Source organism: Achromobacter sp. SIMBA_011 (genome assembly GCF_046535435.1).
Classification (GTDB): domain Bacteria; phylum Pseudomonadota; class Gammaproteobacteria; order Burkholderiales; family Burkholderiaceae_B; genus Achromobacter; species Achromobacter dolens.
Map to the genome: position 1 here is coordinate 230,687 of NZ_JAWRWN010000008.1, position 48,311 is coordinate 278,997.

Below are 48,311 nucleotides of genomic sequence, written 5' to 3' on the forward strand. Positions count from 1 at the left end.
CTCGGTGTCCGCATGCGAATGAGCGGTGCAGGGGGGAGGCGCCGGTGGGGCGGATGGCGGGGGGGGCGGTGGTGGCTTGCCATGCGGTGGAGGAGGGGCGGATTGCGGGGTGATCTTTTGCTGTCTTAGTCCTGCGGGTTGTTTGGGTTCTTGAGGCGTCTGTCGCGGCGGTCGGCGGGGTGTGCGGGGCTACGATTGCGGTCCGGAGCCTTCGCTCCGGACTGCCCCTGCGTCATCCTCGTCCGCCTTCGGCTCCCTACGGATTCCCTTGGGCGCGTCTACACGCCCCGCACACCCCGCCGCCCGCCGCGACAGACTTGCGTCAGCGGCTCATGACGGGTGCTGGGGCGACTGGTGTGCTTGGCGTGTTTGCCGGCACCGTCGTGGGGGGAGAGGGTCTTGCGGGGCTGCTGCAACGGGGCCGCGCGGGCGGCCCGTTGCAGCGTCTGAGGGGTGGGGCGTCGAGGTGGTGCTGGCTTGCTCGCTTGCCCGCTTTTTTGGCGGGGCGGTGTCGCGGGAGAGTGGTTTTGGCAAAGGGCTTCTTTTGGGAAGCCCTTTTTGCTTGGTGGCGGGCGGCTCATTGGGGCCTGCCGCCTGCCTTCCGGTTCAGTGGCGGTGACCCGGATCGTTGTGGTCGTGAGCGTGGTCGTGGGCGTCGTCCTCGTCCTCGTCGTCGTCTTCCTCGTCTTCCTCGTCTTCCTCATCCGGGTCGGGCAGGGGTTCCTCGGTCAGGGCGAAGGGCAGGACGTCTTCCAGGTTGTCGGACCAGGCGGACTCTTCGCCGTCGTGGTCGAGCTTGATGAAGCGTTCGCCTTCGTTCAGCGAGATCTGGATGGCCCAGAGGTAGAGGCAGTCGTAGGTGTCGTCGCCGGTCGGGGGCAGGCCGCCGCGGTTGCCGAGCAGGCGGGCGCCGGGGCCGCCGAGCTGGACGTGGGTCTGTTCTTCGTCGGGCTCGGCGTTTTCGTCAATGGGCACGCCATAGGTGACCCATTCGGTGCCTTCTTCGCCCAGCACCACTTCGGCCAGGACGGGCTTGCCCAGGTAGGCGCTGAGGGCGTCGGCGGTCTTGGCGAGCATGTCCAGCTCGGTCGCGCTGAAGTGGGTCAGGGAAGGCGGGGGCGTGGCGGAGGCGGACATGGGGGTTCCTGGCGCGATGATGCCGCGGGGACGGCGTTACGAAAAAAATGCAGACGCTATTGTCTCGCGATCGCGCGCGGCTTGCATCGGGCGCTTGGATTACGCGGCCTTCAGGCGGCCGCCGGGGCGCGCTTGCGGGCGCTGTCGGGTGACTGGCCGGTCAGGCGCTGGAACATGGCGATGAAGGCGGACGGCGTGCTGTAGCCGAGTTCGCGCGATACCACCTGTACTGACTGGCCGGCGTCGAGCATTTCCAGCGCGCTGACCACGCGCAAGCGTTGGCGCCACTCGTTGAACGACATGCCCAGGTGTTGCTGGCAGTGGCGCAGGAGGGTGCGTTCGGTGATGCCGGCGGTGGCGGCCCAGTAGGCGGCGCCGCGCTTGTCGCCGGGCTGGCGCTGCAGGGCGGTCAGGATGGGGGCCAGCACGGGTTCGGTCGTGGACGGCAGGTAGCTGGCGTAGACCGGGGCGACGCGGATCTGGTCGATGACCACTTGCGCCAGGCGCCGGTCGTCCGGCGTATCTGGATAGGCGATGCCGCGCCGTTCGAAGTCGGCCAGAATGGCGCGCATGACGGGACTGATCTCCAGCGTGCAAGGCCTGGCGGGCAGGTCGACGCAGGCGGCGGCCGGGATGTCGATGCAGGCGTAGTGCACTTCCCCCTGGTTCTGGCAGCAGTGCGAGACGTGCGGCGGTATCCAGATGGCGTAGTGGGGCGGCGACAGGTAGGTGCTGTCCTCGATGCCGATTTCCATGATGCCGGACAGGGCGAAATTCAGTTCGCCCCAGGGCGAGCTGTGGCGTTGTATGCGCGAGTGCGGCAGGAAGTGCAGGATGCGGCAGGCCAGCGGATAGGGGCGGCCCGGGCCAAGGCTGGGCGGGGCGGCGGCGAGGTCCATGTCCGAAGTTCGCTGGTGGTTGTCGGTTTTTCATTATATACAGCGAGTCGGACAGGTCCTACACTGGCCGGCCGTTATCTGCTTTTGGTTTTATCCCCATGACGCGCGTCGATGTTTCGCCCACTCCCGCCCGCTATCTGCTGTTCCCGCTGCTGGCGGCGCTGATCTGGTCGGTCAACATGATCGTGACCAAGATGGCGGCCGGCGTGATCGCGCCGGCCGCCATCGGCTTTTACCGCTGGGCGCTGGCGGGGCTGCTGCTGACGCCGTTCGCGCTGCCGGCCGCCTGGCGCCAGCGGCGCGCGCTGTGGCCGTACCTGCCCAAGTTCGCGGTGCTGGGCGGCCTGGGCATGGCGTTGTACCAGGGCCTGGCCTACGTCGCGGCCGGCAGCACCACTGCCACCAACATGGGCATCATCACCGCGATGATTCCGTTGCTGACCATCGCGGTCGGCGCCGTGGTGTTGCGCGAGCGTCCCTCCCTGATGGCGCTGCTGGGCGGCCTGCTGTCGCTGGCGGGGCTGGCGTTGCTGATCGGCGAAGGCGATCCGGCGCGCCTGTTGTCGGTGGGCGCGAACCATGGCGATGTGCTGATGGGCGTGGCGGCGTTGGCCTACGCGCTGTACGGCGTGCTGCTGCGGCGCTGGGGTTTGCCGGCCGGGCCATGGGTGTCGCTGTACGTGCAGGTGGCGTTCGGCGTGCTGTTCCAGTTGCCCGCCTTTCTGATGGCGCCCGCCTCGCCGCTCAATGGCGATAATCTGCCGCTGGTGCTGTATGCCGGCCTGTTCCCGTCGCTGTTCGCGCCGTTCCTGTGGATGCAGGGCGTGCGCCACCTGGGGCCGGCCCGCGCCAGCGTGTTCCTGAACCTGATGCCGGTGGCCACGGTGGCGATCGCGGCGCTGTTCCTGGACGAGAAACCGCACCTCTTCCACATTGTCGGCGGCGCGATGGCGCTGGCCGGCGTGATGCTGGCGCAGATGCGGGCGCCCTTCGCCGGGGCCCGCCGCGCGCGGGCAGCCTCGTAGGGCGCCACGCGCCTCAGTCGGGCACGGGCTTGCCGTGCCAGTACCGCTGGGCGTGTTCCACCGCCACCCTGGCCGGCACGCGCAGGCCGTGGCCCGCGCCCAGCGCGAAGCGCCGCGCCAGTCCGGCGTCGATCAACGACTGGCCGACCGGCAGGAAATGGTCGGAGTCGAGCAAGGCGGGCTGGTCATAACGCTTCCAGACACGCCGGCCGTGCTCGATGATGGGCGAGGCCTCGGGCTGGCGCGGCCGTGTCGGCCAGGCGCGTTGTTCGGCCAGGTGCAGCATGGTGCAGACGTCAAAGCCGACGCCCAGCAGCAGGATCTCGGCGTCGGCACGCAGCAGCTTTGCCAGCGGCGAGGTTTCGCCCAGCGGGTCGTCCAGCCGGTGGTTGGCGGTCAGCGCGTCGGCGCCGGCGCCGACGGCCGCGAACGAACAGGTGGGATGCAGGCTGCGCACGGCGCCGGGCCAGGTGCGGAACAGTTCGGCCACCGCGCCCATGCCACGCGTGGGCGTGATGGCGGGATCGTAGGCCGGCATGTGCTCGCACAGGGTGTCCAGCCAGGCGGCCGGCACCGGCGGCGCCTGCCATTGCGCGGGATCGGTCAGGTCGGAGGAGTGCGCCGGCATCGCCACCAGGCCGTCGGAACCGACGCAATCGAGCAAGGCCTGGATCAGCGCCACGGGACCGCCCGCGATCCAGCCCAGGGCGCGCAGCGAGGTGTGCACGAGCACCGTGGCGCCGGGGCGCAGGCCGCCCTCGCGCAATTGCGCCGCGAGGCTGTCGCGGGTGGCGGGAAACGGGGTGCGGGCCAGCAGGTCGGCTTCGGTCATCGGGGTGGGCAGGGCGCCGCGAAAGGCGTCATGGAACGGACACAAGCCGTAAATATAGCCTTGCCACCCGCGCGCGGACCCCGCCCGCACGCCTGTCCGGGTTCCGGCCTACAATCAGCGATTCATCAGCTTTCTTTCCCTATACGAGCCCATGGCCCAATACGTCTACACCATGAACCGCGTCGGCAAGATCGTGCCGCCCAAGCGGCAGATCCTGCGTGACATCTCGCTTTCGTTTTTTCCTGGCGCCAAGATCGGCGTGCTGGGCCTGAACGGCTCGGGCAAGTCGACGCTGCTGAAGATCATGGCGGGCGTGGATCGCGAGATCGAAGGCGAAGCCATCCCCATGCCGGGCCTGAACATCGGCTACCTGCCGCAGGAACCGCAGCTCAACCCCGAGCACACGGTGCGCCAGGCGGTTGAGGAAGGCCTGGGCGCGGTGGTCACCGCCAAGAAGCGCCTGGACGAGGTCTATGCGGCCTACGCCGAGCCTGACGCCGACTTTGACGCGCTGGCCGCCGAGCAGGCCGAGCTGGAAGCCATCATCGCGGCCGCCGCCTCCAGCGGCGCCGACGACATCGAACACCAGATGGAAATCGCCGCCGACGCGCTGCGCCTGCCGCCCTGGGATGCCATCGTCGGCAACCTGTCCGGCGGTGAAAAGCGCCGCGTGGCGCTGTGCCGCCTGCTGCTGTCCAAGCCCGACATGCTGCTGCTGGACGAACCCACCAACCACCTGGATGCCGAAAGCGTCGAATGGCTGGAACAGTTCCTGCACAAGTTCCCGGGCACCGTCGTGGGCGTGACCCACGATCGCTACTTCCTGGACAACGCCGCCGAATGGATCCTCGAACTGGACCGCGGCTACGGCATTCCCTGGAAGGGCAACTACAGCTCGTGGCTGGAGCAGAAGGAAGATCGCCTCAAGCAGGAAGAGGCTTCCGAATCGGCCCGCCAGAAGACCATCAAGAAGGAACTGGAGTGGGTGCGCCAGAACCCGAAGGGCCGCCAGGCCAAGGCCAAGGCGCGCCTGGCCCGCTTCGAGGAACTGTCGTCCTACGAATACCAGAAGCGCAACGAGACCCAGGAAATCTTCATTCCGGTGGGTGAGCGCCTGGGCAACGAGGTCATCGAGTTCAACAACGTCAGCAAGGCCTACGGCGACCGCTTGTTGATCGACAACCTCAGCTTCAAGATTCCGGCTGGCGCCATCGTCGGCATCATCGGCGCCAACGGCGCCGGTAAATCGACGCTGTTCCGCATGATCGCGGGCCGCGAGCAACCGGATTCGGGCGAAGTGAAGATCGGCCAGACCGTCAAGCTGGCCTACGTCGACCAGTCGCGCGACGCGCTCGAAGACAAGAAGACCGTGTTCGACGCGGTCGCCGACGGCGCCGACCTGATCACCGTGGGCAAGTTCGAGATGTCCTCGCGCGCCTACCTGGGCCGCTTCAACTTCAAGGGCGGCGACCAGAACAAGGTGGTCGGCCAACTGTCGGGCGGTGAACGCGGCCGCCTGCACATGGCCAAGACGCTGATCGCCGGCGGCAACGTGCTGCTGCTGGACGAACCGTCCAACGACCTCGACGTCGAAACGCTGCGCGCGCTGGAAGACGCGCTGCTGGAGTTCCCCGGCAGCGTCATGGTCATCAGCCACGACCGCTGGTTCCTGGACCGTATCGCCACGCACATCCTGGCTTTCGAGGGCGATTCGCAAGTGGTGTTCTTCGATGGCAACTACCAGGAATATGAAGCCGACAAGAAGCGCCGCCTGGGCGAAGAGGGCGCCAAGCCCAAGCGCCTGCGCTACAAGGCACTGAAGTAAGCCGGCCTGCCAGGCGGTCCGAAAATCCCGGCCATTGCGCGCCGGGATTTTTTTCGGATGATAGAATCAAAAAGTTCATCATTTGATGCGAATTTTTGCTCCAATCATTGCAAGGAGGCCAGTGTGCGTACGACTGTGACGCTCGATGACGACCTGCTCGAATTGGCCCGTACCTATACGGGCGTCCAGGAGACATCGGCGCTCGTAACGCGAGCGTTGACCCAGCTCGTGCAGAAAGAGGCCGCGAAGCGGTTGGCCAAGCTTGGTGGTAGTTCGCCCAAGTTGAAGCCTATCCCGCGGCGGCAGACGGAATGCAATGATCCTGGTTGACACTTCCATCTGGATAGACCATTTATCCGACGGCGAGCCATATCTGGTGCGCTTGCTCGAGGAAGAAAGTGTATTGATGCACCCCTTCATCGCGGGTGAATTGGCGCTGGGTTCGTTGGGCCGACGTGATGTCGTATTGGGTGCGATGTCGCTATTGCCTCAAGTCGTGCGTGCGAGTCATGACGAAGTCATGCACTTTCTTCATAGCGAGAAATTGTTTGGAAAGGGCATCGGCTATGTGGATTTACACTTGTTGGCGTCCACGCGACTGACACCTGGCGCTGCGCTATGGACCCGGGACAAACGGCTGCGGGCACTCGCCAACACCTTGAGCCTGGCGGTTGATCCCCCGAGATATCATTGAATGAAGCGGTTTGGCGTGATGGTCATACCGTATCGTCGATACCGCCTTCAACCTCAGGAGACCTCCCATGCTGCTGCAAGCCTCCGATTCCACGCTGCTCATCGTCGACATGCAGGGCCGCCTGATGCCCGTGATCCACGACGGCGACGCGGTGTTGGCGGCCAACGCCAAGCTGGCGCGGGCCGCTCGGCTGCTGGATGTGCCCGTGGTCGCGACGGAACATCACAGCAAGATGCTGGGCGTCACGGTGGCGCCGCTGGCCGAACTGGTGCAGTCCACGTTCCAGAAGATGCACTTCTCCGCCGCGCGCGAGCGTGGCTTCGAGGCCTGGCTGCCGGCGGCGCGCAAGACGGTCCTGGTGACCGGCTGCGAAGCCCACATCTGCGTGTTGCAGACCGTCATCGGTTTGACCGAGCTGGGCTACAAGGCGGTGCTGGTGGCCGACGCGGCGGGCTCGCGCAAGCCATCCGACCATCATGCCGCGCTGCGCCGCGCGCGCGCCCACGGCGCCGAGATCGTCACGTCGGAAATGACCATTTTCGAGTGGCTGGAGACTTGCGAGCATGCACGCTTCCGCGACGTGTTACGTCTGGTCAAATAGCGGCCCGTTCCAGCAACACTGTCCCTGGGAAGCGCAAGGATTCCCTCGCCGTTTGACACAATTCCTGGGCAAACTTCACAGCGCGGGGCGGGATATTTTGCGATCCTGAAGGCTCTAAACCCACAAGGGGCATCGTGCGCTCGCGTCTGGATCTTGGTGCGACCCCGGGGACAAGAATAGGAGCCTCATCATGAAAATCGCATCTCTTTCCAAAATCTGTGTCGCTGTTGCCATGGCCGCGGCCATGGCGGGTTGCTCGTCGTGGGACAGCATGAGCCATCGCCAGAAAAGCACGGTGGGCGGTGCGGCGCTCGGCGGTGTGGCGGGTGCCGTCATCACCAACGGCGGCATTCTCGGGACGGTGGGTGGCGCCGCCATCGGTGGCGTCATCGGCGATCAGGTGGGCAAGCACTAAGCCGCGGACGAGGCAGTCGCCAGCGTCGGCTGGCGTGCCGCGCCCACACGCAAAAACGCCCGGCATCGCCGGGCGTTTTTTTGCGTGCGTTGCGCGCGCATCCGGCGCCGGCCAGCGGCGCGCGGAGAACGCGTCAGGACTCGCTTTGCGGCATCTCGATCTTGACCTCGAGCACTTCGAGGGTGTCCTGGCGTTCCAGGTGCACCTTGATGTCCTCGGGGTTGATTTTCACGTATTTCGAGATCACGGCGATCAGTTCCTGCTGCAACTGCGGCAGGTAGTCGGGCGAATCGCCACGGCCCCGCTCGTGGGCCAGGATGATCTGCAACCGTTCCTTGGCGACGGAAGCGGATGTTTTCTTTTGACCAAGCAGAAACGACAGGAAGGACATTGCTTACTTGCCTCCGAACAGGCGTTTCAGGAAACCCGGCTTTTCGTAGTCGGTAAAGCGCAGGGCCTTGTCTTCGCCCAGGTAGCGGGCCACGACGTCCTTGTAGGCCTCGGACACGTCGGTTTCTTTCAGGTGAATGGCGGGCAGGCCCTGGTTCGAGGCCTGCAGCACGGCTTCGGACTCGGGGATGACCCCGATCAGCTTGATGCGCAGGATGTCCTCGATGTCGCCCAGCGACAGCATTTCGCCGTCGACCACGCGCTTGGGGTTGTAGCGCGTGAGCAGCAGGAATTCCTTGACCGGCTCGCCGCCCTCGACGGCGCGCTTGGACTTGGCCGCCAGGATGCCCAGGATGCGGTCGGAGTCGCGCACCGACGAGACTTCGGGGTTGGTCACGACCAGCGCGTCGTCGGCGAAATAGGCCGCCATCAGCGCGCCCGTCTCGATGCCGGCGGGCGAATCGCAGACGATGTAGTCGAAGCCCATTTCCTTCAGGTCGTTGATGACCTTTTCCACGCCTTCCTGCGTCAGCGCGTCCTTGTCGCGCGTCTGCGAGGCGGGCAGGATGAACAGGTTTTCAAGCTGCTTGTCCTTGATCAGCGCCTGGTTCAGCGTGGCTTCGCCCTGGATCACATTGACGAAGTCATACACCACGCGACGCTCGCAGCCCATGATGAGGTCGAGGTTGCGCAGGCCGACGTCGAAGTCGATGACAGCGGTCTTGTGGCCCCGCATCGCGAGGCCCGCGGAAAAACTGGCGCTCGTCGTGGTTTTACCCACGCCGCCTTTGCCGGAAGTCACCACAACAATGCGTGTCATGACGATCAAACCCTTATGTTCGAATAAATCGCGTTATCGTAAAGCAAAAAGCCCGTGTAAGGCTTCTTACAGAATGTGTTGAACGGGCACGGCCCGTTCGAGACTGACAGAGTATTGCGTTGCAGGACCGTTTCGCGCTGGCGCGGTCTTGCGCCAGTCCGGCCGGCATGGATCCCGGGCAGGGCATCTCAGGCTTTCAGGGCCTCGATGCGCAGGGTGTCGCCATCCAGCCGTACCAGCGCCGGCTGGTTGTGCAGCGAGCGGTCGAGCTTGTCTTCGACCACGCGGTACACGCCGGCCACGGCCAGCAACTCGGCATCCAGGTGCGTGGTGAAGATGCGTGCCGACGTGTCGCCGCGCGCGCCGGCCATGGCCTTGCCGCGCAGCGGTCCGTACACATGCACGTTGCCATCGGCGATGACCTCGGCGCCCTGGCTGACCATGCCGATCACGACCAGGTCGGTGTGGCGCGCGTAGACGCGCTGGCCGGAACGCAGCGGCCGGGTGATGACCAGCGCCGACGACGATTGCGGCGCGGCCGGCGTCGGGCTCGGCGCCGACGTGGTGCTGGCGGCGGCGCGCTCGGGCAGCGGCTCGGCGGCGGGTTTGCCGGCAGTCTTGTCCGCGGATTGATCGGCCGTCTTTTCGGTTGCCTTTGCCGTTGCCTTATCGGCCGGCGCTTCGGCGGCGGGCGTGGGGGCGGGCGCGATCTCGACGGCGGCGGCCGGCACCGACGGCACCGGCGTGGCGACGTCGTTGGGCGGCGCGGTGTCGATCACCTGTGCCGGACGCGCGGCCGGGGTCGACAGCTCCACCGGCGTCAGGCCGGCGGCGCGGGCCGCGGCCAGGTTGGCGCCTTCGGCCACCACGCCGATAGGGGGCAGGTTGTGCCCGCGCAAGGCGGCGACCAGCGCGGCCCAGTCGATGGCGTCCTCGACGCGGCTGGCGTCGATCACCACGGGCTCATTCTCGAAGAAGCTGCCGGCGTCGGCCATGCGCTTGGCCAGCGCGGCGTTCAGGCGTTCGGGGTCGGCACTGTGCAGGACCACCCGGATCGCGTACAGGGTGGCGCTCTTGAAGTCCAGGGCTAGGGATTCAGTGTTCATCTTGGTTGGGGCTGGCGGCTCGGGGCGCCGGGAAGGGGCGCGCGCAACCGTCTGCGGAATGTCGGGCATGATAACCCGCCCAGGCCCCGTTCAATCGGTCGGCCAAGGGTAAAAACCCCCCAGGTTGCGGGTGGCTTCGGCGGCGGCGGCCACCACCAGCGCCGCATGCTCGCGTTGCAGCCGAGGCGTCGGCATGGTCAGCGTGACGGCGCCGGCCAGGGCGCCCGTTTCATTGAAGACCGGCGCCGAGATGCCGGACAACTCGGGCATGCGGTCGCCCTCCAGCACGACCACGCCGCTGTGGCGGATGGTTTCGTACGGCTCGCCGGCCGCGCCGGCGAAGGCCATCAGCACGCGTCCGCCCGCGCCCCGTTCCAGCGGCAGCAGGTCGCCGGCCTTGATGTGGTCGCGCACCGGCTGCGGCGAATCCACCCGATACAGGCACAGGCGATGGTCGCCCTGGCGCACGTGGAACGCGGCGCTTTCGCGGGTCACGCGGGTCAGGTCCCGCAGCACCGGCATTACCACCCCTTCCAGCGAGAACGACGCCGCATACACGGCGTGCAGCCGCGCGATCTCCGCGCCCAGTGCGTATTGGCCATCCGCCGTGCGCTGCACCAGGCGGCCATGTTCCAGCGAGGCCAGCAGGCGCAGCACGGTGCTCTTGTAGAGCTGGGTGCGTTCGGCCAGTTCCGCCAGCGACAGCGAGGCGTCGCCCGCGCGGAAGGCGGACAGCACCGACAGCGCGCGATCGACCGCGGCGGCGCCGCCGGGCGCGGCGTGCTGGTCGGCGAGGGAGGGCTGGCTGGCTTTTCTCGGCATGGCGAAACGGCCTTTCGGGCAGGCAGGGTTGACACCCGGAATCCGGATGGGGAATAATTTATAGAACGACGTTCTATCTTATAGAACGATAAGGAGAAAGTCAATGCCCCAGATTCTAGTCAGCGAGGTCGGCCCCCGGGATGGGTTGCAGAGCATCGCCGCCGTCATGTCCACGCCCGCCAAGCTGCGCTGGATCGGCGCGCTGGCGGCGGCCGGCCTGCGCGAAATCGAGGTCTGCTCGTTCGTGCCGCCCAAGCTGCTGCCGCAGATGGCCGATGCCGCCGAAGTGGTGGCGGGCGCGCGCGAACTGCCCGGCCTGCACGTCGCGGCGCTGGCCCCCAACCTGCGCGGCGCGCAGGCCGCCTTCGAGGCCGGCGCGGCCAAGGTCACGTTGCCGGTGTCGGTGAGCGAGGCCCACTCCCTGGCCAACGTGCGCAAGACACACGCGCAGATGCGTGACGAAGTCGCGGCGGTGGTGGCGCTGCGCGATGCCCGCTTTCCTGGCGTGACGCTGGAGGCGGGGCTGTCCACCGCCTTCGGCTGCACCCTGGCCGGCCGGGTGCCGGAAGCCGACACGCTGCGCATGGCGGTGGCCATGGCGCAGTTGGGCGTTGACGAGGTCGGGCTGTCGGACACCACCGGCTACGCCAATCCGGCGCAGGTGCGTCGCTTGTTCAAGGCGCTGCGCGCCGAGCTCGGCGCGCGCGCCGGCGGCGCCCATTTCCACAACACCCGCGGCCAGGGGCTGGCCAACGTGGTGGCGGCGCTGGAAGCCGGCGTCGACACCTTCGACGCCAGCCAGGGCGGCCTGGGCGGCTGCCCCTACGCGCCCGGCGCCACCGGCAACATCGTCACCGAGGACCTGGTGTTCCTGCTGGAGTCGATGGGGCTGGATACCGGCATCGACGTCGACGCGCTGATGGCGGCCCGCGCCGCGCTGCGCGACGGGCTGCCGGGCGAACCGTTGTACGGTCACGTGCCCGACGCGGGTCTGCCGAAAGGATTCACCTACGCGCGGGAGGCCGCATGAGCACGCATGACGCACATCCAGCCAGCGACGAACCGGCGCTGCCGCTGACAGGCGTGCGGGTGGTCGAATTCACCCACATGGTGATGGGTCCCACCTGCGGCATGATGCTGGCCGACCTGGGTGCCGAGGTCATCAAGATCGAGCCGGTGCAGGGCGACAACACGCGCCGCCTGAAAGGCTCGGGCGCGGGTTTCTTCACCATGTTCAACCGCAACAAGAAGAGCCTGCCAGTCAATCTGCAGGATCCGCGCGGCATCGAACTGGTGCTCAAGCTGATCGCCACCGCCGACATCGTCAGCGAGAACTTCAAGGCCGGCACCATGGCCCGGCTGGGGCTGGACTACGCCACGCTGTCGAAGCTGAACGAGCGCCTGATCTACGTCTCGCACAAGGGCTTCCTGCCCGGTCCCTACCAGCACCGCACCGCGCTCGACGAAGTGGTGCAGATGATGGGCGGCCTGGCCTACATGACCGGCCCCGAAGGACGCCCCCTGCGGGCGGGCGCGGCCGTCAACGACATCATGGGCGGCATGTTCGGCGCCATGGGCGCCATGGCCGCGCTGCTCGAGCGCCAGCGCACCGGCCGCGGCCAGGAAGTGCAGAGCGCGCTGTTCGAGAACAACGTGTTCCTGGTCGGCCACCACATGATGCAGTACGCCGTCACCGGCAAGCCGGCCGCGCCCATGCCCAGCCGCATCTCCGCGTGGGCGGTGTACGACGTCTTCACCGTCAAGGACGGCGAGCAGATCTTCCTGGCCGTGGTGTCCGATACCCAGTGGAAACTGTTCTGCGACGCCTTCGGCTTTGCCGACCTGGCCGCCGACGCGCGCCTGGCGGGCAACAACGACCGGGTCGAGGCCCGCGCCTGGCTCATGCCGATCCTGCGCGAACGCCTGGCGTCCGAGCCGGCCGCCGCCATCGCCGCCCGCTTCGAGGCGCACGGCCTGCCTTACGCGCCCATCGCCAAGCCGCAGGACCTGTTCGACGATCCGCACCTGGCCGCCACCGGCGGCCTGGCCGAGATCGCCCTGCCGCAAGACGGTGCGGGCAGCGGTGCGGGCAGCGGCGCGGCCAACGCGCATGCCAAGGTGCCGCTGCTGCCCATCACGCTGGGCGGCCGCCGCCCCGGCGTACGTATCGATCCCCCGGCATTGGGCGCGCATGGAGCCCAATTGCTGGAAACCCTGGGGCTGAGCGCGACGCAGATCGCGGCCCTGACCGAAGCGGGCGTCGTCGGGCCCGTGAACTGACCCGGCCGGCCCCGGCCGTTCCGCTACGCATTCCATCTGGAGACAACCTCATGCAAGTCCTTTCGCGCCTCATGCCGCGCCGCCTGGCCGCGGCCGCGATCGCCGTCGCCACCCTGGCCGGCGCCGCGCCCGCCATCGCCGCCTATCCTGAACGCCCCATCAACCTGGTCGTGCCGATGCCGCCGGGCGGCGGCACCGACGTCGTCAGCCGCCTGCTGGCCGAGCGCCTGGGCGTGGCCACCGGCTGGAACCTGGTGGTGCAGAACAAGCCCGGCGCCACCGGCAACATCGGCATGGACTACGTGGCCCGCGCCCAGCCCGACGGCTACACCGTCGGCATGGGCCAGGCCGCCAACCTCGCGATCAACCCTGCGCTGTACCCGAAGATGCCCTTCGACCCGAAGAAGGACTTCACCCTGGTCGGCCTGGTGGCGGCCCAGCCGGTGGTCCTGGTGGTGCGCGCCGACTCGCCCTACAAGACCCTGGCCGACCTTGTCGATGACGCCAGGAAAAAACCCGCCGCTTCACTGCGCCTGGCCTCCGCCGGCAACGGCACCATCGGCCACATGTCCGGCGTCATGCTCGCGCGCCGTGCCGGCGTCGAGTTCCTGCACGTCCCCTACAAGGGCGCCGGCCCCGCCGTCACCGACCTGGTCGGCGGCCAGACCGACCTCTACTTCATCACCCCGCAGACCGCCTTCCCCCTGCTCGCCGCCAACAAGCTGCGCGCCCTGGCCGTCACCTCCAACGCCCGCCTGGCCGCCTTGCCCGACGTCCCCACCGTGGCCGAATCCGGCTACCCCGGCTTCGAAGCTTCCGCCTGGACCGGCCTGGTCGGCCCCGCCGGCATGTCCGCCGACATGGTCAACCAGCTCAACGCCCGCATGCAGGCCGTCCTCAAGGAACCCGCCGTCATCAAGCGCCTGGAAGACGAAGGCAGCCAACCCCTGGGCGGCACCCCCGCCGACTTCGAGGCCTACATGAAAAGCGAAACCGCCAAGTGGGCCGACGTAGTAAAGGCCGCCAACATCAAACTGGACTGAAAGAGGGCGGGGGGCGTCCCTGCCCCCAAGCAACCACCACGCCCCCTCCACGCAGCGCCCATCGTCCCAACGCCAGACACCACGTATGCCAAAACCGGCCGCCCGCGCGGCCGATTTTGGCGGGCCCCGCAACCCTCTCCGGAACCCCAAGGTCCAGCAGCACTCCATGTCTCTGCACCGGTAGCGCCTCGCGCGGCGGGTCGGGGGCGGGCGCAACCTCGATGCGCCCGAGGGAATCTGAAGGGAAGGCCACAGGCCTGGACGAAGATGACGAAGGGGCAGTCCGGAGCGAACGCTCCGGACCGCAATCGTGGGCGCGCCCGCCCCCGACCCGCCGCGCGAGGCGCGGCCTACGAAGAACCCTCCCTGCTGGCCATGAAAAAAGGCGCCCGAAGGCGCCTTTTGCATCACTCGGCAGAGCAACCCACGTTCACCCCTGCGCCCAAGAATCCCGCAACGTCACCACCCGATTCAGCACAGGCTTCTCCACCGTCGACTCCTTCAAGTCAGCCGTGAAATACCCCAGCCGCTCGAACTGCCACGTCGCCCCCGGCGTCGCCACCGTGCCCGGCTCCAGCCACGCCGTCACCGTCTCCTTCGAATTCGGATTCAGGCAGGCCAGGAAATCCTTGTCGCCGCCGTCCGGCCGCGGATCCGCGAACAGGCGGTCGTACAGGTGGATCTGCGCCGGCACCGCATGCGCCGCGCTGACCCAGGTGATATTGCCCTTGACCTTGACGCTGTCCGCCCCCGGCGTGCCGCTGCGCGTCTCCGGCAGGTACTCGGCCTGCACCTCGACCACTTCGCCGGCCTCGTTCTTGGTGAAGCCCGTGCAGCGCACCACATAGCCATACTTCAGGCGCACGAGGTTGCCCGGGAACAGGCGGAAATACTTCTTCGGCGCTTCCTCGCGGAAGTCATCGCGCTCGATCCACAGTTCGCGCGACAGGGGGAACTCGCGCAGTCCGGCCTCCGGATCGTGCGGATTGCGCGGCGCCGTGCAGATCTCGGTCTGGCCTTCCGGGTAATTGGTGATGACCAGCTTGAGCGGATCCAGCACCGCCACCGAGCGCGGCGCGATCGGGTCCAGGTCGTCGCGCACGGCCTGCTCCAGCAGGCTGTAGTCGATGCGCGAATCCGACTTCGACACTGCCGTGCGGTCGCAGAACAGGCGGATCGAGGCCGGCGTGTAGCCGCGGCGGCGCAGGCCGAAAATGGTCGGCATGCGGGGATCGTCCCAGCCATCCACGTGGCCTTCGCGCACCAGTTGCAGCAGCTTGCGCTTGCTGGTGACCACGTAGCTCAGGTTCAGGCGGGAGAACTCATATTGGTGCGGCAGCGGCCGGGCCAGCTTGCCCAGTTCGGCCAGGCGTTCCAGGATCCAGTCATAGAACGGGCGCTGGTCCTCGAACTCCAGCGTGCAGACGCTATGGGTGATGCCTTCCAGCGCGTCCTCCACCGGATGCGCCCAACTGTACATCGGGTAGATGCACCACTGGTTGCCCGTGCGGTGGTGAGTGGCGTGGCGCACGCGGTACATGACCGGGTCGCGCAGGTTGATGTTGGGCGACGCCATGTTGATCTTGGCGCGCAGCACCAGGCTGCCGTCCGGATGCTTGCCGTCGCGCATCTCGCGTAGCAGCGTGATCGACTCGGCGGCCGGGCGGTTGCGCCAGGGCGAGTCGACGCCGGGTTCGGTCAGGGTGCCGCGGTTGGCCCGGATCTCGTCGGGGCTCTGTTCATCGACGTAGGCGTGGCCGGCCTCGACCAGCGCCTCGGCGAACTCATACATATAGCCGAAGTAGTCGCTGGCGAAATACAGGTTGTCGCGGCCGTCGGCCTTCCAGTCGAAGCCCAGCCAGTGCACGGCCTCGATGATGGCGTCGACGTACTCCTGGTCTTCCTTCTCGGGATTGGTGTCGTCAAAGCGCAGGTGACAGACGCCGCCGAAGTCGCGGGCGAGGCCGAAGTTCACGCAGATGCTCTTGGCGTGGCCGATGTGCAGATAGCCGTTCGGCTCCGGCGGAAAACGGGTGCGGATCTTCGCCGGATCGGGTTCGCCCTGCTGCTGCACGGAGGCCGGCCCAGGCTTGCCCGCCCAACGCTTGCCCTGGAAGCGGTTGGCTTGCAGGTCGTCTTCGACGATGTTGAGCAGGAAATTGGATGCGGCGGGGGTCGGCGTCGTGGCGGAGGTCATTCTTGAAAGAATAGGAAAAAGCAGCGACAAAGCGTCAATTTTGCCACGTTCCCGGGACAAGCCATTTTTGGCTCGCTGCAAGCGGTTTCAAACTGGCCCCCATTGTCGTGTAACTGGCTCTACACTACGGGCCATCATGGATATCTCCACCCTTTCCCTGGCCCGCGCGCAATTCGTGGCCAGCCTGAGCTTCCTGGCGCTGTTCCTGGCCGTGGCCCTGGCGCTTGCGTGGGTCCTGCTGTTTTTCAAGATACGCGCCCGCGTCTCGGGGCAGGGCGGCTGGACCGCCGCCTACCGCTTCTGGGTGCGCATTTTCGCCCTGTCCTTCGTGCTGACACTGGCCGCCTGCGTGCCCGTGCTGATCCAGCTCGGCAGCCTGTGGGCCGGCCTGATGGACAAGATCGGCAACGTCGCCGGTCCGCTGCTGGGCTACGGCATCCTGTCGGTCTTCATCCTCAAGTCGTGTTTCCTGGGCGTCATGCTGTTCGGCCAGCGCCGCGTGTCCGACGGCGCCCACACCCTGGCGGTGCTGATGGTGGCCGTGGGGCAACTGGTGGCGCTGTTCTGGGTGCTGGCGCTGCAATCGTGGATGCAGACGCCGGACGGCGCTGTGCTGGTCGATGGCCGCTACCAGGTCTACGACTGGGTGGCGGTGGTGCTGAACCCCTCGGTCGGCTGGCGCATGGCCGTGGTGGTGGTGGGCTCGGCCCTGGCGGCCGCCTTCCTGATGATGGGCGTGACCGCCCTGCAGGCCCTGCGCCGTCCGCTGGACGACGGCGAGCGCTGCACCTTCAAGACCGGCTTGGCGATCGCCGCGCTGGCTTCCGTGCTGCAATTGCCGGTGGCCTCGGGCGCCGGCCAGATGGTGGCGCAGTACCAGCCCGCCAAGGCCGCCGCCGCCGCCGGCTACTGGGAAAGCGGCGCCGAGCCGCGCCTGGTGCTGTTCGGCTGGCCGGACGCCCGCAACCATGTCAACGTGGCCGACTGGACCTGGAACAACGCTGGCGGCATGTGGTTGCACCGCAATGAAGACGGCACCTACCAGGGGCTGGACAAGTATTCCGGCATGCTGCCGCCGGTGGCGCTCACCTTCTGGTCGCTACGGGTGGCCGCGGGGCTGGGCCTGCTGATGCTGGCGGTGTCATGGGTCACGCTTCTGTTGACCTGGCGCCGCGGCATGGATGTCGCGGTGGTCCCGCAATGGTGGCAGCGCGTGCTGTGCGGCATGATGTTTTCCGGCGGTATCGCCGTCGTGGCCGCCTGGTGGGTGTCCATCATCGGCCTGCAGCCCTTCGCGGTCAACGGCACGATCACCCAGACCGAGGTGCTGGGCCCCATGTCTTCCAGCACCGTGCTGTACGGCCTTGTCGGGTACGGCCTTCTGTACGCGTTGCTGCTGGCCGCCTTCGCCGGCATGCTGTTCCATGCGGCGCGCTACGGCGTGGTGCCGGTGCGCAAATTGGGCGGGGGAACGCCATGATCGCCATGCTCGCCGCCTCGCAGGGGCTCAGTCCCGATGATCCTTCCTTCTGGATGCCGTTGGCGTTCATGGGCCTGCTGTTCGTGGTGGTCGCCGCCGGCGTGGTGCTGGATGGCTTCGACCTGGGCGTGGGCATCCTGCTGCAGCTCGCGCCCGAGCAGGAACGCGGCCGCATGATGAGCCTGCTGAGCCCCTGGCGCGACGCCAACGAATTCTGGCTGCTGTTGGGCATGGGGCTGTTCGCTTCCGCCTTTCCATTCGCCTGGGGCGCGGTGCTGGGCAAACTCTACGGACCGCTCACCTTCATGGTGCTGGGCGTGGTGCTGCGCAGCGTCTCCTTCGAATTCCGCATCCGCGCCCGCAACGAGGCCAAGCCGCGCTGGATCTTCGCCTTCTGGGCCGGTTCGCTGATGACCGCCTTTGGGCAGGGCATGCTGCTAGGGCGCATTGCCACTGGCTACCAATCCGACGCCGGCTATGGCTGGTTCGCGCTGTTCGTCGGCCTGTGCGCCGTGGCCGCCTATGTGCTGCTGGGCGCGTCGTGGCTGGTGATGCGGGTCGACGGCGAGCTGCAGCGCCGCGCGGCCAACTGGGCGCGGCACGCGATCCGCTGGACCGCGGTCGGCATGGTCGCCATCGCCGTCACGCTGGGCCTGGCCAACGCCGGCATCTTCTACAAATGGAGCAACATCGCCCACCTGAGCCTCGCGGCCACCGTATGGGTGCTGATGCTGGCGGGCTTCGTTGCCGCCGAAATGCTGCTGGCGCGCCTGCCGGGCCGCGCCGACCGCTTCAGTTGGCTGCCGTTCGTGCTGTGCGTGGCGCTGTTCCTGCTGATGTTGAGCGGCCTGGCCTACAGCCTGTTCCCCTATCTGATCCTGGACGACATGACGCTGTGGGACGGCGCTGGCGCGCTGGGCTCGATGCGCCTGGTGATGGCCGGCGCGGTGGTGGGGATCCCGGTGGTGCTGGTGTTCAACATCCTGGCCTATCGCTCGGTGTTCGGCAAGGAGCGCGCGCCCGTGCCGCTGTTGCCGCCGCCGTCGCCTTGATGCCGCCGGGGGTGAGGCGACGGCGGATGGCCATGCCATCCACTGTGGCGCGCCGCCGCCGTCGGCCGCCCCGGCTCCCGGGGATGCCGCGCCAAGCCCGGCCTTACAGCACCGGCCGCGCCACCCGCTGCAGGATTTCCTCGCCGTAGGCTTCCAGCTTGCGCGCGCCGACGCCGCTGATGTGGCTGAGCGCGTCCATCGAGTCGGGCTGGGCCAGCGCAATTTCGCGCAGCGTGGCGTCGTGGAAGATGACGTAGGCCGGCACGCCGTGGCTCTTGGCCACTTCGCCGCGCCAGGCGCGCAGCGCCTCGAACACCGGTTGCAGTTCGGCGGGCAGGTCGATCGCGGCGGCCTTGGCGCGGCTGCCGCCGGTCTTGCCGGAGCGGGCTTTCTTTTCGGATTCGCGCCGCAGCATCAGTTGGCGCTCGCCCTTGAGCACGGCGCGGCTGCCTTCGGTCAGGGCCAGCGTGCCGTAGCCTTCGTTGTCGACGGTCAGCAGGCCCTGCGCCAGCAACTGGCGCAGCACGCCGCGCCAGGCGGTATCGCTGAGGTCTTCGCCCACGCCGAACACGCTGAGCGTTTCGTGGCCGTGCTGCTTGGTGCGGTCGGTGACCTTGCCGCGCAGGATGTCAATGATGTGGCCGGCGCCGTAGCGCTGGCCGCGTTCCTTCCACAGCCGGTACACGGCGGACAGCACCTTCTGCGCCGCCACCGTGCCGTCCCAGGCCTGCGGCGGGTCGAGGCAGACGTCGCAGTTGCCGCAGGCCGTGATGTGCTGGCCGAAGTACGCCAGCAGCCGCACGCGGCGGCATTCCACGGTTTCGCACAGGCCCAGCATGGCGTCCAGTTGCTGGCCAAGGCGGCGGCGGTAGGCGTCGTCGCCGGGGGATTCGTCGATCATGCGGCGCTGCTGCACCACGTCCTGCAGGCCGTAGGCCAGCCAGGCGGTGGCGGGCAGGCCGTCGCGGCCGGCGCGGCCGGTTTCCTGGTAGTAGCCCTCGACCGACTTGGGCAGGTCGATGTGCGCCACGAAGCGCACGTCGGGCTTGTCGATGCCCATGCCGAAGGCGATGGTGGCGACCATGACCACGCCGTCCTCGCGCAGAAAGCGCGCCTGGTTGGCGGCGCGCACCTGGGGGCTGAGCCCGGCGTGATAGGGCATGGCGTCGATGCCCTGGTTGCAGAGGAATTCGGCGGTTTCCTCGACGCGTGCCCGCGACAGCGCGTAGACCACGCCGGACTCGCCCTCGTGCTCGGTGCGGATCATGTCCAGCAACTGCTTGCGCACTTCGTTCTTCTCGACGATGCGGTAGCGGATGTTGGGGCGGTCGAAGCTGGAGACGAAGTGGTGCGCGTCGGTCAGCGACAGGCGCTGGGCGATCTCGTTACGGGTCTCGGCGGTGGCGGTGGCGGTGAGCGCGATGCGCGGCACGTCGGGCCAGCGCTCGTGCAGCATCGACAGGCCCAGGTACTCCGGCCGGAAATCGTGGCCCCATTGCGAAACGCAGTGGGCCTCGTCGATGGCGAACAGGGCGATGTTGCCGCGTTCCAGCAGTTGCAGGCAGCGGTCGGTCAGCAGGCGTTCGGGCGCCACGTACAGCAGGTCCAGCTCGCCGGCCAGGAAGGCCTGTTCGACGTCGCGGGCCACGCGCCATTCCTGGGTCGAATTCAGGAACGCGGCGCGCACGCCCAGCTCGGTCAGCGCGTCGACCTGGTCCTGCATCAGCGCGATCAGGGGCGAGACGACGATGCCGGTGCCTTCGCGCACCAGGGACGGGATCTGGTAGCAGAGCGACTTGCCGCCGCCGGTGGGCATCAGGACCAGCGCGTCGCCGCCGTCGATGACCTGCTGGACGATGGCTTGCTGGTCGCCGCGGAAGGATTCGTAACCGAAAACGCGCTGCAGGACTCCGAGGGCGCGCGTGTCAGACATGGGGGTAGGCCGTGAGCATCATGGCGGGGATTTTAAGCCGCAAATCCGGCGACCCGGGCGCGCGGGGGCATTTTCGTCCACCGGCCCGGCCGCGTCACCAGCTCAGCCAGGTGCCGCGCATGAAGGTGTCCACCGGCATGCTGAGGTTGGCGCGCCACTCGTAATTGCCCGAAATGATGTCGCGGTCGGCGCCCACCGCCAGCTTGACCTTGGGCGCCACGAACATGCTGTGGCTCAGGCCGACCCGCTGCTCGGCCAGCGCCGAACCTTCGTGCAGGCCCGAATAGGTGCCGCTGAGCGTGCCCCAGCCGGTGATCGGCACCCCGGCGGTCAGGGTGTTGCGGGTCTGCGGGGCCGCGGCCACGCCGCCGGAATAGGTCGACAGGTCGCCGAAGCCGGCGCCGATCTGCTCGTTGGTGTAGCCCAGGTTGACCGCGTCGGCCACGTCCACGCTGTAGCCGAAGCGGTAGCGCCAGGCGCTGGCGGCATCGAACGAACTCTGGGTGGCGCCGGCCTGGAAGGTGCCGTAGTCGCCGGCGGCGTAGGTGGTGCCCATGCCGCGGGTGGTCAGCGACGGCGCGCTCTGCATCTGGCCTTCAAGCGTCAGCACCGGCGTCAGCCCGTAGCGCACGGTGCTGTTGCCGACCGAGGCGCCATAGTCGACCGCCCCGGAAGTGGCCGACGGATCCATGCGGTTGAGCCGGCCGAGTGAGGACGAATAACCGAAGCTGCCCTCGGCCAGCGGCGCCGTGGTGCTTGGCAGGTTGGAGATCTGCAGGCCGCCGACCGGCGCGCTGCTGCCCCAGGCGGGCGCATTGGCGTTGATGTTGCCCACCGAAAACGACGGGCCGGTGGTGTTGCGGTAGACCCAGTTGCGGTCGCCGCCGTAGCGCAGGCCGTCCTGGCCGCTGACCGAGGCGAACCAGGGGCGGCTCGGCCGCGATACGCCGGAGATCACGACCACGGGCACCCGAGGTATGTCCCCGCTTTCCAGGTCGAAGGAGTAATCCGGCGCATCGGCGGGCGCCGCGGCCGTCTGGGTCGCTTCGCACCCGAGCGGGCCAGCCGCAGCATCCCCCGACAGGCTGGGTCCCGTCCCCGGAATTGTTTCGTCCTCGCCGCCGCCCGCCACGCTGGTGTCCATGGCCGGCTCGGCGCCATGGAGGTCGCAGGGTGTCGGGTCCAGCGGCACCGCCCGCGACGCCATCGAGGGCGCGGGCCGCACCGGCACCGGCTGCACCGGCGACAGGGCGCCGATGCCGCGCGCCACATAGGCCGGGGCCGGCGGGGGAGACGAGGGGGCGGCGGGCGCGCCGGACGCGGGGATCAACGGGCTGGCCAGGCCAGCCGTCAACGCCGTGTGCAGCAGCCGCCTGCGCCAGGATGCAGGGGCGACCATAACCAACAGTGTAGAAAGGGGACGTTGCCCCAGCTGTAAACGATTTTTAGTAAACCGGACCAGCGTATGCGGGGCAATGTCCAGTATTTTAGGGCCAGTCCCGGCTGGCGGCGATGTCGGCGGCAACGGGACGGCATCGCCGGCAAACATCGTGCAACAGGTATATTTCAGATGATTTCCCGGCTCTTGCCGCCAGAGGCGGACGGCTCCACTATGGCATCCATGGACAATCACCACACCAAGCTGCTGGTCGTCGACGACGATCCGGCCCTGCGGCAACTGCTGGCCGACTACCTGAACCGCCACGGCTACGACACGCTGCTCGCGCCCGACGCCAGCGACCTGCCGTCGCGCATCACCCGCTACGCCCCGGACCTCCTGGTGCTGGACCGCATGCTGCCCGGCGGCGACGGCGCCGACGCCTGTCGTCGCCTGCGCGAACAGGGCGAAGACATCCCCGTCATCCTGCTGACCGCCCGCGACGAGGCCGTCGATCGCATCATCGGCCTGGAGGCCGGCGCCGACGACTACGTCGGCAAGCCTTTCGATCCGCGCGAACTGCTGGCCCGCATCGAGGCAGTGCTGCGGCGCAAGCGCGGCCCTTCCGCGTTGACCAAGGACGCCCCGGTTGCGTTTGGTCCCTTCCTGTTCGACCCTTCCACCCGCCAGTTGTCGCGCGACGGCACCGTGGTCAAGCTCACCGGCGGCGAAATCAACCTGCTCGAAGCCCTGGTGCGCAACGCCGGCAAGCCGCTGTCGCGCGAACGCCTGCTGGCGCTGGCGCGCGACGACGACGCCGGCGAGCGCAACGATCGCGCCATCGACATCGCCATCCTGCGCCTGCGCCGCGTCATCGAGGACGACCCCAAGCAACCCCGCTGGATCCAGACCGTCTGGGGCATCGGCTACCGGTTCTCGCCCTGATGCGCTTCTCCGCCGGCTTTCTGGTGCCCCGTTCGCTGCGGGCGCGGCTGATCCTGCTGATTCTCGGATCGGTGTTGCTGACACAGGCGGCGACGCTGGTGACGGTCTCGTACTTCCGCCACAAGTTCATGGAAGACGTGGCCATCGGCTACATCACCACCACCATCCGCACCTTGCGCGCCGCCGTGTCGCAAGTGCCCGCCGAAGATCGCGCCGACTTCGTGCGCGCCGCCTCGCAGAACCAGTGGCGCCTGTGGTCGCGGGTGCTGCCCGCCGAGGCCAAGCTGCAACGCTTCAATGGCCGCCGGCCGCCGCCGCGCAATGCGCAGCATCCGCCGCCTCCGCCGCCGCCACCACCGAGCGCCCAGATCCAGGGGCCGCCGTTGCCGCCCGAGATGCGCGGCGACGAGCGTGAAGTCGAACGCGAAGAACGCCACGCCGAACGCGAGCGTGAACGCGAAGAGCACATCCGCCGCTACAAGCCCGAACCCGACGACATCCGCCGCGACCTGCGCGGGCTGGTGCAGCAGCTCAACGAGCGCCTGAACGATGGCACCCGGGTGGCGCTGTCGCGCGGCCCCACGCCGGAGATCTTCATCTCGCTGGCGCCCAACCCGGCCAGCGAGGATGCGCCGCGCCTGCGGGAGTGGCTGGTGATCCCGCTGGACCGTCTGGACCCGCCCGTGGCCACGCCTTTCATCGCCGCCTGGCTGGGCGGCCTGGGCCTGTTGCTGTTGCTGGCGGTGGGGTTTTCCTGGCACATCACCCGCCCCATCACCCGTCTGGCCGACGCCGCCGACCGCCTGGCCGCGGGCCAGCCGCAGCGGGTGGAGCCTTCCGGTCCGCACGAGACCCGGGTGCTGGGCGAACGCTTCAACGCCATGCTGGACGCGCTGTCCGAATCCGATTCCGTGCGCCGCACGCTGCTGTCGGGCCTGCCGCACGACCTCAAGGGACCGCTCTCGCGCATGTGGCTGCGCATCGAGCTGGCCGACGATTCGGCCCTCAAGGAAGGCCTGCGCACCGACCTGCAGGACATGCAGCATATGGTCGACCAGTTCATCGGCTTCGTGCGCGGCACCGATCCGGCTGCCTACCGCTATGCGTCAATGGCGCTGCCCGACTGGCTGACCGAGCGCGTCAATGCCTGGCGCGGCGCCGGCACCGACGTTACGCTCAAGACCGCGGGCGGCGACGACGCGCTGGTCGTGCACGGGGACGCAGTGGCGCTGGGGCGCCTGCTCGACAACCTGATCGGCAATGCCCTGAACCATGGCGCGCCGCCCGTCGACATCGGCCTGCGGCGCGAGGACCGCTACGCGGTGCTGGATGTCTCCGACCATGGCCCTGGCATCGTGCCGGAGCGGCGCCTGGAGGCGCTGCGACCCTTCAGCCGGTTGGACGACGCCCGTACCCGCACCGGCAGCGTCGGCCTGGGGCTGGCGCTGGCCGAGGCCATCGCGCGCGCGCACGGCGGTTCGCTGGAACTATTGCAGGCCGAGTCGGGCGGGCTGTGCGTGCGGGTCAAGCTGCCGGTCGTGGACGGCGCCTGATTCCGCCCCGGGGGCGTTTTGGGCGCGGACCCCGCCCCGGGCCCAGCGGTTACGGTACGATGCAGCATCCCGCTCAGTATCCAGTCGTTCCCGCACCATGGCCATCCAGTCCGATTCGCTTTCCTCCCGCCCCGACGCGCCTCGCATCGTCGCGCCCCAACCGGCGTCGCCCAACGAGGAGTCGATCGAACGCGCCCTGCGGCCCAAGGCGCTGGAAGAATACGTCGGCCAGCGGCGCGCGCGCGAACAGCTCGAGATCTTCATCGCCGCCGCCCGCAAGCGCGGCGAGGCGCTGGACCACGTGCTGCTGTTCGGCCCGCCGGGCCTGGGCAAGACCACGCTGGCCCACATCATCGCGCATGAAATGGGCGTGCAACTGCGCCAGACCTCCGGCCCCGTGCTCGAGCGCCCGGGCGACCTGGCCGCGCTGCTGACCAACCTGGAAAAGAACGACGTCCTGTTCATCGACGAGATCCACCGGCTGTCGCCCGTGGTCGAGGAAATCCTCTACCCCGCGCTGGAGGATTTCCAGATCGACATCCTGATCGGCGAGGGCCCGGCCGCGCGCAGCGTCAAGCTCGACCTGCAGCCATTCACGCTGGTCGGCGCCACCACCCGCGCCGGCATGCTGACCAATCCGCTGCGCGACCGCTTCGGCATCGTTTCGCGGCTGGAGTTCTACAACGCCGACGACCTCGGCCGCATCGTCACGCGCAGCGCGGGCCTGCTCAACGCCACCATTACTGCCGACGGCGCCGCCGAAGTGGCGCGCCGCGCCCGTGGCACGCCGCGTATCGCCAACCGCCTGCTGCGGCGGGTGCGCGACTACGCCGAGGTCAAGGCCGGCGGCACCATCGACGCCGACGTCGCCGGCCGCGCCCTGGCCATGCTGGAAGTCGATCCGCAGGGCCTGGACCTGATGGACCGCAAGCTGCTCGAAGCCATCATCCACAAGTTCGATGGCGGCCCGGTGGGCGTGGACAGCCTGGCCGCGGCCATCGGCGAAGAACGCGACACCATCGAGGACGTGATCGAGCCCTATCTGATCCAGCACGGCTACCTGCAACGCACGCCGCGCGGCCGCACCGCCACCCTGACCACCTGGCGCCACCTGGGCCTGACGCCTCCCGCCGGCGCGGCCAGCAGCAGCGGCGACCTGTTCGGCAAATAAAATCCGACTTTCTTCGCGTACAAAGGACTGTTTACATGCTGCCCGAACTGCCCTCATTCGACGACGTCGCGCGCGCCAGCGAGCGCCTGGCCGGCAATGCGCACCGCACGCCGGTGCTGACCTCGACCACGGCCGACGCCATCGCCGGCGCCTCGCTGTTCTTCAAGTGCGAGAACTACCAGCGCATGGGCGCGTTCAAGTTCCGCGGCGGCTTCAACGCCATCGCCCGCCTGACGCCCGAGCAGCGCGCCGCCGGCGTGGTCACGTTCTCGTCGGGCAACCACGCCCAGGCGATCGCCCTTGCCTCCAGGCTGCAGGGCGTCAAGGCCACCATCATCATGCCGCTGGACGCCCCGGCGGCCAAGCGCGCCGCCACCGAAGGCTACGGCGGCCAGATCGTCACCTACGACCGCTACACCGAGGACCGCGAAGAGATCGCGCGCCGCATCCAGGCCGAGACCGGCGCCACGCTGATCCCGCCATACGACCACGAGGACGTGATCGCGGGGCAGGGCACCGCGGCCAAGGAACTGTTCGAGGACGTGGGCGAGCTGGACTACCTGTTCGTGTGCCTGGGCGGCGGCGGCCTGCTGTCGGGGTCGGCGCTGTCGGCATTCGCGCTCAGCCCGCGCTGCCTGGTCTACGGGGTCGAGCCGGAAGCCGGCAACGACGGCCAGCAGTCGCTGCGCAAGGGCGAGATCGTCCGTATCCAGGCGCCCAAGACGCTGGCCGACGGCGCCGCCACCACCCATCTCGGCAACCTGACCTTCCCCCTCATCCAGAAGTACGTGCGCGACATCGTCACGGTGACGGATGACCAACTGGTTTCGACCATGAAGTTCTTCGCCGAACGCATGAAGATGGTGGTGGAACCCACCGGCTGCCTGGCGGCCGCGGCCGTGCTCCAGGGCGTGGTGCCGGTGCGGGGCGCGCGCGTTGGCGTCATCATCAGCGGCGGCAACGTCGATCTTCCGGCCTACGGCAAGTTGCTGGCGGGCTGACCCGGAGGCGAGGCGCCGGCGGGATATCGTCCGGCGCTTTGGCCGCCTGCTTGCGGAGGCGGCGCACGCAGGGCAGAATCGGGCCTGAATCCTGAAGAACAGGGGCTGCTCCATGCGTATCCTTGTCATCGGCGGCACTGGCTTCATCGGCCGTCATCTCATCGCCCGGCTGGCGGGCGGGCAGCACCAGATCCTGGTGCCCACCCGCCGTTATGGCCAGGGGCGAGAACTCCAGATGTTGCCCACCGTCACCCTGCTCGCCAGCGACGTGCATGACGACGACGCGCTCGACCGCCTGGTGAGCGGTTGTGACGCGGTCGTCAACCTGGTGGGCATCCTGCATGGCAATTCGGGCCGGCCCTATGGCTCCGATTTCGCGCGGGCCCATGTGCACCTGCCGCAGCGCATCGCGCGCGCCTGCCGCCGCCAGGGGGCGCACCGCCTGCTGCACGTCAGCGCGCTGGGCGCCGACTCCAACGGCGCCAGCATGTACCAGCGTTCAAAGGGCGACGGCGAGGCCGCCATCAAGCAGGAGCTGGCCGACTGGCGCGAGGGCGGCTGGACGATCTTCCGCCCGTCGGTGGTGTTCGGGGCCGACGACAGCTTCACCAACATGTTCGCGCGCCTGGCACGTTGGCTGCCCGTGCTGCCCCTGGCCGGCGCACACGTGCGCATGCAGCCGGTGTTCGTGGGCGACGTGGTGACGGCGATGCTGGCGACGCTGGGCAACACCCACACCTGGGGCAAGACCTATGAACTGGGCGGCCCGCAGGTCTACACGCTGGGCGAGATCGCGCGCCTGTGCGCCGGTTGGGGCGGCAACCCGCGCCCGGTGGTCAGCTTGCCGATGGGGCTTGGGCGGATGCAGGCCATGCTGTTCGAGTGCCTGCCGGGCCAGCCCCTGATGTCGCGCGACAACCTGGATTCCCTGCGCCACGACAATATCTGCGGCGCGCCGATGGCGCCCGAATTGAACGTGGTGCCGACGGGACTGGAAGCGGTGGCGCCCGGCTACCTGGCGCAGGCGCGTTAGCCGGCGCCGCGTCACGCGGGCTTCGCCCGGGCGCTTGTGGCCCGGAACCGAGCCGCGGGCCTGTTCAGCGCACCAGCGCCTTCAAGGCCTGCTTGATGCCGTCCGACACGCCCACGCCTTCGGGCAGCGTCTTCAGGGCCGACAACGATTCCTTCTCGGAGTACCCCAGCGCCAGCAAGGCGTTCAGGATGTCGGACTGGTTATCCTGCACCGGATGCGCGGTGGCGCCGATGTCCGCGCCCAGCTTGCCGCGCATTTCCAGCAGCAGGCGTTCGGCGGTCTTCTTGCCGATGCCGGGCACGCGGGTCAGGCGGCCCGATTCCTGCAACGTGATGGCCTGGGCCAGGTCGGCCACCGACAGGCCGGAAAGCACCGACAGCGCGGTGCGCGCGCCGATGCCGCTGACCTTGATCAGTTCACGGAAGGCGCTGCGTTCGCCCGCGGTGGCGAAGCCGTAGAGGATGTGGGCGTCTTCGCGCACCGTCAGGTGCGTGTACAGCGTGACGCGCGCGCCGGTTTCCGGCAGCGAGTACAGCGTGCTCATGGGCACGTCGATGTCGTAGCCCAGACCGTTCACGTCCACGCAGACGGTGGGCGGCAGTTTCTCGATCAGGGTTCCGGTGATGCGTCCGATCATGGTGGCAATGGCCTGGCAAAAGAGGGGGGCCGCGTCAGTCGCGGCGGATGCGGGGATTCTATACGGGTCCGCGCGAAGCGGGGGCGCGGGGCTCAGCCGAGCAGGCGGCCGTTGCGCAGGCGGGTCTTGCCGCTCAAGCTCAGGCGCGTGCCCAATTCCGTCAGCCGGTCCTGCAAGGGGCCGACGTGGGCGTGGCAGATGGCGCAGGCCAGCGCGTCGGCCGAGTCGGGGGCGGGGGTGCCGTCCAGCGCCAGCAGGTGCTGCACCATCATCTGCACCTGTTCCTTGGCCGCGCGGCCGGTGCCGACCACGGCCTTCTTGATCTGCAGCGCGGTGTACTCGTGCACCGCCAGCGAACTGTCGGCCAGCGCGCACAGCGCCGCGCCGCGGGCCTGGCCCAGCAGCAGGGTCGAGGCGGGATTGGTGTTCAGGAAGACGATTTCCAGCGCGGCCACGTCGGGCTGCGTGTCGCGCGCCACCTGGCGCAGGTTGTCCAGGATGACCTTGAGGCGTTCGGACAGCGTCAGCGCCGGCGGCACCACGATGGTGCCGCTGGCGACATAACGCAGGCGCGGGCCGTCGGCATCGATCACACCGAAGCCGGTGCGGCGCAGGCCGGGATCGATGCCGAGGACGCGCATCAGTGGCGGAAGTGGCGGGTGCCGGTCAGCACCATGGCGATGCCATGCTCGTCGGCCGCGGCGATGACTTCGTCGTCGCGCACGCTGCCGCCGGGCTGGATCACGCAGGTCGCGCCCGCGGCCACCACCACGTCCAGGCCGTCGCGGAACGGGAAGAAGGCGTCCGACGCCACCGCCGAGCCCTTCAGCGTCAGGCCGGCGTTCTCGGCCTTGATCGAGGCGATGCGGGCCGAGTCGATGCGGCTCATCTGGCCGGCGCCGACGCCCAGCGTCATGCCGCCGCCGACGAACACGATGGCGTTGGACTTGACGTACTTGGCGACCTTCCAGGCGAACGCCAGATCGTTCATTTCCTGCTCGGTGGGCTGGCGCTTGGTCACGACCTTCAGGGCGTCGCGCGGCACGTTGTAGGCGTCCGGACTTTGCACCAGCCAGCCGCCGCCGACGCGCTTGACGTCGAAGGCGTTCTGGCCCGTGCCCATCGGCACTTCCAGTACGCGCACGTTCTTCTTGGCGGCCAGGATGGCCAGCGCGGCGCCGTCATAGGCCGGGGCCAGCAGCACTTCCAGGAACTGGGCGCTGACGGCTTCGGCGGTGGCGGCGTCGACCGGGCGGTTGAAGGCGATGATGCCGCCGAAGGCCGAGGTCGGGTCGGTCTTGAAGGCCTGCTGGTACGCGCCCAGCGTGTCGGCCGCGACCGCCACGCCGCAGGGGTTGGCGTGCTTGACGATGACGCAGGCGGGCGCCTCGAAGCTGCGCGCGCATTCCCAGGCGGCATCGGCATCGGCGATGTTGTTGTACGACAGTTCCTTGCCCTGCAGTTGGCGGTAGTTGCCCAGCAGGCCGGCCGGACGCTGCGCGTCGACGTAGAACGCGGCGGTCTGGTGCGGGTTCTCGCCGTAGCGCAGGGCCTGTTCCTGTTTGACCTGCAGGGTCAGGGTGCCGGGCCATTCCTGGCGCGCCGGCACGGCGTCCTGCGCCGGTTCGGCGTCGGTCAGGCTGGTCAGGTAGGCGGCGATGGCGCCGTCGTAGGCCGCGGTGTGGGCGTAGACCTTGGCGGCCAGCGCCAGGCGCAGGCCGTACGAGGTGCCGCCGCCCTGGTCCATTTCGGACAGCACGCGCGAGTAGTCGACCGGGTCGATCACCACCGTCACGCCGCCGGCCTCGGTGCCGTGGTTCTTGGCGGCGGCGCGCAGCATGGCCGGGCCGCCGATGTCGATGTTCTCGACCGCGTCGGCGAAGGTGCAGTCGGGCTTGGCCACCGTTTCGCGGAACGGATACAGGTTGACCACCAGCATGTCGATGCGATCGATGCCGGCCGCCTTGATGGTGTCCATGTGCTCGGCGCTGTCGCGGCGGGCCAGCAGGCCGCCGTGGATCTTCGGGTGCAGCGTCTTGACGCGGCCGTCCAGGATCTCGGGCGAGCCGGTGTGGGCGGCCACTTCGGTGACGGTCAGGCCGGACTCGGCCAGCAGCTTGGCGGTGCCGCCGGTCGACAGCAGGCGCACGCCGCGCGCGGCCAGGGCGCGGGCAAATTCAACGATGCCGGTCTTGTCGGACACCGAAAGCAGGGCGGTTTCGATTTTCATGGTGAGGGACGGGAGTGGGGCGCGGGCGCCTGTCTCGCTTCAGGTCGGGATGGGAAATCTGTCATGCGGGGCGCGCCAGCCGGCCCGCCCGCGCGGCGATGCGCTATACCTGGATGTTATGGGCCAGCAGTTTCTTGCGCAGGGTGTTGCGCGTGATGCCCAGCATTTCGGATGCCCGCGACTGGTTGCCGCCGGACCGTTCCAACGCCACTTCGAGGACCGGGCGCTCCACGCAGCGCATCACCATGTCCCACATGTCGTGGGGCTCGGATTCGCCCAAGTCTTCGAAATAGCGCTCCAGGCTGGCGCGCACGCATTCTTCCAGGACATCTTTCTTGCTCATCGGAGTACAGATATTTTTATGTTGGTGGTGAGGCGGTTATGCCGCCAGCAGGGCTTTCGCGACAGGCGCCGGGTTGGGGTTGCCGTCACGGGAAAGATTGAGGAACCATTCCGACACCGCCCGCCACTGGTCGCGGGTGTTGTCGATGAGGTTCATGCGGTCGCGGAACGAGTCCGCGCCCGGCAGGCCGTCCAGATACCACCCTATGTGCTTGCGCGCCGTGCGTACGCCGGTGTGTTCGCCATAGAAGCGGTAGTGGTCGTCGAGATGTTCGAGCAGCAGTTCGCGCATTTCCCCATAGCTGGGTGGGGCCAGTGTTTCGCCCGTGCGCAGGTAATGGTCGACCTCGCGGAAGATCCAGGGACGCCCTTGGGCCGCCCGGCCGATCATGACCGCGTCGGCGCCAGTGTAATCCAGGACGCGCCTGGCCTTTTCGGGCGAGTCGATGTCGCCATTGGCGATCAGCGGGATTTTCAGCTCGGCGCGGACGGCGCGGATAGTGTCATATTCCGCCTCGCCCGTATAGAGGTCGGCGCGGGTGCGTCCATGCAGTGTCAGGGCGGCGATGCCGGCGTCCTGGGCCAGTCTGGCCACGCGCAGGGCGTTGCGGCTGTCGCGGTCCCAGCCGGTGCGGGTCTTGAGGGTGACCGGCACCCCCAGCGGCGCGCAGGCCTCGACCACGGCGTCCAGGATGCGGGCGATCAGGTCTTCGTGGCGCAGCAGGGCCGAGCCCGAGGCCACGTTGCAGACCTTTTTCACCGGGCAACCCATGTTGATGTCGATGATGCGCGCGCCCTTGTTGGCGTTGAATACGGCGGCCTCGGCCATCATGGCGGGGTCGGCGCCGGCGATCTGCACCGAAATGGGGGCGATCTCGCCGTCGTGGTTCAGGCGCCGCGAGGTCTTGACGCTGTCCCACAGCTTGGGGTTGCTGGCGGCCATCTCCGATACGGCGTAGCCGGCCCCCAATTTCTTGCAGAGCTGTCGGAAAGGACGATCCGTCACGCCCGCCATGGGCGCGACCAGAACGTTGTTGGGGAGAGTCCACGGGCCGATGCGCATGGTCACATTTTAACCGGCTCGATCGAACCCTCTTTTTTCGTCCGCAACAGCTTGGTAACAGGCCGACGAAAAAAGGGGAGGATCAGGCCCGGAAACCCTGCAGCAGATGGCGCGCCAACGGCGCCCGCAGCGGCGCGGCCAGATCCAGGCCCAGCAAGGCCAGGCCACAGGCGTGTTCGACCGGCGCCAGGCCGGTGGCGAAGATGCGCGGCATCAGGTCGGTGACGCCGGCGGTGATGAGCCGGTCGACCTGGCGCGCGCGGGCGAAGTCTTGCAACGCCTGGGTGGGACTGGCGTTCGGCTGGGCCAGCCAGCCGCCCAGGGACTGGGCCAGCCGGGCGGCGTCGCGCAGTCCCAGGTTGAGTCCCTGGCCGGCCACCGGGTGCAGCGTCTGCGCCGCATTGCCGATCACGGCCACGCGGCCCTGCACCAGGCCGCGGCGCGCGCTCAGCGCCAGCGGGAAGACATGACGCGGCGCCTGGCACGTCAGGCGGCCCAGGCGGTCGCCAAAGGCCGCCGTCAGCGCGTGCGAGAAGGCGGTGTTGTCCAGCGCCGCCAGTTCGGCAGCGCGCCCGGGCGCGCTGCACCAGACCACCGAATAGGCGTCCGCCGTCTGCGGATGCGGCAGCAGCGCCAGCGGCCCTTCGGCGGTGAAGCGTTCCCAGGCCCAGCCACGGCGCGGCAGGCTGGCGTGGGTGGTGGTCAGCAGGGCGTGCTGACCGTAGTCGCGGCGCACGTCGCTGCCTCCGGCCCCGTCGGATTGCACGGCGATGCGGCAGCTAAGGGCGGTGTCGCCCTGGCTGATGCGCACGCCGTCGGCGTCCTGGCCGTCGACCACGGCTGGCGGACCGGACAGCAGCGTGACGCCGCTGGCGGCCACGCATTCCTCCAGCCTGGCGTGCAGCGCCGAGTAGGCGACCACGCAGCCGAGCTGTGGCACGTTGAAATCGGTGTTGCGGATCACGCTGCGGCCAAGCCGGCCGCGCTGGGAAACGTGGATATTGAGGATGTCCGCCGCCTTGGCGGGCCAGGCGTGCAGCGATTCGAGCAGCACCCGGCTGCCGTGGTTCATCGCCAGCACGCGCGGATCGGCCGCGGGAATGGCGGCGGCTGGCGTCGCGGCGGCCGGGCTGGCGCCTTGCAGCAGGGCGATGCGGGAGGGGTCCGGCGCCACGCGCGCCAGCATCAACGCCAGGACACGCCCCACGGGGCCGGCGCCGAGAATCGCAATGTCGAAGGCGGAGATAGTCATGTCGCGATTTTACCTGTCCACTACAATCCGGGTCTGCCGGCGCGGCTTGGCGCCCGGGACCCTTCACCGGTTGATTGATATGACGCAGCTCGAGGCTTCTTCTTCGCTGTCCGCCGCAATCCCGCGCCGCCCTCGCGGCAAGGTCGCTGTCGGCCTGCTGGCCTGTCTGTTCGGCTGGCTCGGCGCTCATTGGTGGTACCTGGGCCGGCGTTACGCCTGGCTGGTGACGACGCTGTCCCTGCTCAGCCTGTTCTGCGCGTTCCGCTACTACCCGGTCTGGTACGACAACCCGGCCTTTTTCCTGGTGTTCATTCCCATGATCGACGGCTTCATCGAGAGCGCGGTGTTCTCGCTGATGCCCGACGAGAAGTTCGACCGCCGCTACAACCCCGGATTGCCGCCGTCCCCCAGGACCGGCTGGGGGCCGGTGCTGGTGGCCATCCTGGCCTGCCTGGTGGGCGCCACCGTGTCGATGTTCGCGATCGCGATGGTGGTGGTCTACGTCTGGGTGGCGATGGGCTGGCTGGACGGCCTGACGCTGTAGGTCCGGGGCCGCCCTCACGAGCGCGGCCGACGCCATGCCGGCCTGCGCGCGCCGCTCGCTCATTCGCGCATCAGCGCCTCGATCTCGCCGGCCTGCACCGGCACGCCGCGAGTGATCAGCTCGCAGCCCTCGTCCGTCACCAGCGCGTCGTCCTCGGTACGGATGCCGATGTTCCAGTAGGCCTCGGGCACATCGTCGGCCGGACGCACATAGATGCCCGGCTCGATCGTCAGCATCATGCCGGTTTCCAGCTTGCGCCATGGGCGTTCCGCGCCGGCTGCGCCGCCCGGCTGGCGGTAGTCGCCCACATCGTGCACGTCCAGGCCGAGCCAGTGGCCCGTGCGGTGCATGTAGAAACGGCTGTAGTCGCCCGACTCGATCACGCCGTCCAGCGACCCCTTCAGCAGTTTCAGGTCCAGCATGCCCTGGGCCAGCACCCGCACCGCGGCTTCATGGCCGTCGTTCCAGCCGCGGCCGGGCGCGGTCGCCTGGGCCGCGGCCTCCTGCGCCGCCACCGTCAGGTCGTACAGCGCGCGCTGCGGGCCGCTGTAGCGGCCGTTGACCGGAAAGGTGCGGGTGATGTCGCTGGCGTAGCTGTCGACCTCGCAGCCGGCGTCGATCAGCACCAGGTCGCCATCGCGCAGCACCGCCTCGCCGGCAGGGTAGTGCAGCACGCAGGCATTGGCGCCGGCCGCGACGATGCTGTTGTAGGCCACTGCCTGCGCGCCATGGCGGCGGAATTCATACAACAGCTCCGCTTCCAGTTCGTATTCGCGCATGCCGGCGCGCGTTGCTCGCATGGCGCGCGCATGGGCGCCGGCGGAGATCTTGGCCGCCCGCCGCATCGCGGCGATCTCGCTGGGGTCCTTGATCAGCCGCATTTCGGCCAGGATCGGCCGGATGTCCTGTTGCCGCATGGGAGGCTGATGGCCGCCGCGGCTGCCCTCGCGCGCCGCCGCCAGCCAGCGGTGCAGGCGGCCGTCGGTACGCTTGTCGCCGGCCAGGGGCGCGTACAGGGTGGGCTGGTCCAGCAGCAGTCGGGGCAGCAGTTCGTCGAGCGCGTCCAGCGCGTGCGCGTCGTCGAAGCCGAAATGCTCGGCCGCGGCCTCCGGGCCGAAGCGCCGGCCTTCCCAGATCTCGTGCTCGATATGGCGCGGACGGCAGAACAGCAGCGCGCGGTCGGTGGCGCCCGCGATCAGCACCAGCCAGGCGCCGGGCTCGGTGAAGCCGGTCAGGTAGAAGAAGTCGCTGTCGTGCCGGTAGGGGTACTCGGCGTCGCGGTTGCGGATGGCTTCGGGCGCGGTGGCCAGGACCGCGATGCCGCCGCCATCGGCGCGCATTCGCGCCATCAGGCGCTGGCGGCGGGCGGCGAAGGGAGCGATATCGGTGGGAGGCAGGCTCATGGGCAAGGGGGCGCAAGGCCCGGCGGGAAGCTGTGGTGCCGTTTACTTTACCCGTCGTGCCGCCGATGCGACAGTCTGGCGGCATTCCCGCGCCCGACGCGTGGATTCACTGGACTGTCACGGACGGGCTGCTACAATCGCGGCACTGTCATTGGGGAGTAGCCATCCTTTGTCCCCAAAGGAGTTAGCGTCAACAGACTTGGTGGTTCGGTGCCGCGTAGCGGTAGCCAGAACTCCATGGCGCTAACGGTCTCCATGTCGCGGCCCGCCCGCGCATGGATCAGCCAGGCGAGACCTTTGGCCGCGTTGCGTTCACCCTGGCCGGGCGAGCCGCAATGTCGCGCCAATTGGTTTCTGCTCGTCCGGCTCGTCTATATGTTGCTCACCCTTTTCCTGTTTTTCCTGTCTGCGGCGGTGATCTACCTCGCCTGCGAATTCTTCGTCAATGGCGTCGAATGGGTCGGACACCGCTTCCAGCTCGGCGCCACCGCGACCGGCACCGTGCTGGCCGCCTTCGGTACCGCCCTGCCGGAAAGCGCAGTGACCTTCATGGCCGTGGTGTTCGGCGACACGCCCGAACAGAAAGATATCGGCGTTGGCGCAGCCATGGGCGGGCCGCTGGTGCTGGCGACGCTGGCCTACGCCGTGGTCGGCCTGGCCCTGTGGCGTGCGCGTCGCGGTCAGCCCGCGCAAGCCGACTGTATCAACGCGGACCAGCGCCGGCTGGCCCGCGACCAGGCCTGGTTCATGGGCATCTTCGTCTTCAAGGTCGGGCTCGGCCTGCTGGCCTTTGCCTGGAAGCCCTGGCTCGGCATCCTGTTCCTGGCGACGTACGGCCTGTACATCAAGCGCGAACTGAGCAACGACGAAGACTGCATTGACTGCGAAGACCTCGAGCCGCTCAAGCTGCGGCCGCGCGACGACAATCCGTCGATGTTCTGGGCCGCGACCCAGACGCTGCTGGCGCTGGTCGTGATCGCCGGCGCCTCGCACGTGTTCGTCAACCAGATCGAGGTGCTCGGCATTGCCATGGGCGCCTCGCCGCACGTGGCCGCGCTGCTGCTGGCGCCCGTCGCCACCGAACTGCCCGAGATCATGAACGCGCTGATCTGGGTGCGCCAGGGCAAGGAGCGCCTCGCGCTGGCCAACATCTCCGGCGCCATGATGATCCAGGCCACCATCCCCAGCGCGCTCGGCATCTTCCTGACGCCCTGGCTGCTCGACGGCCCGCTGCTGGCCGCCGGCCTGTTCACCATGCTCTCCATCGGCCTGCTGTGGCTGCGCTTCCGTCGCGCCGGCATGAGCGTGCCGGCGCTATCCGCGGTGGGTGGTTTCTACGCCTTGTTCGCGGCCTACCTGGGCTGGCACTTCTACGCCTGACGAGTCGGGAAGGGTTTGAAGGCGCGGGACGCAACCGCCCCGCGCCTTTTTTGCACCGAAGAGGCTTTTTCTGCCCAGAAACCTTGTCCATCAGTGGAAACCCGCGTAAAATCTTGCCCGTTATCCATCCCAGGAGCAGTCTTCGTGAATACCGATTCCGGCGAAAGTAGTCGATCTTGCATCGACGTCGCTGTTTGACAGGACCACGCAGAACTCCATCTGCCGCAGCCTGTTGAGCAGGTTGCGGTTGTATCCCAAGCCCCGGGCTTCTTGCCGGGCAGCAGCGCAAGCCCACGGCTTGCCGGGATTCTCCCCAACGTAAACCGCCAGAACCGCCGCTAGTCGCAGCGCCCGCGTTCGTGCACGCCTTTTTCGTGCCCGCCCGCCATGCGCCGTGTGCCTGCGTGCGCGCGTATGCGCGAAAGCCGCTCCCCATTACGCAATGGAGGCCGCTATGCGTTTCTTCGACTTGTTCCTGCGCCGCGCCGGCGTGGACCGCGCCACCGCCATGGGCCGCCGCCGCGGCACTTCGCGCCTGACGGTCATCTGCCCGCGCGATGAACTGGGCGCCCTGCGCAAGCAGATCTGCCTTGACTTCAGCGCGGCCGGACTCGACGTGTCGCAAGTGCAGATCGACCAGGGCCGCGACCCCGGCATGGCTTCGGCCTGCATCACCGTGAACTGCCCGCCTGAGCTGCGCGGCGAACTGATGTCGCAAGCCCGCCGGCTCAGCGCCAACCCCGCTGTGCGTCACGTGCATTTCGGCGCGCAACCGCTGGCGGCCTGACGCCGCCGTCCGCCAATCCAGGAGAGACCATGCCCAGTGCCTTAGACCCCGAGCCTCGATTGCGCCTTGTGCGCGGCGCCGGCCTGCCTGTCTGACCCGTCCTCTCCCTTGCGAGCCGACTGGCCGGATAGTCACCCGGTCTGTACGGAATCCGCAGCCCTGAACCCCCGGCCAGGCCCGCTCCGCGCGCGCCGGTTCCGCCGGCCCCGGTTCTTCCGCTAGTTTCCCGTTCCGCCTTCCGCACCCGGCGCGCCTCGACGCGATCCGGACACCGGCAACATCGCCCCGGTGCCTGCGCACGCCTGTACGTGGCGGAAACGGCCTGCTCTGCGCAGGCCGCGGCCCCGTGCTGCCCGCGCAAAGGCACGGCGGCGGGCAGCCCGTGTCTTCCAGAACAACACCAATAACTGGAACACTCCGATGTTCAAATTCCTGAAGACCTTCTTTTCCTCCGCGGCCGGGCTGCGGCGATCGGGGCGCCATTTTCGGCGTTCCCCCATGCTGGAGCAGGGCGGCGCGCAACTTGCCACCGCGGCCGATTCTTCTGATGCCGCGCGCCGCGCCAACCGTCGCATGCTCGATGTGGCGCGCATGGATTTCGATGCGCTGTTCTCGATGTTCCGCAGCGGCCGCGGCGGCCTGTCCGAAGTCCAGGCCGATGAGGCCCGCGCGCGCTATGGCGCCAACGAAGTCGACCACGAAAAGCCGCTGACCTGGTACGCCCATCTGTGGCAATCGTTCCGCAACCCCTTCAACCTGCTGCTGACCGGCCTGGCATCGCTGTCGTGGGTCACCGACGTGTACATGGCCGAGCCCGACGACCAGTCCTGGAAGGGCGTCATCATCATCGGCTCGATGGTGGTGATCTCCACACTGTTGCGCTTCGTGCAGGAGCGCCGCTCCAACCGCGCCGCCGAGGCCCTGAAGGCGATGGTGCAGAACACCGCCACGGTGCTGCGCAGCGACGCCGCCGGCATGGGCGAGGGCGATGCGCGGCGCTTCTTCGGCGCCACGCTGCACGCTTCGGGCTCGCGCCAGATCGAGGTGCCGCTGGCCGAACTGGTGCCGGGCGACGTGGTGCTGCTGTCCGCGGGCGACATGATCCCCGCCGACTGCCGCATCCTGGGCGCCAAGGATCTGTTCGTGGCCCAGGCGGCCCTGACTGGCGAATCGCTGCCGGTCGAGAAGTACGCCATGCAGCGCGTCGAGACCGCCAACGCGCTGGAACTCGAGAACATGGCCTTCATGGGGACCAATGTGGTCAGCGGCTCCGGCACCGCCCTGGTGGTGGCCACCGGCGCCGGCACCTACTTCGGCCAGTTGGCCGGGCGCGTGACGCAGACCTCGCGCATGCCGACGCAGTTCCAGCAGGGCATCAACCGGGTCAGTTGGGTGCTGATCCGCTTCATGCTGGTGATGGCGCCCATCGTGCTGCTGATCAACGGCTTCACCAAGGGCGACTGGCTCGAGGCGCTGCTGTTCGCGCTGGCGATCGCGGTCGGCCTGACGCCGGAAATGCTGCCGATGATCGTCACGGCCACGCTGGCCAAGGGCGCGGTGCGGATGTCGCGGCGCAAGGTGGTGGTCAAGCGCCTGGACGCGATCCAGAACCTGGGCGCCATGAACGTGCTTTGCACCGACAAGACCGGCACGCTGACGCAGGACCGCATCGTGCTCGAACGCCACACCGACGTGTATGGCGCCACCAGTGACGACGTGCTGGCCTACGCCTATCTCAACAGCTACTACCAGACCGGCCTGAAGAACCTGCTCGATGTGGCCGTGCTGCGTCACGCCGAGGTGGAACGCAAGCTGGACCTGGCCGCGCGCTACCGCAAGATCGACGAGATTCCGTTCGATTTCTCGCGCCGCCGCATGTCGGTGGTGGTCAGCGAAACCGAGAACGGCCGCGAGCACCACGAACTGATCTGCAAGGGGGCGCTGGAGGAAATGCTCTCCGTCTGCAGCCGCCTGCGGATCGGCAAGGACGTGCATCCGCTGACGGACGCGCGCCGCGCCGACATCCGTCGCGTCACCGCCGACCTGAACCGTGACGGACTGCGCGTGATCGCCGTGGGCGTGCGCGAGCTGCCGCCGACCCAGCAGGCCTATGGCGTGGCCGACGAGGCCGAACTGGTGCTGGTCGGCTACATCGCCTTCCTCGATCCTCCAAAGGAATCCACCGGCCCGGCGCTGGCCGCGCTGCGCGGCTCCGGCATCGAGGTCAAGGTGCTCACGGGCGACGTCGAACTGGTGACGCAGAAGGTCTGCCGCGAAGTCGGCTTCGAGGTCCGCAAGGTCTGCCTGGGCGCCGACATCGAGGCCATGGACGACGACCGGCTGGCCGTGGCGGTGCGCGAGGCCAATGTGTTCGCGCGCCTGACGCCAGCGCACAAGGAGCGCATCGTCCGCATGTTGCGGGCCCAGGGCAACACCGTGGGCTTCATGGGCGACGGCATCAACGACGCGCCGGCCCTGCGCGCCGCCGACGTGGGCATTTCGGTGGACTCGGCGGTGGATATCTCGAAGGAGGCCGCCGATATCATCCTGCTGGAAAAGAGCCTGATGGTGCTGGAGGACGGCGTGATCGAGGGCCGCAAGACCTTCTGCAACATGCTCAAGTACCTGAAGATGACGGCCAGCTCCAATTTCGGCAACGTCTTCTCGGTGCTGGTGGCCAGCGCGTTCCTGCCCTTCCTGCCGATGCTGCCGATCCACCTGTTGTTGCAGAACTTGATGTACGACATCTCGCAGACCGCGATCCCGTTCGACAATGTCGACGAGGAGCTTCTGAAAAAGCCGCAACAGTGGGATCCCGCCGGGCTGGGCCGCTTCATGGTTTTCTTCGGCCCCATCAGCTCCATCTTCGACATCACCACCTACGCGCTCATGTGGTACGTATTCCAGGCCAATGCGCCCGAGCACCAGACGTTGTTCCAGTCCGGCTGGTTCGTCGAAGGGCTGTTGTCGCAGACGCTCATCGTGCATATGATCCGCACACGCAAGATCCCGTTCCTGCAAAGCCGCGCCGCATGGCCGTTGATGCTGATGACGGTCATGGTGGTCGGGCTGGGCCTGTTCCTGCCGTTCTCGCCGCTGGCCGAGTACTTCCAGTTGCAGGCGCTGCCGTGGAGCTACTTCCCCTGGCTGGCCGGCATCCTGCTGAGCTACTGCGTGCTGACCCAATTGCTCAAGGGCGTGTGGGTGCGCCGCTACGGCTGGCAATAGTCACTATTGATACACCTGGCGGTGGGCAGGCGCCCACCGTCGATTCAATACCACCGGCGGTGGCGGCGCCACCCCGGATTCTGGAGATAAGCATGAAAATCTCGACTGTTGCCACGACGCTCGTGGCGGGTGCGGCCAGCCTTCCCCTGACGGTCTGTGCGGCCGGCGATGGCCCGGGCGTCCAGCTCTACGGCGTGGTGGATGCGGGCATCGCCACCACCCACACCTCCGGACAGGGCACCCACAATGGCATCCTCAACGGCGGCCTGACCGATTCCCTCTGGGGCCTGCGCGGCACCGAGGACCTGGGCGACGGCTGGAGCACCCGTTTCCAGCTTGAAAGCGGCTTCGACCCGTCCACCGGCAAGCGCGCCGATGACGACCGACTGTTCAACTACGGCGCCTGGGTCGGGCTGGCCCACGACAGCTACGGCGACCTGCGCCTGGGGCGCCAGTACACCGTCGGCAAGACCTACGGCAATGCGCTGGAGCTGGCCTCCTGGAAGGAGATGGGCATGGGCGCCACCTTCAAGGCCTCGGACAACTACCAGTTCAGCAACCTGGTCAACTACTACACGCCGACCTGGCAGGGCTTCCAGGCGGGCGTCGGCTATTCCTTCGACGCCGACGACGGCGACCGCTTCAAGACCGCGGCCAACAACCGCGCCCTCAGCCTCGGCCTGAAGTACGAGGACGGCCCCTTGCTGGCGGTCGCCACCTGGGACCAACTGCGCCTGGCCGAGCCGGTCGAGGGCAGCAACGGCCGGCCGCAGGCGGTGCAACTGGGCGCCTCCTACGACTTCGAGGTGTTCAAGGTGTCGGCGGGATGGTCGCGCCAGCGCAACGGCTACGTTGGCCTGGACGGCGGCGATCCGGACAACCTGGGCCGGAACCTGGGGCCGGCGGCCTTTGCGCGCGGCGGCACCGTCGACGCCTGGCTGCTGGGCGCCAGCATGCCGGTCGGCCACGGCACGGTGGTGGTGCAGTGGTCGCTGGCGCGTCCCGACTGGAAATGGGAGGATGGTTCGAGCGCGCGCAATGCGCAATTGGTGACATTGGGGTATACGTATGACCTGTCGCCGCGCACCACGCTCTATGCGTTCGCCGGCTACGCGTCCAATTACACCCTGGACAACCAGTTCGACCCTGGCCATTCCCACACGTCGCGCTTCGGTACGGGTATTTCGCACCGGTTCTGAGCCGTACAGGGGGCGGCCGGGTCTACTACAATCGACCCGGCTGCGTGTTACGGCCCGCCACGCCCCCGTCGGCATTTTCCGGATGACCCGCATGGACAGTCTCGAATGGCTCATACCCTGGGAGTTCTCTCCCACGCTGGTGGCCTCCTTCCTGGTGGCCATCGTGCTGTTCGTGCGCGGCCAGCGCGTGCACCACGTGACGGGCGCGCGCCGCGCGCTGTTCTGGCTGGGCATGGTGCTGCTGTATCTGTCCATGCACACGCGCCTGGACTATTACGCCGAGCGCATGTTCTTCATCCACCGCATCCAGCACCTGGTGCTGCATCACCTCGGCCCGCTGCTGGTGATGGCGGCCTTCCCCGGCCAGGTCATGCGCGCCGGGCTGCCGATGTCGTGGCGCATCCGCCTGCGTGATTTCCTGCGCACCGGCGCAGGCCGGGCCACCGTGGCGGTGCTGACCAACAAGATCTTCGTGCCGGCCCTGTTCGTGTTCCTGGTGCTGGTCTGGCTGATTCCGTCGGTGCAGTTCTATTCCATGCTCGACTGGCGGCTGTACCGGCTGATGAACTGGTCCGTGGTCATCAGCGGCTTCATGTACTGGAACCTGATCCTGGACCGCCGTCCCGCCCCGCCGGCCGCGATGACGCCGGGCGGCCGAGTGATCTCGCCGATCCTGACGATGCTGCCGCAGATGGTGGCGGGCGCGGTCATCGCCTTCACAGAAAGCGACATCTATCCCCTGTTCGAATTGTGCGGTCGCGCCATTGCCATGTCCGCGCAGACCGACCAGACGATCGGTGGGCTGACCATGTGGATCCCGGCGGCGCTGGTCGAGGTGATCGGCCTGATGGTGGCCCTCGGGACCCTGATGCGGCTGTCGGCCAAGGGTCGCCTGCGCAAGGCCGACCGCGACGCCATGGCGCGCGCCCGGGGGCGCCGCGCGGCTTCCGCCTGAGCGCCGCTCCAAAAGCGTCGCGAGCGCCGCAGGGGCGCTCGCGTCGGGTCTGGCGGGCGGGCGCCGGCCGCCTTATTGCGGCAGCAGGCCGTGGTACTTCCGGCCCAGCGCCACCGTGGCCTCGAACATGCCGGCCTTGTTGCCACAGTCGTAGCGCGTGCCTTCGTAGCGGTGCGCGTACACGGCGCGCTCGCGCATCAGCGAGGCGATGCCGTCGGTCAACTGGATCTCGTTGCCGGCGCCGCGCTTGGTCGAGCGCAGGTGGTCGAAGATCGCCGCTTCCAGCACGTAGCGGCCCACCACCGCCAGCGTCGACGGCGCATCCGCGGGGTCGGGTTTTTCCACTATGTGGGTCACGCGCTCGGTGCGGCCGTCGGCATGGCTGCTGTCGGCCTGGGCCGCGACGATGCCGTACTTGCGCGTGTCTTCGCGCGGGACATCCTGCACACCCAGCACGCTGGCGCTGCGGGCCACAGCCACATCCACCAGTTGCTTGATGGACGGCGTATCGGCGTCGATCAGGTCGTCGGCCAGCAGCACGGCGAAGGGTTCATCGCCCACGGCCGGGGCGGCCGACAACACGGCATGGCCCAGACCCAGCGGCGCCGACTGGCGGATATAGAGGCAATTGACGTGGGCGGGTAGAATGCCCCGCACCATTGCCAGAAGCTCATGCTTGCCCTTGCTTTCGAGATCGGATTCGAGCTCGGGAGCGGAGTCGAAATGGTCTTCGATGGCGCGCTTGTTGCGGCCGGTAACGAAGATCAGGTCGGTGATGCCGGCGGCGACGGCTTCTTCGACTGCGTATTGGATCAGCGGTTTGTCGACGACGGGAAGCATTTCCTTGGGCATCGCCTTGGTGGCGGGCAGGAAGCGCGTACCCATGCCCGCGACAGGAAAAACAGCTTTACGGACGGGGCGCATTTAAACCTCATAAGGGGCAATCGATGAAACATTTTAAGCGCATCGCTATCATAGGTTCATGAATCGCAGAAAAATGCCATCCATTTGCTCGATTGCGCAGCGGGGCGCGATCGCCGGACTCTGTGTCGCCCTGGCCGCGCCGGCCCTGCCGGTCACGGCCTGGGCCCAGCCCGTGGGCCTGCCCTCGATGGGCGCGGCTTCCTCCGCGGAGCTCTCGCCGATGCTGGAACGCAGCCTCGGCGAGGCGATCATGTCGCAGGGGCGCCGTGACCCGACCTATGTCGATGACCCCGAACTGAGCCAATATCTCACCACCATGGGGCGCAAGCTGGCGGCCTTCGCGCCCGGCGCGGTGCCCGAAGTCGAGATGTTCGGCGTGCGCGATCCCGAGATCAACGCCTTCGCCATGCCGGGCGGCTTCATCGGCGTGAACACCGGGCTGATCGTGTCCTCGGGCAGCGAATCGGAACTGGCGGCGGTGCTGGCGCACGAAATCGGCCACGTGGTCCAGCGCCACATCGCGCGCGGCATGACGCAGCAGAGCCAGAACAGCATGGTCATGCTGGCCAGCCTGGCGGGTGCGCTGCTGGCAGCGCTGGCCGGCGGCGGCGGCAACCTGGCGATGGGCGTGGCCGCGTTCGGCCAGGCCGCCGCCATCAACCGCCAGCTGGGCTTTTCGCGCGACGCCGAGCGCGAGGCCGACAGGGCCGGTTTCACCATGCTGACCAAGGCCGGCTACGACGCCGAAGGCATGGCGCAGATGTTCTCGCGCCTGATGAACGCCTCGCGCCTGAACGAAGGGGCGGGCGGCGGCTCCTGGGCCAGCACCCACCCGCTGTCTATCGAGCGGATGTCCGACGTGCAGAACCGCGTGCGCTCGCTGCCGCCCTCGCGACACGTCGACAGCGACGATTTCTGGTACGTGCGCGCCAAGATGCGCGTGGTGCAGGGCCGCGACGCGGTCAGCCTGCGTTCGGCCACGCAGCAACTGCAGGACGAGGCCCAGGCCCTGTCCGGGGTGCGCCGCTCCGCCGCCTACTACGGGCTGGCGTTGCAGGCGTTCCAGCGCAACAACCTGGACGAGGCCGAGCGCCAGTTGGGCCTGGCCGCGGCCGACGGGCGCGAGTCGGCGCAGATGGCCAGGCTCTCCGTCGACATCGCGCTGGCGCGCAAGGACAACCGGCGCGCGCTGGACCTGGCGCAGGCCGCCACCAAGCGCTGGCCCGAACAGCGCGCGCTGGGTATCGCCTACGCCTCGGCGTTGCAGAGCAACGGCCGCCATGCCGAGGCCCAGGACTACCTGCGGGCCAAGATCAAGCAGTGGGGCAGCGACGAGCCCAGCCTTTACCAGATGCTGGCGCACAGCGAGGAGCGCACCGGCAAGCCGGTGCAGGCGCGCCGCGACCTGGCGCGTTATTACGTCCTGACCGGCGCCTTCGCGGCGGCGGAATCGCAGTTGCAGCAGGCGCGCGGCATGTCGAGCGATTTCTACGAGCAATCGCAAATCGACGTGCAGATCAAGGAAGTCAAGGACAAGCTGGCCGAAGAACGCCAACTGTTGGAACGCTTCAAGTCGGGCTGACGCCGTAGGCGGGCCGCCGACGCCTTCCGGCGCCTACAGCCCGGTCTCGAAGAAGCGCCCGAGCCGTTGCGGCAGCCAGCCCAAATGGGCCGGAAAGGCGCCGGTCGGAAAGCCGGCGTGGCCGCCATCGGCGGGCTGGTGCAGCAGGATGGTGGGCGAACACTCGTCCGGCTTGGGCAGCGCGCTGGCTGGAATGAACGGATCGTTCAGCGCATTCAGCACCAGCGTGGGCACCGAGATGCGCGGCAGCCACGGCTTGCTGGACGCCCGCGTCCAGTAGTCCAGCGCATTGCGGAACCCGTGCATCGGCGCGGTGTAGGCGTCGTCGAAGTCGCGCAGGTCACGCGCGTGGGCGATGCGCATCACGTCAATGGCGCCGGGGTAGCGATGGGCCTTCTCCAGCACCTTGTGCTTGAGGGTCTTGAGGAAGTGGCCCGTGTACACCTTGCGGTTGAAGAACCCCGTGGACAACGTCTTGCCGCAGGCCACCAAGTCCAGCGGCACCGAGACGCCCGCGCAGGCGGTCAGCCAGCCGGTGTCCTCCTGGTGCTCGCCCAGGTATTTCAGCAGCGCATTGCCGCCCAGCGATACGCCCACGGCGTGCCAGCGCGCGTGCGGGATGCGGTTGCGTACCGTGTTCAGCAGGAAGCCGACCTCGGCTGAATCACCCGAGTAGTAAGCCCGCGCCAGGCGGTTGGGCACGCCGGAGCAACCGCGAAAGTGCGCGATGACCACGATCCAGCCGCGCGCCCGGAAATGGTGCGCGATGGATTGCGCATAGCGGCTGTTGCTGCCGCCCTCCAGGCCGTGGAACAGCAGCAGCGCGGGCGTGTCGGCCGTCTGCGGCAGCGACTTCCAGTCGGCGTCGGTCATCCAGCGCGCGGCGGCGGTCTTGCCGTTGGCCACGGGCTGTTGACCGCTCACGGGCGCGCCGTTGGCGGCCTTGTGCGGGAACAGCCCCGGCCCGGTCCAGTCGAAGTCGACAAAATCGGTGTCGGGCGTCTCGACCCGGTCGCGCACGAAGGCGATGCGGTGGTACTGCGCGAACAGCGCGGCGTACACCGTCTGGGCATCGCCTCCGGGCAGCCAGGACGGAACAGGGCAGGGCGTTGTGTCGAAACGTGCAGCAGCCAAAGTCGACCCGGATCAGTGCAGCATGTCGGGCACGTCGTGCAAGTCGAGCACCCCGGCTTCAGTGGGCGCCGACGAGGCGTGGTGCATGACCATGCGCCAGCCCGTGGGGCCCTTGTGATAGATGTTGGTGGCGTAGCAGTTGGCGAACTGCGTGCCTTCCCGTGTGCGCACCGCGACCTGCTCGACCAGCACGTGCACCGCGCACATCATGCTCAGCATGACCAGCGGGCGCAGCGGCCGGATGTGCAGGGGACCGTTCGCCAGCACGTGTTGCCAGGACTCGTGCACAGCCGAGTGGCCGACGACGCGCAGGCCTCCCGGGTGGATGCAGACGACTTCCTCGTCGTCCGCCCACACTTGCATCAGGCGGACGGTGTCCCCCTGCTCAAGGGCTTCGTAGAACGCGTGTTCTGCTTCTTCGGGCGTGGCGAACATGATGGCGGGGCGGATGGCTGTTGAGCGGCGATTCTCAGTGGTGGCCGTGCAGCACGGTGCCGGGCTTGAGCTTGTACTCGGCGCCGCAGTAGGCGCAGCGCGCCGAGCCGTTGCGGGCGACGTCCAGGAATACGCGCGGGTGCATGCTCCACAGCGGGGCCTTCGGACCCGGACAGAACACAGGCAGGTCTTCGGCGCCGACTTCGATGACTTCGTGGGGGGCGGCGGCCGGGGCAGCGGCGGTCATGGAATTTCCTGAATAAAAAATACCGGTGAATCGGTAGGTTGGGGCAGTAATGTCGTCCTGTGGGGCAGGGCGGCGTGGATCAGACTTTGCTCAGCCAGTGATGGTACTTCGGGTTGCGGCCATTCACCATGTCAAAAAACGCTTTCTGCAGCTTCTCGGTGATGGGGCCGCGCCGGCCCGAGCCGATCTGGCGGTTGTCGACCTCGCGGATCGGCGTGACTTCGGCGGCGGTGCCGGTGAAGAAGGCCTCGTCGGCGATATAGACGTCGTCCCGGGTCAGCCGCTTGGTCACCACGCGCAGGCCGAAATCGGCCGCCAGGGCGTGGATGGTGGAACGGGTGATGCCGGTCAGGGCGGAGGCGATCTCGGGTTCGCACAGCACGCCGTCCTTGACCAGGAAGAGGTTTTCGCCGGAGCCTTCGGCCACGAAGCCTTCGGTGTCCAGCAGCAGGGCCTCGTCGTAGCCGTCCTGCAGGGCCTCGGTGTTGGCCAGGATCGAGTTGGCGTAGGTGGTGGCAACCTTGGCGCGCGGCATGGTTACGTTGACGTGCTGGCGGGCGAACGACGACACCTTGACCCGGATGCCCTGCGACAGGGCCTCTTCACCCAGGTAGGCGCCCCAGGGCCAGGCGGCGATCGCCACGTGCACCTTGGCGCCCTTGGGCGACACGCCCATCTTTTCGGGGCCGTAGAACACCAGCGGGCGCAGGTAGCAGGATTCGAGCTTGTTCTCGCGCACCACCATCCGCTGGGCCTCGTTGATCGTGTCGCGATCGAACGGCATGGGAATCTGGTAGATGTGCGCCGAGTTGAACAGGCGGTTGGTGTGGTCTTCGAGGCGGAAGATGGCGGTGCCGATCTCGGAGCGGTAGGCGCGCACGCCTTCGAATACCGACAGGCCATAGTGCAGGGAGTGCGTCAGGACGTGCGTGGTCGCGTCGCGCCAGGGCACGAGCTTGCCGTCATACCAGATGAAGCCATCGCGGTCAGCCATCGACATGGTCTGCTCCCTCAATAAACCTGAGGGCCGTATTGTATCAAGCGACGAGGTTACAATAATGGTCCATTCGTGCACCGGCACGGTGCCTGCGGGAGTCCGCAGGCCCGGCGGGCGAGCAGCTTGTCGTGCGGTTCCTTCCCCACAGAGTGTCCATGTCGTTCCGTTCGAATTCCCAGGGGCTCGCCGTTGTCCTCTGAGTCAGCGTTTCCCGAAACCGAAGACCCCCGGGAGGTCCGTCAGGAGCGCGTGGCCGCCTTCCACGCCGGCGTGCATGCCATCGTGCCCGCCCTCATCGCCACGGCGACGTGGGGCCTGGTGACCGGCGTGGCCATGGTCA

Annotated in this window: 46 protein-coding genes, 1 pseudogene and 1 riboswitch (1 of these 48 cut by a window edge); of the genes and pseudogenes, 25 read left to right on the forward strand and 22 right to left on the reverse strand. The window is 68.1% G+C overall.

Going from position 1 to position 48,311, the window contains the following annotated elements; genetic code table 11:
* Positions 1 to 113, forward strand: the final stretch of a protein-coding gene (locus tag SB816_RS24025; RefSeq protein WP_410547641.1) for an ABC transporter ATP-binding protein. Its footprint begins 883 nt before the window's first position; the window shows 113 of its 996 coding nt (coding positions 884-996); the start codon falls outside the window, past its left edge; its stop codon occupies positions 111 to 113.
* A 493-nt stretch (positions 114 to 606) separates the two neighbouring features.
* Here SB816_RS24025 and SB816_RS24030 read toward each other — a convergent pair whose 3' ends face one another.
* Positions 607 to 1,137, reverse strand: a complete 531-nt coding sequence (locus SB816_RS24030; protein ID WP_410547642.1) for a hypothetical protein — start codon at positions 1,135 to 1,137, stop codon at positions 607 to 609.
* Between the two features lie 110 nt (positions 1,138 to 1,247).
* Positions 1,248 to 2,036, reverse strand: a complete 789-nt coding sequence (locus SB816_RS24035; RefSeq protein ID WP_064522720.1) for an AraC family transcriptional regulator — start codon at positions 2,034 to 2,036, stop codon at positions 1,248 to 1,250.
* A gap of 98 nt (positions 2,037 to 2,134) precedes the next feature.
* On the opposite strand from SB816_RS24035, the gene SB816_RS24040 reads away from it, so the two are divergent.
* Positions 2,135 to 3,061 (forward strand): DMT family transporter, encoded by a 927-nt coding sequence (locus SB816_RS24040; protein WP_175168411.1) that lies wholly within the window; start codon positions 2,135 to 2,137, stop codon positions 3,059 to 3,061.
* Positions 3,062 to 3,074: 13 nt separating this feature from the next.
* Here the strand turns inward: SB816_RS24040 and SB816_RS24045 are convergent, their stop codons facing one another.
* The gene (locus tag SB816_RS24045) at positions 3,075 to 3,938 is read right to left on the reverse strand and encodes an aminoglycoside N(3)-acetyltransferase (protein WP_410547643.1); all 864 of its coding nucleotides are present in this window, start codon (positions 3,936 to 3,938) and stop codon (positions 3,075 to 3,077) included.
* Positions 3,939 to 4,044: 106 nt separating this feature from the next.
* Here SB816_RS24045 and ettA point away from each other — a divergent pair, with 106 nt between their 5' ends.
* The 5 genes from ettA to SB816_RS24070 all read left to right on the forward strand — a co-directional run bounded on the left by ettA (position 4,045) and on the right by SB816_RS24070 (position 7,428).
* The gene (gene ettA / locus SB816_RS24050) at positions 4,045 to 5,718 is read left to right on the forward strand and encodes an energy-dependent translational throttle protein EttA (protein ID WP_006388972.1); all 1,674 of its coding nucleotides are present in this window, start codon (positions 4,045 to 4,047) and stop codon (positions 5,716 to 5,718) included.
* Between the two features lie 57 nt (positions 5,719 to 5,775).
* Positions 5,776 to 6,048, forward strand: a complete 273-nt coding sequence (locus tag SB816_RS24055; protein ID WP_336235836.1) for a type II toxin-antitoxin system VapB family antitoxin — start codon at positions 5,776 to 5,778, stop codon at positions 6,046 to 6,048.
* Positions 6,035 to 6,412 carry a type II toxin-antitoxin system VapC family toxin gene (locus SB816_RS24060; RefSeq protein ID WP_054501788.1) on the forward strand — a complete coding sequence of 126 codons (378 nt, stop codon included), beginning with the start codon at positions 6,035 to 6,037 and terminating at the stop codon, positions 6,410 to 6,412. Before SB816_RS24055 ends, SB816_RS24060 begins: the two co-directional genes overlap by 14 nt.
* 67 nt (positions 6,413 to 6,479) lie before the next feature.
* Positions 6,480 to 7,013 carry an isochorismatase family protein gene (locus SB816_RS24065; RefSeq protein WP_410547644.1) on the forward strand — a complete coding sequence of 178 codons (534 nt, stop codon included), beginning with the start codon at positions 6,480 to 6,482 and terminating at the stop codon, positions 7,011 to 7,013.
* A gap of 190 nt (positions 7,014 to 7,203) precedes the next feature.
* Complete coding sequence (locus tag SB816_RS24070; protein WP_006388976.1) at positions 7,204 to 7,428, forward strand: glycine zipper 2TM domain-containing protein; 225 nt, start codon at positions 7,204 to 7,206, stop codon at positions 7,426 to 7,428.
* A 133-nt stretch (positions 7,429 to 7,561) separates the two neighbouring features.
* Here SB816_RS24070 and minE read toward each other — a convergent pair whose 3' ends face one another.
* The 4 genes from minE to SB816_RS24090 all read right to left on the reverse strand — a co-directional run bounded on the left by minE (position 7,562) and on the right by SB816_RS24090 (position 10,566).
* Entirely contained in the window at positions 7,562 to 7,819 is a 258-nt protein-coding gene (gene minE, locus SB816_RS24075) for a cell division topological specificity factor MinE (RefSeq protein ID WP_006393143.1), read from the reverse strand.
* Between the two features lie 3 nt (positions 7,820 to 7,822).
* The gene (gene minD, locus SB816_RS24080; protein ID WP_410547645.1) at positions 7,823 to 8,638 is read right to left on the reverse strand and encodes a septum site-determining protein MinD; all 816 of its coding nucleotides are present in this window, start codon (positions 8,636 to 8,638) and stop codon (positions 7,823 to 7,825) included.
* 188 nt (positions 8,639 to 8,826) lie between these two features.
* Positions 8,827 to 9,744, reverse strand: a complete 918-nt coding sequence (gene minC, locus SB816_RS24085) for a septum site-determining protein MinC (RefSeq protein WP_054501786.1) — start codon at positions 9,742 to 9,744, stop codon at positions 8,827 to 8,829.
* 90 nt (positions 9,745 to 9,834) lie between these two features.
* On the reverse strand, positions 9,835 to 10,566 hold the full coding sequence (locus SB816_RS24090; RefSeq protein ID WP_410547646.1) for an IclR family transcriptional regulator: 732 nt from the start codon (positions 10,564 to 10,566) through the stop codon (positions 9,835 to 9,837).
* A 103-nt stretch (positions 10,567 to 10,669) separates the two neighbouring features.
* On the opposite strand from SB816_RS24090, the gene SB816_RS24095 reads away from it, so the two are divergent.
* From SB816_RS24095 to SB816_RS24105, 3 genes are read left to right on the forward strand one after another with little or no spacing between them, the layout of a single operon-like run.
* Positions 10,670 to 11,596: a hydroxymethylglutaryl-CoA lyase gene (locus SB816_RS24095; protein ID WP_410547647.1), complete on the forward strand. Its 927-nt coding sequence runs from the start codon at positions 10,670 to 10,672 to the stop codon at positions 11,594 to 11,596.
* Positions 11,593 to 12,846 (forward strand): CaiB/BaiF CoA transferase family protein, encoded by a 1,254-nt coding sequence (locus SB816_RS24100; RefSeq protein ID WP_410547648.1) that lies wholly within the window; start codon positions 11,593 to 11,595, stop codon positions 12,844 to 12,846. Before SB816_RS24095 ends, SB816_RS24100 begins: the two co-directional genes overlap by 4 nt.
* A 50-nt stretch (positions 12,847 to 12,896) precedes the next feature.
* Positions 12,897 to 13,889: a Bug family tripartite tricarboxylate transporter substrate binding protein gene (locus tag SB816_RS24105; protein ID WP_080977322.1), complete on the forward strand. Its 993-nt coding sequence runs from the start codon at positions 12,897 to 12,899 to the stop codon at positions 13,887 to 13,889.
* A 430-nt stretch (positions 13,890 to 14,319) separates the two neighbouring features.
* On the opposite strand, the gene SB816_RS24110 is transcribed toward SB816_RS24105, so the two are convergent.
* A complete protein-coding gene (locus SB816_RS24110) occupies positions 14,320 to 16,086 on the reverse strand; it encodes a glutamine--tRNA ligase/YqeY domain fusion protein (protein WP_064523363.1) in 1,767 nt (588 codons plus the stop codon).
* Between the two features lie 136 nt (positions 16,087 to 16,222).
* Between SB816_RS24110 and SB816_RS24115 the strand changes: the two genes are divergently transcribed.
* Together SB816_RS24115 and SB816_RS24120 are read left to right on the forward strand one after the other, a co-directional pair.
* Entirely contained in the window at positions 16,223 to 17,566 is a 1,344-nt protein-coding gene (locus tag SB816_RS24115; RefSeq protein WP_175188547.1) for a cytochrome ubiquinol oxidase subunit I, read from the forward strand.
* On the forward strand, positions 17,563 to 18,618 hold the full coding sequence (locus SB816_RS24120) for a cytochrome d ubiquinol oxidase subunit II (protein WP_054501782.1): 1,056 nt from the start codon (positions 17,563 to 17,565) through the stop codon (positions 18,616 to 18,618). The genes SB816_RS24115 and SB816_RS24120 overlap by 4 nt, the downstream gene beginning before the upstream one ends.
* A 103-nt stretch (positions 18,619 to 18,721) precedes the next feature.
* On the opposite strand, the gene recQ is transcribed toward SB816_RS24120, so the two are convergent.
* Together recQ and SB816_RS24130 are read right to left on the reverse strand one after the other, a co-directional pair.
* Positions 18,722 to 20,551, reverse strand: a complete 1,830-nt coding sequence (gene recQ / locus SB816_RS24125; protein WP_054501781.1) for a DNA helicase RecQ — start codon at positions 20,549 to 20,551, stop codon at positions 18,722 to 18,724.
* A gap of 94 nt (positions 20,552 to 20,645) precedes the next feature.
* Complete coding sequence (locus tag SB816_RS24130) at positions 20,646 to 21,950, reverse strand: fimbrial protein (protein WP_410547649.1); 1,305 nt, start codon at positions 21,948 to 21,950, stop codon at positions 20,646 to 20,648.
* A gap of 222 nt (positions 21,951 to 22,172) precedes the next feature.
* Between SB816_RS24130 and SB816_RS24135 the strand changes: the two genes are divergently transcribed.
* The 5 genes from SB816_RS24135 to SB816_RS24155 all read left to right on the forward strand — a co-directional run bounded on the left by SB816_RS24135 (position 22,173) and on the right by SB816_RS24155 (position 27,632).
* Entirely contained in the window at positions 22,173 to 22,874 is a 702-nt protein-coding gene (locus SB816_RS24135) for a response regulator (RefSeq protein WP_006388986.1), read from the forward strand.
* Complete coding sequence (locus tag SB816_RS24140) at positions 22,874 to 24,427, forward strand: sensor histidine kinase (protein WP_054501780.1); 1,554 nt, start codon at positions 22,874 to 22,876, stop codon at positions 24,425 to 24,427. The genes SB816_RS24135 and SB816_RS24140 overlap by 1 nt, the downstream gene beginning before the upstream one ends.
* A gap of 97 nt (positions 24,428 to 24,524) precedes the next feature.
* Complete coding sequence (gene ruvB / locus SB816_RS24145; RefSeq protein ID WP_054501779.1) at positions 24,525 to 25,598, forward strand: Holliday junction branch migration DNA helicase RuvB; 1,074 nt, start codon at positions 24,525 to 24,527, stop codon at positions 25,596 to 25,598.
* A 35-nt stretch (positions 25,599 to 25,633) separates the two neighbouring features.
* Positions 25,634 to 26,599, forward strand: coding sequence for a threo-3-hydroxy-L-aspartate ammonia-lyase (locus SB816_RS24150; RefSeq protein WP_054501778.1), 966 nt, complete (start codon positions 25,634 to 25,636; stop codon positions 26,597 to 26,599).
* A gap of 112 nt (positions 26,600 to 26,711) precedes the next feature.
* A complete protein-coding gene (locus SB816_RS24155; protein WP_054501777.1) occupies positions 26,712 to 27,632 on the forward strand; it encodes a complex I NDUFA9 subunit family protein in 921 nt (306 codons plus the stop codon).
* A gap of 64 nt (positions 27,633 to 27,696) precedes the next feature.
* Here the strand turns inward: SB816_RS24155 and ruvA are convergent, their stop codons facing one another.
* From ruvA to SB816_RS24185, 6 genes are all read right to left on the reverse strand, one after another.
* On the reverse strand, positions 27,697 to 28,269 hold the full coding sequence (gene ruvA, locus SB816_RS24160; protein ID WP_006393160.1) for a Holliday junction branch migration protein RuvA: 573 nt from the start codon (positions 28,267 to 28,269) through the stop codon (positions 27,697 to 27,699).
* A 92-nt stretch (positions 28,270 to 28,361) separates the two neighbouring features.
* Positions 28,362 to 28,910, reverse strand: a complete 549-nt coding sequence (gene ruvC, locus SB816_RS24165; RefSeq protein WP_049071645.1) for a crossover junction endodeoxyribonuclease RuvC — start codon at positions 28,908 to 28,910, stop codon at positions 28,362 to 28,364.
* Positions 28,910 to 30,499: a bifunctional phosphoribosylaminoimidazolecarboxamide formyltransferase/IMP cyclohydrolase gene (gene purH / locus SB816_RS24170; RefSeq protein WP_049071647.1), complete on the reverse strand. Its 1,590-nt coding sequence runs from the start codon at positions 30,497 to 30,499 to the stop codon at positions 28,910 to 28,912. Before purH ends, ruvC begins: the two co-directional genes overlap by 1 nt.
* Before the next feature lie 103 nt (positions 30,500 to 30,602).
* Positions 30,603 to 30,842, reverse strand: coding sequence for a helix-turn-helix domain-containing protein (locus SB816_RS24175; RefSeq protein ID WP_006217670.1), 240 nt, complete (start codon positions 30,840 to 30,842; stop codon positions 30,603 to 30,605).
* A 36-nt stretch (positions 30,843 to 30,878) separates the two neighbouring features.
* Positions 30,879 to 31,904 carry a tRNA dihydrouridine synthase DusB gene (dusB, locus tag SB816_RS24180; protein WP_054501776.1) on the reverse strand — a complete coding sequence of 342 codons (1,026 nt, stop codon included), beginning with the start codon at positions 31,902 to 31,904 and terminating at the stop codon, positions 30,879 to 30,881.
* Between the two features lie 82 nt (positions 31,905 to 31,986).
* Complete coding sequence (locus SB816_RS24185) at positions 31,987 to 33,156, reverse strand: UbiH/UbiF/VisC/COQ6 family ubiquinone biosynthesis hydroxylase (protein ID WP_064523842.1); 1,170 nt, start codon at positions 33,154 to 33,156, stop codon at positions 31,987 to 31,989.
* Positions 33,157 to 33,235: 79 nt separating this feature from the next.
* Between SB816_RS24185 and SB816_RS24190 the strand changes: the two genes are divergently transcribed.
* Positions 33,236 to 33,700 (forward strand): TM2 domain-containing protein, encoded by a 465-nt coding sequence (locus SB816_RS24190; protein ID WP_054501774.1) that lies wholly within the window; start codon positions 33,236 to 33,238, stop codon positions 33,698 to 33,700.
* A 59-nt stretch (positions 33,701 to 33,759) separates the two neighbouring features.
* Here SB816_RS24190 and SB816_RS24195 read toward each other — a convergent pair whose 3' ends face one another.
* Positions 33,760 to 35,103: an aminopeptidase P N-terminal domain-containing protein gene (locus tag SB816_RS24195; protein ID WP_410547650.1), complete on the reverse strand. Its 1,344-nt coding sequence runs from the start codon at positions 35,101 to 35,103 to the stop codon at positions 33,760 to 33,762.
* Positions 35,104 to 35,237: 134 nt separating this feature from the next.
* Positions 35,238 to 35,399, forward strand: a riboswitch (yybP-ykoY riboswitch).
* Between the two features lie 79 nt (positions 35,400 to 35,478).
* Here SB816_RS24195 and SB816_RS24200 point away from each other — a divergent pair.
* The 5 genes from SB816_RS24200 (at position 35,479) to SB816_RS24220 (ending at position 42,652) form a co-directional block, all read left to right on the forward strand.
* The gene (locus SB816_RS24200) at positions 35,479 to 36,483 is read left to right on the forward strand and encodes a sodium:calcium antiporter (RefSeq protein WP_054501967.1); all 1,005 of its coding nucleotides are present in this window, start codon (positions 35,479 to 35,481) and stop codon (positions 36,481 to 36,483) included.
* Positions 36,484 to 36,937: 454 nt separating this feature from the next.
* Positions 36,938 to 37,270, forward strand: a complete 333-nt coding sequence (locus tag SB816_RS24205) for a hypothetical protein (protein WP_026382636.1) — start codon at positions 36,938 to 36,940, stop codon at positions 37,268 to 37,270.
* A gap of 420 nt (positions 37,271 to 37,690) precedes the next feature.
* On the forward strand, positions 37,691 to 40,498 hold the full coding sequence (gene mgtA / locus SB816_RS24210) for a magnesium-translocating P-type ATPase (RefSeq protein ID WP_116793587.1): 2,808 nt from the start codon (positions 37,691 to 37,693) through the stop codon (positions 40,496 to 40,498).
* Between the two features lie 92 nt (positions 40,499 to 40,590).
* Positions 40,591 to 41,697, forward strand: coding sequence for a porin (locus SB816_RS24215; RefSeq protein WP_064523852.1), 1,107 nt, complete (start codon positions 40,591 to 40,593; stop codon positions 41,695 to 41,697).
* 82 nt (positions 41,698 to 41,779) lie between these two features.
* Complete coding sequence (locus tag SB816_RS24220) at positions 41,780 to 42,652, forward strand: cytochrome c oxidase assembly protein (RefSeq protein ID WP_116793588.1); 873 nt, start codon at positions 41,780 to 41,782, stop codon at positions 42,650 to 42,652.
* 72 nt (positions 42,653 to 42,724) lie between these two features.
* On the opposite strand, the gene galU is transcribed toward SB816_RS24220, so the two are convergent.
* On the reverse strand, positions 42,725 to 43,576 hold the full coding sequence (galU, locus tag SB816_RS24225; protein WP_054501770.1) for a UTP--glucose-1-phosphate uridylyltransferase GalU: 852 nt from the start codon (positions 43,574 to 43,576) through the stop codon (positions 42,725 to 42,727).
* Positions 43,577 to 43,649: 73 nt separating this feature from the next.
* Between galU and SB816_RS24230 the strand changes: the two genes are divergently transcribed.
* Complete coding sequence (locus SB816_RS24230; protein ID WP_372416752.1) at positions 43,650 to 45,158, forward strand: M48 family metalloprotease; 1,509 nt, start codon at positions 43,650 to 43,652, stop codon at positions 45,156 to 45,158.
* 33 nt (positions 45,159 to 45,191) lie between these two features.
* Here SB816_RS24230 and SB816_RS24235 read toward each other — a convergent pair whose 3' ends face one another.
* From SB816_RS24235 to SB816_RS24250, 4 genes are all read right to left on the reverse strand, one after another.
* Positions 45,192 to 46,292: a YheT family hydrolase gene (locus SB816_RS24235; protein WP_054501768.1), complete on the reverse strand. Its 1,101-nt coding sequence runs from the start codon at positions 46,290 to 46,292 to the stop codon at positions 45,192 to 45,194.
* A gap of 12 nt (positions 46,293 to 46,304) precedes the next feature.
* Entirely contained in the window at positions 46,305 to 46,727 is a 423-nt protein-coding gene (locus SB816_RS24240; RefSeq protein WP_054501767.1) for a YybH family protein, read from the reverse strand.
* Positions 46,728 to 46,761: 34 nt separating this feature from the next.
* On the reverse strand, positions 46,762 to 46,974 hold the full coding sequence (locus SB816_RS24245; RefSeq protein WP_054432911.1) for a zinc-finger domain-containing protein: 213 nt from the start codon (positions 46,972 to 46,974) through the stop codon (positions 46,762 to 46,764).
* 79 nt (positions 46,975 to 47,053) lie between these two features.
* On the reverse strand, positions 47,054 to 47,974 hold the full coding sequence (locus SB816_RS24250) for a branched-chain amino acid transaminase (RefSeq protein ID WP_144655815.1): 921 nt from the start codon (positions 47,972 to 47,974) through the stop codon (positions 47,054 to 47,056).
* A 186-nt stretch (positions 47,975 to 48,160) separates the two neighbouring features.
* Here SB816_RS24250 and SB816_RS24255 point away from each other — a divergent pair.
* Positions 48,161 to 48,311, forward strand: a pseudogene (locus SB816_RS24255) (branched-chain amino acid ABC transporter permease); the annotation flags it as partial.

What these genes read in the sequence shown, in the direction of transcription:
- SB816_RS24030 (WP_410547642.1), bottom strand. Translation starts at nt 1,137, where the DNA reads ATGTCCGCCTCCGCCACGCCCCCGCCTTCCCTGACCCACTTCAGCGCG.
- SB816_RS24035 (WP_064522720.1), bottom strand. Translation starts at nt 2,036, where the DNA reads ATGGACCTCGCCGCCGCCCCGCCCAGCCTTGGCCCGGGCCGCCCCTAT.
- SB816_RS24040 (WP_175168411.1), top strand. Translation starts at nt 2,135, where the DNA reads ATGACGCGCGTCGATGTTTCGCCCACTCCCGCCCGCTATCTGCTGTTC.
- ettA (WP_006388972.1), top strand. Translation starts at nt 4,045, where the DNA reads ATGGCCCAATACGTCTACACCATGAACCGCGTCGGCAAGATCGTGCCG.
- SB816_RS24055 (WP_336235836.1), top strand. Translation starts at nt 5,776, where the DNA reads ATGATAGAATCAAAAAGTTCATCATTTGATGCGAATTTTTGCTCCAAT.
- SB816_RS24060 (WP_054501788.1), top strand. Translation starts at nt 6,035, where the DNA reads ATGATCCTGGTTGACACTTCCATCTGGATAGACCATTTATCCGACGGC.
- SB816_RS24065 (WP_410547644.1), top strand. Translation starts at nt 6,480, where the DNA reads ATGCTGCTGCAAGCCTCCGATTCCACGCTGCTCATCGTCGACATGCAG.
- SB816_RS24070 (WP_006388976.1), top strand. Translation starts at nt 7,204, where the DNA reads ATGAAAATCGCATCTCTTTCCAAAATCTGTGTCGCTGTTGCCATGGCC.
- minE (WP_006393143.1), bottom strand. Translation starts at nt 7,819, where the DNA reads ATGTCCTTCCTGTCGTTTCTGCTTGGTCAAAAGAAAACATCCGCTTCC.
- minD (WP_410547645.1), bottom strand. Translation starts at nt 8,638, where the DNA reads ATGACACGCATTGTTGTGGTGACTTCCGGCAAAGGCGGCGTGGGTAAA.
- minC (WP_054501786.1), bottom strand. Translation starts at nt 9,744, where the DNA reads ATGAACACTGAATCCCTAGCCCTGGACTTCAAGAGCGCCACCCTGTAC.
- SB816_RS24090 (WP_410547646.1), bottom strand. Translation starts at nt 10,566, where the DNA reads ATGCCGAGAAAAGCCAGCCAGCCCTCCCTCGCCGACCAGCACGCCGCG.
- SB816_RS24095 (WP_410547647.1), top strand. Translation starts at nt 10,670, where the DNA reads ATGCCCCAGATTCTAGTCAGCGAGGTCGGCCCCCGGGATGGGTTGCAG.
- SB816_RS24100 (WP_410547648.1), top strand. Translation starts at nt 11,593, where the DNA reads ATGAGCACGCATGACGCACATCCAGCCAGCGACGAACCGGCGCTGCCG.
- SB816_RS24105 (WP_080977322.1), top strand. Translation starts at nt 12,897, where the DNA reads ATGCAAGTCCTTTCGCGCCTCATGCCGCGCCGCCTGGCCGCGGCCGCG.
- SB816_RS24110 (WP_064523363.1), bottom strand. Translation starts at nt 16,086, where the DNA reads ATGACCTCCGCCACGACGCCGACCCCCGCCGCATCCAATTTCCTGCTC.
- SB816_RS24115 (WP_175188547.1), top strand. Translation starts at nt 16,223, where the DNA reads ATGGATATCTCCACCCTTTCCCTGGCCCGCGCGCAATTCGTGGCCAGC.
- SB816_RS24120 (WP_054501782.1), top strand. Translation starts at nt 17,563, where the DNA reads ATGATCGCCATGCTCGCCGCCTCGCAGGGGCTCAGTCCCGATGATCCT.
- recQ (WP_054501781.1), bottom strand. Translation starts at nt 20,551, where the DNA reads ATGTCTGACACGCGCGCCCTCGGAGTCCTGCAGCGCGTTTTCGGTTAC.
- SB816_RS24130 (WP_410547649.1), bottom strand. Translation starts at nt 21,950, where the DNA reads ATGGTCGCCCCTGCATCCTGGCGCAGGCGGCTGCTGCACACGGCGTTG.
- SB816_RS24135 (WP_006388986.1), top strand. Translation starts at nt 22,173, where the DNA reads ATGGACAATCACCACACCAAGCTGCTGGTCGTCGACGACGATCCGGCC.
- SB816_RS24140 (WP_054501780.1), top strand. Translation starts at nt 22,874, where the DNA reads ATGCGCTTCTCCGCCGGCTTTCTGGTGCCCCGTTCGCTGCGGGCGCGG.
- ruvB (WP_054501779.1), top strand. Translation starts at nt 24,525, where the DNA reads ATGGCCATCCAGTCCGATTCGCTTTCCTCCCGCCCCGACGCGCCTCGC.
- SB816_RS24150 (WP_054501778.1), top strand. Translation starts at nt 25,634, where the DNA reads ATGCTGCCCGAACTGCCCTCATTCGACGACGTCGCGCGCGCCAGCGAG.
- SB816_RS24155 (WP_054501777.1), top strand. Translation starts at nt 26,712, where the DNA reads ATGCGTATCCTTGTCATCGGCGGCACTGGCTTCATCGGCCGTCATCTC.
- ruvA (WP_006393160.1), bottom strand. Translation starts at nt 28,269, where the DNA reads ATGATCGGACGCATCACCGGAACCCTGATCGAGAAACTGCCGCCCACC.
- ruvC (WP_049071645.1), bottom strand. Translation starts at nt 28,910, where the DNA reads ATGCGCGTCCTCGGCATCGATCCCGGCCTGCGCCGCACCGGCTTCGGT.
- purH (WP_049071647.1), bottom strand. Translation starts at nt 30,499, where the DNA reads ATGAAAATCGAAACCGCCCTGCTTTCGGTGTCCGACAAGACCGGCATC.
- SB816_RS24175 (WP_006217670.1), bottom strand. Translation starts at nt 30,842, where the DNA reads ATGAGCAAGAAAGATGTCCTGGAAGAATGCGTGCGCGCCAGCCTGGAG.
- dusB (WP_054501776.1), bottom strand. Translation starts at nt 31,904, where the DNA reads ATGCGCATCGGCCCGTGGACTCTCCCCAACAACGTTCTGGTCGCGCCC.
- SB816_RS24185 (WP_064523842.1), bottom strand. Translation starts at nt 33,156, where the DNA reads ATGACTATCTCCGCCTTCGACATTGCGATTCTCGGCGCCGGCCCCGTG.
- SB816_RS24190 (WP_054501774.1), top strand. Translation starts at nt 33,236, where the DNA reads ATGACGCAGCTCGAGGCTTCTTCTTCGCTGTCCGCCGCAATCCCGCGC.
- SB816_RS24195 (WP_410547650.1), bottom strand. Translation starts at nt 35,103, where the DNA reads ATGAGCCTGCCTCCCACCGATATCGCTCCCTTCGCCGCCCGCCGCCAG.
- SB816_RS24200 (WP_054501967.1), top strand. Translation starts at nt 35,479, where the DNA reads ATGTTGCTCACCCTTTTCCTGTTTTTCCTGTCTGCGGCGGTGATCTAC.
- SB816_RS24205 (WP_026382636.1), top strand. Translation starts at nt 36,938, where the DNA reads ATGCGTTTCTTCGACTTGTTCCTGCGCCGCGCCGGCGTGGACCGCGCC.
- mgtA (WP_116793587.1), top strand. Translation starts at nt 37,691, where the DNA reads ATGTTCAAATTCCTGAAGACCTTCTTTTCCTCCGCGGCCGGGCTGCGG.
- SB816_RS24215 (WP_064523852.1), top strand. Translation starts at nt 40,591, where the DNA reads ATGAAAATCTCGACTGTTGCCACGACGCTCGTGGCGGGTGCGGCCAGC.
- SB816_RS24220 (WP_116793588.1), top strand. Translation starts at nt 41,780, where the DNA reads ATGACCCGCATGGACAGTCTCGAATGGCTCATACCCTGGGAGTTCTCT.
- galU (WP_054501770.1), bottom strand. Translation starts at nt 43,576, where the DNA reads ATGCGCCCCGTCCGTAAAGCTGTTTTTCCTGTCGCGGGCATGGGTACG.
- SB816_RS24230 (WP_372416752.1), top strand. Translation starts at nt 43,650, where the DNA reads ATGCCATCCATTTGCTCGATTGCGCAGCGGGGCGCGATCGCCGGACTC.
- SB816_RS24240 (WP_054501767.1), bottom strand. Translation starts at nt 46,727, where the DNA reads ATGTTCGCCACGCCCGAAGAAGCAGAACACGCGTTCTACGAAGCCCTT.
- SB816_RS24245 (WP_054432911.1), bottom strand. Translation starts at nt 46,974, where the DNA reads ATGACCGCCGCTGCCCCGGCCGCCGCCCCCCACGAAGTCATCGAAGTC.
- SB816_RS24250 (WP_144655815.1), bottom strand. Translation starts at nt 47,974, where the DNA reads ATGTCGATGGCTGACCGCGATGGCTTCATCTGGTATGACGGCAAGCTC.